The following is a 55,295-nucleotide window of genomic DNA, read 5'->3' as shown; positions in this document are numbered from 1 at the left end:
CATGCCAGTGGCGTCTGTGTATCGCCCAGCAGCAACCATTGGCCCGCTTCATCAGGCATGGCTGGAATCTCGCTGGCGCTCAGGGCGCAGACAAATCCTGGCTGCCCGATGCGCAGACGATAGCTGCCGACGGTGCCTTCCAGACCAAGGCCCGGTGTGCTGTTAACGTTTTCTGCTGCGAGCGGTGCGCGTCCGAATGCACGGGCGATGGGGTGTTCCGAACGGTTTTCCAGCGCGGCGGCCAGACCCAGGCAGGTGTCGGCATCCAGCGTTCCAAGGGGTTTGATGCTGCGCAGGGTGAGTCGGCCTTCGGTGAGCGTGCCGGTCTTGTCGAAAATCACCGTGTCGATCTGGTTCAGGCCTTCGAGCACATGACCGCGGGTCAGCAGCAGGCCGAGCTTGTGCAGGGTGCCGGTTGCGGCAGTCAGGGCGGTGGGCGTCGCCAGCGACAGGGCGCAGGGGCAGGTGGCGACCAGCATCGCCAGCACAATCCAGAAGGCGCGGGCCGGATCGATCTGCCACCAGCACAGGCCGATGACGGCGGCGGCGATCAAAGAGCCCAGCAGGAACCATTGCGCAGCGCGGTCGGCGATTTCTGCCAGCCGGGGCTTTTCGGTCTGGGCGCGTTCCAGCAGACGCACGATGGCCGAAAGACGGGTTTCATGGCCCAGCGCCTGGACATGAATCGTGAGTGCGCTTTCGATATTGAGCGTGCCGGCGGTCACCCTGTCGCCTGTGCTGCGCGGTTGCGGCAGGTACTCACCGGTCAGAAGCGATTCATCGACGCTGGACTGGCCTTCCAGTACCTTGCCGTCTGCCGGGATGATTGCGCCTGGGTGTACCAGAATCCGGTCGTTCAGATGCAGTTCGCTGAGCAGGATTCGCTGAGGCTGGCCGTTATCGTCCAGCCGCAGGCAGGAGGCGGGCAGCAGGTTGACCAGTTGTGCGGTGGCGGCGGCAGTACGTTCCCGCGCACGCCGTTCCAGATAACGACCCGCCAGCAGAAACAACGCAAACATGCCCGCCGCATCGAAATACAGTTCGCCGGTGCCCGTTATAGCGGTCCAGATCCCGGCCAGATAGGCACCGCCGATGGCCAGCGATACGGAAACATCCATGGTCAGGTGGCGAGTGCGCAGGTCGCGCAGGGCACCCCGAAAGAAGGGCGTGCAACTGTAGAAAATGATGGGCGTGGTCAGGAACAGCGCGACCCAGCGCAGGATGGTATGCATCTCGGGGCTGAGGTCGATATTGAATTCCGGCCATGTGGCCATGGTCGCCATCATCGCCTGGAACCACAGCAGCCCCGCGACACCCAGTTGGCGCAAGGCCAGTCGGTTTTCCCTGGCCAGTTGTTCGGTGGCGCGATCAGCCTGATAAGGGTGGGCGGCGTAGCCGATGCTGCGCAGTTCGCTCAACAACTGGCTCAGTGGCAACTGGCTGTCAGCCCAGCGTACGAGCAACCGGTGGCTTGACAGATTGAGCTGCGCCTCGGCGACAGCTGGCAGGCTGCGCAGATGACGCTCGATCAGCCAGCCACAGGCCGCGCAACTGATGCCTTCCATCAGCAGCGTGGTTTCGGACAACTCGCCTTCATGGCGCACGAACGGTGCCTGCACATCGGGGCGGTCATACAGTGCCAGTTCATCTACCAGTTGCGTGGGCAGGCTTTCGGGGTTGATCGAGGTTTCGCTGCGGTGGCTGTAGTAGCTTTCCAGTCCGCCCGCGACGATGGCCTGGGCCACGGCTTGACAGCCCTGGCAACACAGCTCGCGGGTTTCCCCGAGCACGATGGCGGTGAAGCGGCTGCCCGATGGAACGGGCAGGGCGCAGTGGTAGCAGGGTGTGGTCATGGTCTTTTAGTGTTGCCAAGTCAGTTTGGTACCTGTCGCCAGCAAGCTGCCTCCCACATCATTACCTGCCATGCGTTCGATCTGCTCCCACCTCAATTCTTCCCTTGCAGCGGTTCATCGCCCAGGTTCAGCGCCGCATCGTGGCTGACCTGTTCCTCTTCAAACAGACGCCAGGTCTGGCCGTTTTCGGTACCCAGCAGTTCGACGAAGCGGCGGCCTTCGATCCTGTCCTGCAACTGGCCGATGTACCGGCCGGCTTCGGTCGGGCTGCGGCTCAGGAAGATCCGGCGGTCTTTGTCCGGCTGGGTCGGGGAGATCAGGTTCAGTTCCAGGCGTTCAGGCTGGCTGTTGCCGCTCAGGCGCAGTTCGGCTTCGCCGGTCAGGTCGTCCAGATGAATGCTGGCGCGTACCTTGAGCGTCTGGGCCAGCAACTCGCGGTTGAGGGAGCGGTTGATGCCTTTGCCAGCTTCGTAATAGTTGTCGTTGACCAGATTGTCCGGGTTGTTCACGGCAATGGTCACCATGGACAGGCTCAGGGTCACCGAGCAGGCCAGGATGCCGATGATGATCCATGGCCAACGGTGTCTGTACCAAGGACTTGAAGCGAGTACGACTGACATGGCGGGTATCCCTTAGCGTATTTGTGGGCCGATGAACCGGCTCCTGGCTTCGACATGGGTGTCGCTGTTGTCGATGTCCTTGAGGATGAATGTCACCTCGTTGGTGCTCGACGGCATTTTCTCGGGCGCGCTGGACAGCTCTACCGCAATGCTGAGGATATCGCCTGCCGCCACCCTGAGTTCACGTCGGCCTTGCAGTTTAAGGTCCGGCAGGCCGGTGGCTTCGAGGACGTAGGTGTGATCGACCTGATCCTTGTTCATCACCTTCAGGCTGTAGACGTTTTCGATGCGGCCTTCGGCATTTTCGCGGTACAGCACGCGGTCCTTGCTGACATCGAAACCCACCAGCGAGCGCATGAAGAAGGCGCTGGTCAGGAAACCGATCATCAGCAGCAGGACCAGGGCATAGCCAATCAGGCGCGGGCGCAGTTTATGGGTGACTTGGCCTGAGAGGTTGTGCTCGGTGGTGTAGCTGATCAGGCCGCGTGGGTAGCTCATCTTGTCCATGATGGTATCGCAGGCGTCGATGCAGGCTGCGCAGCCGATGCATTCGATCTGCAACCCTTCGCGAATGTCGATGCCTGTGGGGCAGACCTGAACGCACATCGTGCAATCGATGCAGTCGCCCAGGCCCTGGGCCTTGTAGTCCACGTCTTTCTTGCGCGGTCCGCGACTTTCACCACGGCGCGGGTCATAGGAGACGATCAGGGTGTCCTTGTCGAACATGACGCTCTGGAACCGCGCATACGGACACATGTGGACGCACACCTGCTCGCGCAGCCATCCCGCATTGCCATAAGTGGCCAGAGTAAAAAAGCCGATCCAGAAATACGCCCAGCCATCGGCTTGCCCGGTGAACAGTTCGATGCTCAGGTCGCGGATGGGTGAGAAGTAGCCGACGAAGGTCAGGCCTGTCACAAAACCGATCAGCAACCACAAGCTGTGCTTGGCGAGTTTGCGCCCGAATTTGTTGGCGCTCATGGGAGCCTTGTCGAGTTTGATGCGCTGGTTGCGGTCGCCTTCGGTGACCTTTTCACACCACATGAAAATCCAGGTCCAGACGCTTTGCGGGCAGGTATAGCCGCACCAGATGCGCCCGGCATAAACCGTGATGAAGAACAGGCCGAAGGCGCTGACGATCAGGATGCCTGACAGGAGGATGAAGTCCTGAGGCCAGAAGGTTGCGCCGAATATGTAGAACTTGCGTTCCGGCAGGTTCCACCACACCGCCTGATGCCCGCCCCAGTTCAGCCAGACCGTGCCGAAATACACCAGAAACAACCCAAGCCCGCCCAGCATGCGCAGGTTGCGAAACCGGCCTTTGAACGCGCGGGTATAGATGTTTTCCCGCGAGGCGTAGAGGTCGACGGTATTGCCGTCATTCTTGGGTGGAGGGGTGATGTTGTGTACGGGAATCCGGTTGTTCATTGGGGCGTCCCACGGCAGTGGAAAAGTGCCACAGCCAGTACGTGCCGACTGAGGTCAAGAGCGGTTTCTTATGGCGTCCATGATACGCCTGCCCTTATACCTCACGGCTGCGACCTTTGGTCGCGTTGGGTTCCTTTAACGGTTCGTGTAGGTGATCTGGATCAATTGACAGGCTAATTAAGGTCGTTGGTCAGCCACGTGTCACCCGGTAAGGTGTCTGCTCCTCGTGCAACTGGCTGATCCATGGGTTGAGCACCATGACACCGCACTGCTCGAAGTCGGTGGTGTTTCGGGTCACCACTTTCATGCCGTGAACCAGAGCAGTGGCTGCGATCAGCGCATCGCATTCGCTGCGTGGGTCGGGTGTATGCAACTGGGCGCAGCGTTTGGCCACGGTGGTATCCACGGCCAGGATTCGCCCGGCGAATGCTTTCAATACGTGATGTTCCAGCCATGTGCGCAGTGCCGCGCCCTGAATAGGGTCGCGGCGTTCGATGCGCAATATGCCTGTTTCCAGTTCCATGACCGTGATGGCCGAGATAAACAGGCTGGCGGACGCATGGTCGTTTGCCCAGCGCACGACATTTGCATCAGCATTGCGCTTTCTGAGTTCGGACACCACATTGGTGTCGAGCAGGAACATCAGGAAAGATCTACAGGGCGAGGAGTGATATCGGCCCGTTGTGGCTCGAATTCGATATCGATGTCCCCAGGCATGGATAGCATGTCGACGATGCTGACAGAGCTGCCGGTCAGTTTTCGATAATCCTCGATGGAAAGCAGGACATGGGCCGGGCGCCCCCTGTCGGTGATGAAGACCGGACCGTCGTTCGCAGCCTTCTTGGCCCCGCTGGTGTCCTGATTGAATTCGCGGCTTGAGAGCGTTGTCGTCATGAAGGTGACCTCCTGGAAGATGTAGATATGTTGCTATATTGCTGACCCAAGCAGTCTAGTCGTGTAGAAACATGACTACAACAAAAATGTATTGTCCAAATGCAACAGCCCCGCTGGTTGAGGGCAGGGCTGTCTTGTCGAGCTGGTCACTGAGGTTCGGCGGGTTTTTCCTGGCGTGACAGGCTGTAGACATAAGCAGCCAGCAGATGAACCCTGTCATTGCCTTGGATCGCTTCCTGGGCTGGCATCTGGCCCTGACGCCCGTAGCGGATGGTCTGTTGCAGTTGCGCAAAGCTCGATCCGTAGATGAATGCACCCGGATGGGTAAGGTCTGGTGCGCCCAGCACTTGCATGCCTTTACCTTCCGGGCCATGGCAGGCTACACAAGTGGTCGCGAATATCTTCTGGCCAGCCACCGGATCAGCCTTGGTGCCTTCGGGCAGTGTGCGACCGCCAAGCCCGGTCAGGATGTAGGCCGAGACGTCACGCACGCCTTGCTCGCCGACCACTTCGCCCCACGCGGGCATGACCGCATGACGGCCTTTGAGGATCGAGGTCTTGATGGTCTGCGGGTCGCCGCCCCAGCGCCAGTCGGCGTCGGTGAGGTTGGGGAAGCCGTAGGCGCCCTTGGCGTCCGAGCCATGACATACCGAGCAGTTGGAGGCGAAAAGACGACCGCCCATTTTCAAGGCCTGCGGGTCTTTGGCGACGTCCTCGATGGGCATCGCCGCGTATTTGGCGAACAGCGGACCGAAACGGTTCTCGGCTCGGGCCATTTCCTTTTCCCATTCATGCACGCCGGTCCAGCCTTGCTGACCATCCGAAAACTGGCGCTGCTTTTCAGTGTCCGCATAGTTGTAACCCGGCAACAGGCCTTTCCAGTTGCCCAGGCCCGGATACAGCGCCAGATAGCCCAGGGCAAACACGATGGTGCCCACGAAGAGCATGAACCACCAGCGTGGCAGCGGGTTGTCGTATTCCTCGATGCCGTCGAAGGAGTGGCCTACGGTTTCTTCGGTCTGATCATTGCGCTGGCCTTTGCGGGTGGCCAGTAGCAGCCAGGTCAGGGCGAAAATAGTACCCAGGGTCAGGATCGTGACATACAGGCTCCAGAACGTTGTCATTCTTTGTTGCTCCCGGAGTCGCTGGCTTGCTGCTTGAGCTGTTCGATGGCTTGCGGGTCGTCGGCGAAGGGCAGCAGGGTCGCGTCGTCGAATTCAGCCTTGCGCCTCGGGCTGAAGACCCACAGCGCCAGCCCGATAAAAGCCACCATCACCACCAGTGTGCCCAGGCCTCGAATCATTCCGATATCCATTGTGCTCACCGTTTGCTCTTGATGATGGTGCCCAGGCCTTGCAGGTAGGCCACCAGTGCGTCCATTTCGGTCTTGCCTTTGACGGCGGCTTCGGCACCCGCGATGTCTGCATCGGTATAGGGCGTGCCGAGGGCGCGCAGGACTTCCATCTTTTTGGCGGTTTCCTTGCCATCGAGCTTTTTCTCGACCAGGAAGGGGTAAGCAGGCATTTTCGATTCGGGCACCACATTGCGCGGGTTGTACAAGTGAGCGCGATGCCAGTCATCCGAGTAGCGTCCGCCGACGCGGGCCAGGTCCGGACCGGTACGCTTGGAGCCCCACAGGAACGGGTGATCCCAGACGCTTTCGCCGGCCACCGAATAATGACCATAGCGCTCGGTTTCGGCGCGGAACGGGCGGATCATCTGCGAATGGCAACCCACACAGCCGTTGGCGATGTACACGTCCCGGCCTTCGAGTTCCAGGGCGGTGCGCGGCTTCATGCCTTCAACCGGCTTGTTGGTCACGTCCTGAAAGAACAGCGGCACGATCTGGGTCAGGCCGCCGATGCTCACGGCAATGACCATGAAGAAGGCCAGCAGGCCAATGTTCTTTTCGAGTACTTCATGTTTCATCAGTGAGCTCCCACGACAGCGATCCGGGCTGCGGCTTCGGCTTCTTTCGGATCGGAGGCCCGGACGGTACGCCATACGTTCCAGGCCATCAGCAACATGCCGCTGGCGAAGATCGCACCGCCGATCATGCGCACGACATAGCCCGGATGGCTGGCCTGTAGCGCTTCGGCGAAGGAGTACGTGAGTGTGCCGTCGTTATTGATCGCCCGCCACATCAGGCCCTGGGTAATGCCGTTGACCCACATGGATGCGATGTAGAGCACCGTGCCGATGGTGGCGAGCCAGAAGTGGGCGTTGATCAGGCCGATGCTGTGCATCTGCTGACGACCGAAGACTTTCGGAATCATGTGATAGACAGCGCCGATGGAGATCATGGCGACCCAGCCCAAAGCACCGGCGTGGACGTGGCCGATGGTCCAGTCCGTGTAATGCGACAGCGAGTTCACGGTTTTGATGGCCATCATCGGACCTTCAAAGGTGGACATGCCGTAGAACGCCAGGGATACCACCAGGAAACGCAGGATCGGGTCGGTGCGCAACTTATGCCAGGCACCGGAGAGCGTCATCATGCCGTTGATCATGCCACCCCAGCTTGGAGCCAGCAGGATGATCGACATCACCATGCCCAGCGACTGTGCCCAGTCCGGCAGGGCGGTGTAATGCAGGTGGTGCGGGCCGGCCCAGATATACAGGGTGATCAGCGCCCAGAAGTGCACGATGGACAAACGATACGAATAGATCGGCCGCTCCGCCTGCTTGGGCACGAAGTAATACATCATCCCCAGAAAGCCCGTGGTCAGAAAGAAGCCCACGGCGTTGTGCCCGTACCACCACTGGATCATGGCGTCGGTCGCACCCGCGTACGCCGAGTAGGATTTGAACAGGCTCACCGGCAACGAGATATGGTTGACGATGTGCAGCATGGCGGTCACCAGGATAAAGGCCCCGTAGAACCAGTTGCCGACATAGATGTGTCTGGTATTACGTCGGGCGATGGTGCCGAAGAACACCACGGCGTAGGTGACCCAGACAATAGCCAGCAGAATCGCGATGGGCCATTCGAGTTCAGCGTATTCCTTGGTCGTGGTGTAACCCATGGGCAGGGTAATGATTGCGCTGACGATCACCGCTTGCCAGCCCCAGAAGGTGAAAGCGGCCAGGCCATCTGAAATCAGCCGTGTCTGGCAGGTTCGCTGCACCACGTAGTAAGAAGTGGAAAACAGTGCGCAGCCACCGAATGCGAAGATCACGAGGTTGGTGTGCAGCGGTCGCAGGCGCCCGAACGTGGTCCATTCCATATCAAGATTCAGGCTTGGCCAGACCAACTGCGCGGCAATGAAAACGCCGAGCCCCATGCCGACGATCCCCCAGACGACCGTCATGATGGCGAACTGGCGTACCACCTTGTAGTTATAAGCGGTCGGGCTGATTGCTGTGCTCATTTGCAGAGTTCCACGGTGCAGTATTTATGGATATTCAGAAGGCCACGAACCTGCCCTCGGCAGAAGCCGGGCAAGTATTTGCACTGAAACGATGGCCCTTTGAGGCAGGTTCCAGAAACACCGGAACACAGCCGACGCAGACCGAAAAAGGCGGGATGGACAGGTCGATGACACATGCCGGCAAATGCGTGAAGCATTCACTTCCCATGACCTGTGGCCAGCTAATGCCAGTCCACTGCGGGCAAGCTTAGTCGTGAAAGGCGGGCATGGGAAGCCGAGAGAGAGGGCTGCAAGGACGTGAGAGAATTCCGCACCCCGTTGCAGGGTGCGGAATTCAGTGGTGCTCCGGGAGGCGTTGTTACTGTGACTGCTTTTCCCTGCGCTCGAGTTGATCAGGACTCTGAGAAAGGCTGTACACATACGCGGCCAGCAATTGCACTTTGTCATTACCCAGCAAATCGGCCTGAGCAGGCATATGACCCTGTCGACCCAGTCTGATGGTCTGTTGCAGCTGTGCAAGGCTGGTCCCGTAAATGAAACCGCCCGGTTGCGTAAGGTTCGGGGCGCCCATAGCTTCGACGCCTTTACCTGCAGCACCATGACACGCTACGCAGGTCGAGCTGAATATTTGCTGTCCGGCGGACAGATTGGCCGTGTCATCGGCCGGCAGCGGCAGACCGGCCAGAGAGTGGCGAACATAGGCTGCGACGTTCTTGACGCCTTCTTCACCGATGACCTGTCCCCAGCCCGGCATGGCGGCGACCCGGCCCAGCATGATGCTGTTCTTGATGGTGTCGGCATTGCCGCCCCATCGCCAGTTGGTGTCGGTGAGGTTCGGGAAGCCATAGGCACCCTTGGCATCCGAGCCGTGGCAGACCGAACAGTTGGAGGCGAACAGGCGGCCGCCCATTTTAAGTGCCTGCGGGTCCTTGGCGACTTCCTCTACCGGCATGGCGGCGAATCTGGCAAAGATGGGACCGAATCGGGCGTCGGCCCGGTCCATTTCCTTTTCCCATTCATGGGCGCCGGTCCAGCCGTTTTCATAGCCGGGCAGGATGCCTTTCCAGTTACCCAGACCCGGGTAGAGGATCAGGTAGCCGACCGCGAACACCAGAGTGCCCGCGAAGAGCATGAACCACCATTGCGGCAACGGGTTGTCGTATTCCTCGATGCCGTCGAAGCTGTGGCCCATGGTCTGGTCGGTGCTGCCCTTGGTTTCGCCTTTGCGTGTGCCGATCAACAGCCAGGTCAGCCCGATCAGGCTGCCGAGGGTCAGCACGCAGATATAGGTGCTCCAGAAGGTGGTCATGGCTGGTTACTCCGCACGACAGGTTGTTCCGTTTCAGGTTTCGCGTCAGTGCCTGGGGGGCGAGGCTCGTCGGCAAAGGGCGCCATGCGGGCCTCGGCGAAATCCGGGTTGCGTTTGCTGCTGGACACCCACAGGGACATCCCGATGAAGGCGATCGCCACGATCAAGGTGCCGAGGCCGCGCAAGTCTTGAATATCCATGGCTCACCTCTTGCTCTTGATGGAAGTGCCCAGCACTTGCAGGTAGGCCACCAGTGCGTCCATTTCGGTCTTGCCCTTGAGGCTGGCAACTGCACCGGAGATATCGGCATCGGTGTAAGGCACGCCCAGAGTGCGCATGGCGCGGATCTTGGCTTCGGTATGGCTGCTGTCCACTTGCTGGGTGACCAGCCACGGGTAAGCAGGCATTTTCGATTCCGGTACGACGTTGCGCGGGTTGTACAGATGGGCGCGGTGCCAGTCATCCGAGTAGCGTGCGCCCACCCGGGCCAGGTCCGGACCGGTGCGCTTTGAGCCCCACAGGAACGGGTGATCCCAGACGCTTTCGCCCGCCACCGAGTAGTGACCATAACGCTCGGTCTCGGCACGGAACGGACGGATCATCTGCGAGTGGCAACCTACGCAGCCTTCGCGGATATAGATGTCGCGGCCTTCGAGTTGCAGCGCGGTGTAGGGCTTCATGCCTTCGACCGGTTTGTTGGTCACGTCCTGAAAGAACAGCGGCACGATCTGGGTCAGGCCACCGATGCTGACGGCCAGTACCATCAGGATCATCAACAGGGTGACGTTCTTTTCGATCACTTCATGTTTCATGTTCAGCTCCTCAGGCCATCTGCGCGGCAGCGGTGGCTTCGACCGGGCTATAGGCCCGCACGGTGCGCCAGGTGTTGTAGGCCATCAGCAACATGCCGACGAAGAAGATGGCGCCTCCGGCCAGACGGACGATGAAGCCTGGATGGCTGGCCTGCAGTGCTTCGACGAAGGAATAGGTGAGGGTGCCGTCCTCGTTCACGGCGCGCCACATCAGGCCTTGAGTGATGCCGTTGACCCACATCGAGGCGATGTACAACACCGTGCCGATGGTGGCGAGCCAGAAGTGCGCGTTGATCAGGCCGATGCTGTGCATCTGCTGGCGACCGAAGACTTTCGGAATCATGTGATACAGCGCACCGATGGAAATCATCGCCACCCAGCCAAGGGCGCCGGCGTGGACGTGGCCGATGGTCCAGTCGGTGTAGTGGGACAGGGCGTTGACGGTCTTGATGGCCATCATCGGACCCTCGAAGGTCGACATGCCGTAGAACGCCAGGGACACCACCAGAAAGCGCAGGATCGGGTCGCTGCGCAACTTATGCCAGGCGCCCGAGAGGGTCATCATGCCGTTGATCATCCCGCCCCAGCTCGGGGCCAGTAGAATCAGCGACATCACCATACCCAGTGATTGCGCCCAGTCCGGCAGGGCGGTGTAATGCAGGTGGTGCGGACCGGCCCAGATGTACAGGGTGATCAGTGCCCAGAAATGCACGATGGACAGGCGATACGAATACACCGGCCGTTCGGCCTGCTTGGGCACGAAGTAATACATCATCCCCAGAAAGCCTGCGGTCAGGAAAAAACCTACCGCGTTGTGCCCGTACCACCACTGCACCATCGCATCGGTTGCACCGGCGTACAGCGAGTAGGACTTGGTCAGGCTGACCGGGATTTCCAGGTTGTTGACGATGTGCAGAATCGCCACGGTCAGGATGAAACCGCCGAAAAACCAGTTGCCGACGTAGATGTGTTTGGTGGTGCGTTTGGCCACGGTGCCGAAGAACACGATTGCATAGGCGACCCAGACCACGGCGATCAGGATGTCGATCGGCCATTCCAGTTCGGCGTACTCTTTTGAGGTCGTAAAACCCAGGGGCAGGCTGATCGCTGCCAGGACGATTACCAGTTGCCATCCCCAGAACGTGAAAGCAGCCAGTTTCGGCAGAAACAGTCGGGTCTGGCAGGTGCGCTGCACAGAGTAGTAAGAGCTGGCGAACAGTGCGCAACCACCAAAGGCGAAGATGACCGCGTTGGTATGAAGTGGACGCAAGCGACCAAAGCTTGTCCACGGTAGGTTGAAGTTGAGCTCAGGCCAAACCAGTTGGGCGGCCAGAAAAACGCCGAGGCCCATCCCGACAATTCCCCAGATCACCGTCATAATGGCGAACTGGCGAACCACCTGATAGTTATAGGCGGTACTGTTAGTTGTGTTCATTTAGGTGTGTATCCCATCCAGCTTGGTCGGGGCCATTACGCACGGTTATAGCTCCGGGTTATTGGCAGACTCATCAGAAGCGAGGCAAGCATGGGCAATGGGCAAGAGGCCGGTATTGACAGGGATCAATGCGTACAACTGGCACGGGACAACGGCTGGCTCTGGACGGCGGCGCAGCCGGGAGCGGGGGATGGCAAGGCAACGCTGATTCTGGCCCATGGTGCCGGTGCGCCCATGGACAGCGATTTCATGAATGACATGGCTGCACACCTTGCTGCACAGGGCGTCAGCGTCATGCGCTTCGAGTTTCCCTACATGGCTCAGCGGCGACTCACGGGGGGTAAACGTCCGCCCAATCCACAGGCTCAGTTACTCGATTGCTGGCGTCAGGTGCATGAGCGTGTGCGACCTCATGTCACTGGGCGTCTGGCCATAGGCGGCAAGTCCATGGGCGGCAGAATGGCCAGCCTGATCGCTGACGAACTGCAGGTCGATGCGCTGGTGTGCCTGGGTTATCCGTTCTATGCCGTGGGCAAACCCGAAAAGCCTCGGGTGGCGCACCTTGCCGATCTGCATACGCGGGCTCTGATCATTCAGGGCGAGCGCGATGCGCTGGGTGATCGCGAAACGGTGCGGGGTTATGAATTGTCGGCGTCGATCACTGTGCATTGGCTGCCGACCGCCAACCATGATCTCAAGCCCTTGAAAGTGTCAGGGCTGAGCCACGAGCAATGTCTGGTAGAGTCGGCTCGGCAGATTGCAGGGTTTCTGGCCTGATCACGTGCAGTACACATCGAAACAGCCCTCCGTGACTTCAAAATCAATCGCCGAGATACTGAAACTGAACACCCCTTGCAGACGCTGGTTTTGCCGGTCGACCTCAATCAGGGTGAAAGTACCGTCCTGAAAATGCGCAGAGTGATAAATGACGCTCTGCCAGTGCGGGCTCTCGTTGTAGACCACTTTGATGCGCTCATTGCCCGGCAGGTTGTAAGTGCCGGGTTCCAGGTCCTTGTCGAAGAACAGGCCGATGCTGGTCCGTTTGTGGCCGACCTTGCCGTCGGCGATGATTTTCCAGATCCAGTGGCTGGGTGCCTGTGAAAGCTCCGGGCGCAGGGTCAACCTGCCCAGCAGGGATGAAACCAGTAGCGGTTGCCTGTTGACACAGACCTTGAAGCTGCCTTCGCAAGAGGGCGGGCGCACGAAGCGTCTGGAGGGAATGACGGGGTGGCGCATGGTCTGGCTCTTGAAACGTGACGCGCATGGAGAGATAAAAAGAGGGCGTTACGCTGTCAGGTAACGCCCTGAATGTTTCAGCTATGCCTTTATCGGATAGCGACGCCAAGACTGGCATTATGATGCAGCAATTTGAAGTCTGCGCCTGTGACCAGATTTTTCACGTAGTACCATTTCCAGCCCACGATGTTGGTCAGGGCAACCGTGCTGGACCAGTAATTGCCATTGCCCATTGGCCAGCTTCTGCCGTAGGTGCTGTGGATTTCCTTGAGCTCATAGATGGAAGGGATACGCGCGCCTTGTGCCTCGGCTGCAGCCGCCATCTTTGTGAAGGAACCTGCGCCAATACCCAGGCAATGAATCACGCCGGTAACGGTGACCTGATAGCTTTTCATGGCCCCCAGGCTGTCCGTGACCGAAATGATTGCCGTGCCTTTGCCTCGTGCCGAAGTCAGGCCGTTGCCGTCCACCTTGGCTACCAGCGGATCGCTTGAGCGATAGGTGTAAGGCGCCTGCCCGCCGCTGGCCGTGCGCTGGACGGTCGTGTCTGACGGCATGGCCGGCAGCAGATCGGGATAACCCGGCAACAGATAGACCTTGCCTTTGAGGACCACCGGTGAGGTATCGAACTCCAGTTCCTTGCTGATCTTCAGCCACAGCGTCGAAGACAGGGCCGCTGTACCTGAGCGGGTGACGGTGTAGGTGACGGTCGCTGCATCGCTGGCCACGATCAGGGCTTTGGCGATGGTGAATTGCAGCTCGGTATTGCCGCCCACAACCTGTGAGGGCGTGTCGTAAGCTGTTGCACCTCGCCAGTTGACCACCACGCTATCGCCGGGGCTCATGCCTGTGTAGGACACACGAACGGTTGCACCGGAGTCCGGGATTCTTGAGGGAATCACCACACCATCGGCACCGACGGTGTCCATGGTGGGAGCCGGCAGCTCTATGCGCGCATCAAGAACCTTCAGAGCCAGGGTTGCGGATTGTTGCACCGTGCCGTTGAGGCGGTTGACGGTATAAGACACCGCGACGGTCTGGCCGGCATTGGCATTGACCAGCGCTGCTGCAAACACAAGCTCCTGGACTTTGCCCACATCGGCAGCCGTGATGATCTTCTCTCTGATATCGCTGCCTTTTGGCCCTTGCCACTGCGCCGTGATCCGCTCGCCTGCGGCAAGGTTGGCGCTGGTGCCGATCTGTACAGTGGCCCCATTGATCGTATTGGCCGGGTCTAGGACGTCGCCATTGGCTTCCTTTACGATCGGGACGGGCAGTACCGGCAGTACCGATAGCTGCAGCTTGACGAGCCTGGCTTGCGAGTTCATGGACAGATTGCCCGCCTGATCGGTCACCGTGTAGTAGACCGGTGCTTCGATATCGCCAATGGTTTCCAGGAACGACCTGACGAAATCCACATTCACCCGCTGCAGCCCCATATCGTCCTTGTTGACCATGGTGATTGGGCCGGGAACCTCATTCCAGTAAGTGCGAATGACATCGCCTTCCTTCATGCCGTTGTAACTGGCAATGCTGCCTCTGAGCACGTTATGCACGTTTTCCAGCTCATCGGAAGTCAGCCCGTCGTCAACGAAGGCGGGGAACAGGATGGGGCCTAACTGCGGATTGCCGGGGGCGGTTCGGTCGATTTCAAGGCGTGTTGCCTTGGATGTGTCCATTACTTGGCTTTCCGGGTTCGCCGTTTCATAGGCAACCTCGTGTACACCTTCGGTCAGCAGAGCAACAGGGATCTCAAGTGTTAACTCATCGCCTGGCAGATGACTGTCCAGAATCGGTTTCTTGGGGCCAGCTGTCATGTCATTCCATAGCAGTTGGTAGGTATAGCCTGGCCGTGCACCTTCCCAAACCTTGAGCTTTACAATAACGGGCCTGTCGAGAAATTCGATGGGCAACACTCCGTTTTCGAGTGCGGCAGGAATTTCAGGTGCTTCAAGTTCTCCTTCTCGACGAGGAGATATAGACGTATTCATATTTATTTCCCTTATTTTATAGCGTGCGGATCGCTCACTATCTTTATTGGAAAGGAGGAATCGGGCAGGTCGGTTGAACCGAATCGAGCATGTTCACCGGCGCACGTGTAACTTTTGAGGTAACAGCACTCTGGTTACTTCCGGCAGGCGGTTCAACGCGGAAACTGGCTTCTGCAAAGCCGGTGCAGAGAATACGAAGGTTACGGTCGGGGACCGTGAAGGTATAACCGTTCGCTACATCATTTTTATCCAGTGTCCGGTCGGCGGTATAGTTCGATGCATCAATCGGGTTATTGTTTTTATCAAAACCCTTGAAGGTCAAGAACAGTGTCTGGCCTTCATCGATATTGATATAAGGCGCAATGTGCAGGTCTGCCCCATTGGGGTTGAGAATCGGGGCAATGAAACCCACGTCATTAAGTTTGAAGGGCGGGCCATCCAGGCCTTCAGAGCCACCCGGAAGTTCTTCCTTGGACCTGACCGTCACAAGTTGCACCGGGCACTTTACAGGGTTGGGATTCCCGGCACGTGTCACCGTGTAATGCACAGGAATTTCCGCACCGGTTCCTTGTGCCCTCATGATTGCATTATCGATCGGAATAAGAAGGTCCCGGGCAGCAGCGATATCCGTTGCCCTGATTTGATACCATTGGAGCTTTTGTTGATCTCCCCAGAACAGATTCAGGTTATCGCTGATAGCAAAGCCGGTATTCCACTTCACGACCCCCAGGGCATTGAGTTCATAGTCTTCTTCGTCAATGAAGTTGTCCGTGGTGTTGGGGCTTTCCACGCTGGTGCCCTGGACGATAAAGGTTTCCAGCGGTGTTGGAACCGGCAACGTCAGGAAAACATCAATGGTACTACTCAGGGACGTGCCTGCCAGGTCCAGTTGACGTGTAACTTCGTAGAAGACTTGCACGCTGCCCACAGGGTTGCGGTTGAGTGTCTCGTAGGGAATACGTAACGAAAGCACAATGTCTTCGTTCTCGTTACCCGGTGGAAGAGCGACCGGAACCAGTGGATTATTCTGCCCCCAGAACAACCTGATCATGTCAAAAGGGCTGGCACCCGGATACTTGGGAATATCCACCTGAACGCCTGCCTGCGCTTCTGCATAATCGATCAGGGTTCCTACTCCGGGGTCGATGATCGGAGCCGGGAAGTTGGCCGGAATATCCTGCAGCTTGAGGGTTATGGGCACAGGATTTGAGTCGATGGACGCGTTGCCTGCCCGGTCGAAAACCTTGTATTTGACCAGTTGTTCCGTTTCTCCCAGGCTTTCCAGAAAGGCACGGGTAAAGGTAATCGCAACCCTGTCCAGGCCCATGTCATCTTCAGTGACGGTGGCTTGCGGGCCAATAGTCGTGCCCCAGTAAGTCTGGACCACATCATGCTTTGCCATGCCGGTGTAGCCGGCAATCTGAACGTCCAGCTTCCCGCCCAGTTGCGCAAGTTCGGCCGCGGTCAATCCATTCTGTACTTCCGGGGGAAACAGGATGGCGCTGAGTTCCGGTTTTCCGGGAGCGGTCAGGTCAATCACCAGATTGAATACATTGGATTCGTTACTGATCTGACTCTCTGGGTTAAATGTTTGATATTGCAGTGTATGCGTTCCTTCGGTCAGCAAGTCAACAGGGATTTCCAGTGTCAGTGGATCCCCGGGGCGCTGAGTATCAAGAATCGGTTTTTCGGGGCCTACTGTTTCTCCGTCCCAATGGAGTGAATAGGTGTAACCCGGTTGAGCGCCTGCCCATACCTCCAGATCTACAATGACCGGTTTAGTCAATTCGGATATTGGTAAAAGCCCGGGCGTATCTTCGTCATGAAAAGCGACGGCTACATCCGGAGCTTTCAGGCTATCATCTTGTTCACGAGCGTTTTTGTCAGCAATGATGATGGGGAGTTGCGGTTGATGTTGCATGCTTGTTTCCTTGAAATAATTTTAAAATAAGCCCTGTAGGCGTTTTCGTATCAGGGACAATCTGCCAGCTGAAAAGATGATATTGGCCAATGGATTCTCTAGCTGCGGAACTGACGTAATCGATTTTTTTGGTGTTCGTCAATGGGGGTGGTAGATATTTTTACGGTGTTAAAGGTTTTTTCTGGTTGTGAACTAGAGGCTGTAGGAAATTCTGTAGGATAAATGTTTTGTGTGTTTGGGAATGCTCCTACTTTTGTGCTTGGGTGTTCCGGGTTTTTAGGTGCGGTCTGATAAGTAACTCTCCTGCTTCCATATTCGGGAGTATGAAAGGTGCTTTATAGAAAAAGTGTGGAAGAAAAGAAAAAGGTCTTGTCTACGGTTGTGTTTCTGGGGGCGATGGCTGCGCTGGAAGTTATAGCTGATGACGAGGTTGCCTGGGTGAATGTTGCAGGCCATGGGGCCATGGCTACTATTCCGGTAGATGGTCGAGAGGAAACGGTAGATTCCTCCACGCCCGTTCATTCTTATTCTGTAAACCGTAATGGCCTACTGAATGTTCTGAGTGGTGGTGTGGCAGATCATGTACTGGTTGATAACTCCAGGTTGGTGGTCAACTACGGAACAGTGAATAGTGGCGTCGATGCCACTGACAGTCGGATTACTCTGGATCATGCAATTGTCAGAAATGATAAGGGTGTCGGCATGTCACTCGGAACCCGAGAGATAGGTGTCAATCCGGGAACCTGGGCCAAGATAGACGACAGCGATATATCCGGCCTCGGCTATGGCATAGGCTTGAGCCAGCTAAGTCGGCTTGAAATGAGTAATACCAGGGTCTATGGCGCGGTTTCGGCCGATGGCAGGTACGCGGAAGGGCTGCTCGTGTCAGGAGGCGATGCGGTCATTACGGGATCAAGCCATATTCGCGGTGATAGAAATGGCATCAGAATCATTGAGGGGGCGTTTATCCCTGGTAATGGCAATGCCGGTGTCACTAGCACTGCTGTGATCGATCATTCGATCATCGAAGGAATCAATGGCGCAGCGATCAGGATCGACAAGTCGGATCAGTTTGGTGCGATCGTCGATATAGCCGTCCAGAATGGCTCAACCCTGCTTTCCGGCAACGGTAACCTTCTGGAGGTCGCTGACCGCAGTACGGCTAATTTCAAGGTCGACAACAGCAACCTTACCGGCAATTTGATTGCCGATGACAGCAGTACCTTGAATGTCACCTTGCAGAATCAGGCCCAGCTCACAGGCGACATCATCAATGGCAATAGCCTGGCTGTTGATTCTGGTGCCCACTGGCAAATGGTCGGTGACAACTCGGTCGAGTCACTGAGCATGGACCGCGGTGGCGTGAGTTTTGGCGAGGACGGGTTTCATACCTTGTCGTTGGGCGAGCTGTCCGGGAATGGTTTCTTTGGTATGCGAGTCGATCTGGATAACGGTGTCGGGGATCTGCTCGAGGTGAACGGACAGGCCAATGGCGAGTTCGGGTTGCGGGTCCACAACACCGGAGTCGAGGTGGTATCGCCTGATATGGAGCCCTTGAAGGTCGTACATACCGAAGGTGGCAATGCCCAGTTCAGTCTGATCGGCGGTCGGGTCGACCTTGGGGCGTATTCCTATCTGCTGGAGCAGCAGGGCAACGACTGGTTCATTGTTGGCAGCAACAAGACCATCAGCCCTTCAACCAGTGCCGCTCTGGCGCTGTTCAATGCTGCGCCGGTTATCTGGATGAGCGAGTTGTCGACCTTGCGCAGCCGCATGGGCGAGGTGCGTGCCAGCGGCCAGGGAGGCGGATGGATGCGTGCCTATGGCAATCGCTTCAATGCCACCACCAGTGATGGTGTCGAGTATCAGCACAAGCACCAGGGTTTGTCGCTGGGTGCCGATGCGCCGCTTGAGGTCAGCCATGGTCAGTTATTGCTGGGTGTCATGGGTGGCTATAGCACCTCCGATCTGGACCTGAATCGTGGCACTACGGGCAAGGTCAGCAGCTACTATGTCGGCGCCTATGGCACCTGGCTGCTGGATGACGGGTACTACCTGGACGGTGTACTCAAGTTCAACAACTTCCGTAACAAGTCCGATGTCGCCATGAGTGATGCCAGCAAAGCCAAGGGGGATTACACCAATACGGGAGTCGGTGCATCGGTGGAGTTCGGACGGCATATCGCGCTGGCCGATGATTACTTCCTGGAGCCTTTCGCCCAACTGGCCAGTGTTGTCATTCAGGGCGATCAGTACCGCATGGACAACGGCTTGCAGGCGAAGAACAGCGATACCCAATCGGTTCTGGGCAAGGTCGGCAGTTCGGTGGGACGTAATATCGCGCTTAGGGATGGCGGCGTGCTGCAGCCTTACTTGCGTGTCGCGGTGGCTCAGGAGTTTTCCCGCAGCAATGACGTCAAGGTCAACGACTCGCGCTTCGATAACAACTTGTTCGGTTCACGCGCCGAGCTGGGGGCGGGTGTTTCGGTTTCACTGTCAGAGCGGCTGCAACTGCACGCTGATTTCGATTACATGAAAGGCAAGCATGTCGAGCAACCCTGGGGAGCCAACGTAGGATTGCGACTCTCGTTCTGAGTGTTCCCCGTCAATCGAGCCCCGGTGAGCGATCACCGGGGCTTTTTTCATTTACCCGGGTGACGACGTTTCATGCTGCGTTTGCGGCGGCGCTGTCTGGACGTGAGCGGCGCATGCTTGTTGACCATCACGCGCAGAACAGGCGAGGTGCCGATCAAATGGCTGGCGCGGTGTATTTCATAATAAATATCCACGAGGCCGTATTGGGGGTGGGGAATCAGGTTGTAGGTAATGCACAGGATCCGCACGACCGTGCTGCTACCCAAAGGATGAAGCAGTGGCGTTGAGGATTGATGCAGGCCCCAGTGGAAGACGAGGAGGTCTTCACGCTGCATCAGGGGCGAGTAGGGGATATGAATGGATATACCGGCATGAATCTGTTCGCAGGTAATCGCATCCGTATTGATGCCCGGCACTATCGGTGCCTTGAGGCTGGACGATATATCAGGTTGTCCTGGCAAGGCTGTTGTTTTATGGGTGGGTGGCAGTATGTCGTCTTGAGTCGGTTTGTCCATGGGGGTGCCTGTATGAAAGTTTTAATGTTCGGGATAAGGTCGCTGTGGTGTATGGCCATTAAAAATACAGGCAGAAATTTGGTCAAACGGGTGGCCTGGTTGATGCCGGAGTAGGGTGTTTGATGATGTGCTGTTACAAATAAAGTTTCAGAGCAGACGGGGCGCCGGTAGTGGCGCGTAATAGAGAGTGACGTGTGGCTTAAAGAAAGCGCATGCTTGAAATTATTTGAAATAAGTTGCGATTGCAATTAGAGAGTTATTGTGAATTTTGATCGCTTTTTAAGATGCATGGAAACTACATACATCTCTATCAGAAAAGCCCTTCTAAAATATTTTATGGCTGTAAATTCAAATGAATTTATGCTCCGCGTTTCAATGCTTGAATGCGTGTGGTTTTTGAGGGGCGGCACAAGGCTCAGGTTGCTTCAGGCGCTCAGACTCAAGGGTTTCGTATGCCGGTCGTGGCCGGGAGTATGAAAAAATAGTTGGGCATGCAGCGAACTATTTGAAGAAAACAGCATCATAGCAATGTGCCACTTCGGCATCTCGCATGGAACTTGGATCATGGCTGGTTTCTTCAAAATCCCTCGTGCTGTTTCCCGTGTTCGCGTTCTTGCTTTATTGATTACCGGCCTGGCGTTTTCACAGGCCAACGCAGCGGTTGAGATCAATCCTTCCCGTGCCAGCAGTACCGATAATATCGTGACCAGCTTTACCGATTACGGAAGAGGAACGGCCTTGCGTAATTCGGATTTTACAGTGGGTAATATTCAGGAGATAAGGACGGGCACGAACAGTAATACCCGTGAACTGGAAAGTTTGAAGAAGATTGTCGAGGAGCAGGCCAAGGCCATTGAAGAACTCAAGCGCAACAGCAAGACTTCTGCTTCAAGCAGTAGCTCCAGTGATAGCGAAATTTCCACTCTCAAACGAAAAGTTGATGAGCAGAGTCGCAGCATCGATAAGTTTGAGGGGCAGGTGAATGACTTGAAACGTAGTTCAGGATCAAGTAGCAGCTCCAGCTCCAGTGAACTGTCCAGCCTCAAGAGCAAGGTCGATGAGCAGGGGCGCGACGTGGCCAGGCTTGAGGGGCAGGTGAATGACTTGAAGCGTAGCTCTGGGTCAAGTAGCAGCTCCAGCTCAAGTGAGCTGTCCAGCCTCAAGCGCGATCTCAGCAGTCAGCAGAGTGAGTTGAGTAATGTGAAGCGCTCCCTCGATGACCTTTCCCGCAAAGTGAAATAAGGTCGCACTGTTTCAATCTTCGTAAAAAAGCCCCGGTCAATCAGCATTGACCGGGGCTTGTCTGTTGCCGTGCGGGCTTAACGATTGAAGCGCTCAACCAGCGAGTATTGCGAGTTGGCCGTATCGGTCAGCTCGGAGCTGAGCACTGCCGAGCGATGGGCCTCATCGGAGGTCTGGTCGGCCAGCTCGGCAATGGTGGAGATGTTGCGGCTGATCTCTTCGGCGACCGAGCTTTGCTGCTCTGTGGCGGTAGCGATCTGGGTGGCCATCTCGGTGATGTTGGCGACCGCTTCGCTGATGCCCACCAATGCCTCGTCTGCTTCCAGCACCCGCGCAACGCCTTCCTCGGCCTGACGGTGGCCGGAGTTCATGGTCTGCACGGCATTGTTGGCCGTCTGTTGCAGTTTGGCGATCAGGCCATGGATCTGTCCGGTGGACTCCGTGGTGCGCTGTGCCAGTTGACGCACTTCATCGGCAACCACGGCAAAGCCACGACCCATCTCTCCGGCGCGTGCAGCCTCGATGGCAGCGTTGAGGGCCAGCAGGTTGGTCTGGTCGGCGATGCCTTTGATCACGTCTACCACGCCACCGATTTCATCGCTGTCCTTGGCCAGTTGGGTGACGGTCAGACCGGTTTCGCCCACGGAAGTGGACAGGCGCTGAATCGCCTCGCGGGTTTCGCCAGCGATATCCCGGCCACGGCGGGTCAACTGGTTGGCCTGCTGGCTGGCATCGGCCGCGCGCTGGACGTGGCTGGCGACTTGTTGAGTGGTGGTAGCCATCTGGTTGATGGCGGTTGCCACTTGTTCGGTTTCGACCCGTTGGCGCTCAAGCCCCGAAGAGCTGGCATTGGCCAACGAGTTGGATTTGCGTGCCTGGGTGTTCAGGTGTTCGGCGGTGTCCTGCAGGCGGGTCAGGCAGGTTTTCATCCGCGCTTCCTGGCTGAGGATCGACATTTCCAGACGGGCTTGCGGGCCTCGGCTGTCGGTGTACATCTGCGCGATCAGCGGGTCCGAAGTGGTCTGTTCGGCCAGGCGCAACAGGCGTTTGATGCCACGCTGCTGCCAGGTCAGGCCCAGCAGGCCCAGCGGCACAGACAATGCCGCGGCGAGAATGAAGCCCCAGTGGGAGTTGAGCCAGGCGCCGATCATGAAGCTCAACTGGCTGACCAGGATGAACGGCAGCCAGTCCTGCAGCACCGGCAGCCATTTGTCGCGACCCGGAATGGCCGACTTGCCCTTGTTGATACGTGCGTACAGCGCTTCGGCGCGCTTGATCTGCTCGGCGGTCGGTTTGACACGCACGGACTCGAAACCCACCACCTGCCTGTTCTCGAACATCGGCGTCACATAGGCGTTGACCCAGTAATGATCGCCATTCTTGCAGCGGTTCTTGACGATGCCCATCCACGGCTGGCCACTTTTCAGAGTGGTCCACATGTGTTCGAAAACGGCGGAGGGGACATCCGGGTGGCGAACCAGATTATGCGGCGCCTTGATCAACTCATCGTGACTGAACCCCGAGACTTCCTGGAAGATCTCGTTGCAGTAGGTGATTACACCTTTGGTATCGGTGGTGGAAATCAACCGCTGTTCAGCAGGGAATGTCCGTTCACGTTGAGTGACTGGCTGGTTGTTACGCATGGCTTTCGGTCCTTCGATCCAATAGGCTTCGGAGAGTTATCGGCAAACGAGTCTGTAAATTGAGCTTTGCAGTTAAATCAGTAGAGAATCATTGTCATGTATCAATGCTTATCGATCCAGCATCGGATAGGTGAACAGCCCGAAATGAATCAGGTTCAACCCGAAGTGGCTGATGACGGCGGCTTGCAGGCCACCGAAACGATAGGCAATGCCATAACCCACACCGGCCAGACTCGCGAGCAATACCCATTGCCATCCCGAGCCGAAATGGGCGAGCCCGAACAGTATGGCAGCGATACCGATGGCAAGCGTGCTGCCCAGCCATGTTTTCTTAAAGATTTGTTGCAGTGCGCCTTGCAGATAGGCACGGAAGAACAACTCTTCGGTGATTGTCACCAGCAACAGATTGTTCAGTAACCAGAGCGTGCCGTGCTCCGGCCATTTCGCCTCCCAGCCGGTGACGCCAAGGGCAACTGCGGTGGCCATGCACAGCACGGTAGTTGCGATCAGGCTCAGGGCCGCCACTTTCATTGAGCGTGCAAGGGGCACTGACGTCAGGAGCCATGGGCAGAACAACAGCACCCAGAACCCAATCAGCGGTTTATCCAGATTCAGGGACATGGAGAAGGGCGCCGCTTCAGGGCTGAAGCGAACCGCGTCGAACACTTTGGCGCTGTTGAAACCGGGCAACAGATGAGCGGCCAGGGCAATGCCCGTGACAATGAACGCGCCATGCCCGAGCCCGCCGACCCACCTGTGGCCCGACTGCCTGACAAAAAATCCCGCGATCAGCAGCAGGCCGACTGCCAGGGCAGCCGGCCACTGAAGCTGGCCGTAGAACAGCGCAATGGCGTACCCGAGGCCGAGCAGACAGAAAAACACCCGGTACTCTGGTGCCATGGAGAATCTCCCGAAGCAAAAGCGGAGATTCTATGGCGTTATACCGCCCGGCAGGAATTCATTCGCGAATCACCCTTACGACGCAATCAACTGCCTCAACACATAATGCAGAATTCCTCCTGATTTGAAGTACTCCACTTCGTTGAGCGTGTCGATCCGGCACAGCACTTCCAGATCTTCCTTGCTGCCGTCTTCGCGAGTGATCTTGAGCGTCAGGCTCATGCCAGGTCGCACCTCGGCACCGGTCAGGCCGCTGACGTCCATTGTCTCCTTGCCCGTGAGGTTCAGGGATTTGCGGTTCTGGCCATTCTTGAACTGCAGGGGCAAGACACCCATGCCGACCAGATTGGAGCGATGGATCCGCTCGAAACTTTCGGCGATAACGGCTTTTACGCCCAACAGATTGGTGCCCTTTGCGGCCCAGTCGCGGCTTGAACCGGTGCCGTATTCCTGGCCTGCAATAATCACCAATGGCGTGCCCTCTGCCTGATAGCGCATGGCGGCGTCATAGATGGCCAGTTTTTCGCCGCTGGGCACATGCAGCGTATTGCCGCCTTCCTCGCCGCCCAGCATTTCGTTGCGGATGCGGATATTGGCGAAGGTGCCGCGCATCATCACTTCATGATTGCCACGGCGTGATCCGTAGGAGTTGAAGTCCTTGGGTTCCACACCCTGATCGCGCAAGTAGCGTCCTGCCGGGCTGTCAGTCTTGATATTGCCTGCCGGAGAAATATGGTCGGTGGTCACCGAGTCCCCCAGCAATGCCAGAATCCGCGCGTCTTGAATATCCTCGATCACCGGCAGGGGACCTGCGATGTCGGCAAAGAACGGTGGATGCTGGATATAGGTAGAGTCCTGCTGCCAGACATAAGTGGCTGCCTGCGGTACTTCGATGGCCTGCCATTGCTCGTCACCGGCGAAGACCTCGGCGTATTCCTTGTGGAACATGCCGGTATTGACGCTTTGCACGGCTTCGGCGATTTCCTGCTGGCTGGGCCAGATATCACGCAGGTAGACCGGTTTGCCGTCCGAGCCTTCACCCAGGGGTTCGCTACTGATATCGATACGCACTGTACCTGCCAGGGCATAGGCCACGACCAGAGGTGGCGATGCCAGCCAGTTGGTCTTTACCAGTGGGTGAACCCGGCCCTCGAAATTGCGGTTGCCGGACAATACCGAGGCCACGGTGAGGTCCGCGTTCTGGATGGCGTTTTCGATGGGCGCCAGCAGCGGCCCGGAGTTACCGATACACGTGGTGCAGCCGTAGCCCACCAGATCGAAGCCCAGCGCGTCCAGGTATTGGGTCAGGCCCGCAGCCTTGTAATAGTCGGTGACCACCTTGGAGCCGGGAGCCAGAGAGCTTTTCACCCATGGTTTGCGCTTCAGGCCTTTTTCCACAGCCTTTTTCGCTACCAGCCCGGCAGCCATCATTACGCTGGGGTTGGAGGTGTTGGTGCAGGAGGTAATGGCGGCTATGACCACTGCGCCATTTTTCAGCCGGTGAGTCTGGCCATCGTGCTCATACTCGGCCTCGCCACTGACCTGTTCGGCATTGCCCACGGCCACGCCACCGCCGCCTTCACTTTCCAGACGACCTTCTTCAGTGCGGGCAGGCTTGACCTGCAGGCCGAGAAAATCATCGAAGGCCTGTGGGACGGCGGGCAGATCGACTCGATCCTGTGGACGTTTCGGTCCGGCCAGACTGGCTTGTACAGTACCCATGTCCAGTTCCAGGCTGTCGGTGAACACCGGTTCCTTGCCCGGCAGTCGCCAAAGACCCTGGGCTTTGCAATAGGCTTCCACCAGTTTCACCGTGGTATCCGGACGGCCGGAAAGGCGCAGGTAATCCAGTGTCACATCGTCCACCGGGAAGAAACCGCAGGTTGCGCCATATTCGGGGGCCATATTGGCAATGGTCGCCCGGTCGGCCAGCGGCAGATCCGCCAGCCCGTCGCCATAGAACTCGACGAACTTGCCGACCACGCCTTTCTTGCGCAGCATCTGGGTGACAGTCAGCACCAGATCCGTCGCAGTGATGCCTTCCTTCAGCTTGCCGGTCAGCTTGAAGCCGATCACTTCCGGGATCAGCATCGATACCGGCTGGCCGAGCATGGCCGCTTCGGCTTCGATCCCGCCCACGCCCCAGCCTAATACGCCCAGGCCGTTGATCATGGTGGTGTGGGAGTCGGTACCCACCAGTGTGTCGGGGAAGGCATAAGTGCGGCCATCCTCTTCCTTGGTCCAGACCGTGCGGCCCAGGTATTCCAGATTCACCTGATGGCAGATGCCGGTGCCTGGCGGGACCACGCTGAAGTTATCGAAGGCGCTCTGGCCCCAGCGCAGGAAGGCATAGCGCTCACCATTGCGTTGCATTTCGATTTCGACGTTGTCGCCGAAGGCGTCGGAATCGCCAAATCGGTCCACCATGACTGAGTGGTCGATGACCAGATCAACCGGCGACAACGGGTTGATCCGCTGCGGGTCGCCACCGGCCTTGGCCACGGCTGCACGCATGGCCGCCAGATCCACCACGGCCGGCACGCCGGTAAAGTCCTGCATCAGAACCCTGGCAGGGCGGTATTGAATCTCTCGGTCCGAGCGGCGTTCGGTCAGCCAGGCGGCAAGTGCCTTGAGGTCTTCACCGGTGACGGTCTTGTCGTCTTCCCAGCGCAGCAGGTTTTCCAGCAGTACTTTGAGCGACATGGGCAGTTTGTCCAGGTCGCCCAGTGATTTTGCAGCTTCCGGCAGGCTGAAGTAATGGTAGGTCTGGTTGTCGATTTCGAGTGTTTTCAGGCTTTTCAGGCTATCCAGGGAGGGCATGAATGACTCCTTTTCGAGTTATGCAAGCGGTACTGGCTCCATGCAACAGGTCGGGAGCCAGACATTCTGTGGACTGTCGAGCCGCACCAGTGGTTCCTGATTGGGCTATCATGCGCGGCTTTCAAGTCTGCGGGGCCGGGAGTCACCATGAATACGCTGTTTATGCATTGCCGACCGGGTTTCGAAAGCGAGGTCTGTTCGGAGATATCCGATCATGCTGCGCGCCTGAATGTGGCCGGTTATGCCAAGGCCAAGCCCGATACGGCATGTGCCGAGTTCATCTGTACCGAAGAGGACGGCGCCCGGCGCCTGATGAGCGGTCAGCGTTTTGACCGGTTGATCTTCCCACGACAATGGGCTCGGGGAGTCTTTCTCGATTTGCCTGAAACCGATCGCATCAGCGTGATTCTGGCTCACATGGCGACTTTTCCGGTCTGCGGCAGCGTATGGCTGGAAGTGGTAGACACCAACGATGGCAAGGAACTGTCGAATTTCTGCAAGAAGTTCGAGGCTCCGCTGCGCAAGGCGCTGACCCAGGCTGGCAAGCTGGTGGACGATTCGCGCAAGCCGCGTCTGTTGCTGACCTTCAAGAGTGGCCGCGAAGTGTTTCTGGGGCTCGCCGAGGCTGATAACTCGGCCATGTGGCCCATGGGCATTCCGCGCCTGAAGTTCCCTCGGGAAGCACCGAGCCGTTCGACCCTGAAACTCGAAGAGGCCTGGCATCACTTCATTCCGCGTCAGGAGTGGGACGAGCGCCTGTCCAGTGACATGACCGGCGTAGACCTGGGTGCGGCGCCGGGTGGCTGGACGTATCAACTGGTGCGTCGCGGCATGCTGGTCACCGCCATCGATAACGGCCCCATGGCTGAAAGCCTGATGGAAACCGGTCTGGTGCAGCATTTGATGGCCGACGGTTTTACCTACAAGCCTCGTCAGACAGTCGACTGGATGGTCTGCGATATCGTCGAAAAGCCTGCGCGTAACGCCGCCTTGCTGGAAACCTGGCTGGGTGAAGGCCTGTGCCGTGAGGCGGTGGTCAACCTCAAGCTGCCCATGAAGCAGCGCTACGCTGAGGTGCGCCGCTTGCTGGATCGTATCGAGGAAGGTTTTCAGGCGCGCGGCGTCAGGGTTTCGATTGGCTGCAAGCAGCTGTATCACGACCGCGAGGAAGTGACCTGTCACCTGCGCAGACTGGACGTTGCCAAGGCAAGTCGGCCGCGCAAGGGCTGATTGGCCTGATTGAATGAATTGAGCGACAATTGCTGCCAGTTTCTGGAGTGCCTCATGTCTGAACCCATCGAAAACCAGCCCGTTGATGCAACCCTGGATGCCAGCGGGCTCAATTGCCCGGAACCTGTGATGATGTTGCATCAGAAGGTTCGCGACCTGCATGCCGGTGGCCTGCTCAAGGTGATTGCCACGGACCCTTCGACCCGGCGCGACATTCCCAAATTCTGTGTGTTTCTTGGCCATGAACTGGTGGAGCAACAGACCGATGGCGGGACTTTTCTCTACTGGATCCGCAAGAAACAGGATTGAGGCAGGTTCTCCTGCCGCCCGCATGACGATGGATCGTTCCCCCTTCGGTTAACAGAGACTCTTTCATGCGCATTGTCGCTGACGAAAATATCCCGCTGCTCGATGCCTTTTTTGCCCATTTCGGCGAGATACGTCGCTTGCCGGGGCGCTCCATCGATCGGGCGGCGGTTGCCGATGCCGATATCCTGCTGGTGCGTTCGGTGACCAACGTCGACCGCGGGATGCTCGAAGGCAGTGCGGTGCGCTTTGTCGGGACCTGCACCATTGGCACGGATCATCTGGATCTGGATTATTTCCAGCAGGCGGGCATTCAGTGGTCCAGTGCGCCGGGCTGCAATGCCCGAGGCGTTGTGGACTACGTGCTGGGCAGCCTGCTGACCCTGGCTGAAATCGAAGGCGCAGACCTCAGGCAGCGAACCTATGGCGTAGTCGGCGCCGGTCAGGTGGGTGGTCGCCTGATCAAGGTGCTCAAGGCGCTGGGCTGGAATGTGCTGGTCTGCGATCCGCCCAGAGCCGCAGAAGGCGGCGAGTACGTCAGCCTTGACGAGATCGTTGCCCGTTGCGATGTCATCAGCCTGCATACGCCGTTGACCAGAAACGGCGAGCAGCCCACCTGGCATCTGTTCGACGAATCGCGTCTGCGTCAGCTCAGGCAAGGCGCCTGGCTGATCAATGCCAGCCGTGGTGCCGTGATCGATAACCTCGCGCTGCATGACGTCCTGCTGGAGCGCGAAGACCTGCAGGCGGTACTCGATGTCTGGGAAGGCGAGCCGCAGGTCAATGTGCCGCTGGCGGACCTGTGTGTGATCGGCACGCCGCATATCGCCGGTTACAGCCTCGATGGCAGGCAGCGTGGAACCGCGCAGATCTATCAGGCGCTGTGTAACTTTCTCAATCAGCCGGCAACCATTCTTCTGGATGACCTGCTGCCGCGTCCCTGGCTGGCGCAAGTCAGCCTGGACGGACAAACCGATCCGGTCTGGGCGCTGAACATGTTGTGCAGGGGCGTTTATGATCCGCGCCGCGACGATGCGGATTTTCGTCGCAGCCTGGTGAACGACACTGCCAGTCAGCGTCTGGCCTTTGATGCCCTGCGCAAGCATTACCCGCCACGTCGGGAAATCGAAGGTTTGAAGGTGCGACTGGAAGGGGAGTCCGCAGTGTTGAGGCAGATGGTCCTGGCGCTGGGAGCATCGCTGGTCTGAGCTGACGGGCTAAATGACTGGCAGAAAAAACCCGACACGCGGGTCGGGTTCTGAAAAGGGGGATGACGCTCAGTTCTGTTTTTCAGGCGTGACCCAGGATTTTTCGCATTCCTGGCAGGCGGCCTGAACCATCTCTTCGGTAATGACGATTTCACGTCCGTCCTTGTCGAGCACAGCACCACCTACGGAGAGGTTGGGAGTGGCTCGTACGACCTGGACTTGATTGCTCCCTTCTTGCGCGTTCATAGTCTTTCTCCTTGATCAGGTGTTATCTCTAAACTACCCGCGTTTGATGACCGTGCAGTGACAGTTCCAGTCGCAAGCTGAGCCTCAGTGCAACAGAAATGATATAAAACTGCCAGTTTTTGCTTAGAACGATCCCTTCTAGAAAACCGGTGAGGTGTCATAACGCCGGTTTTTCTGCTTCAGACACAGGTTCATGATTATGCCTTCGGTGTTTTCCATTGCTCAAAGACCTGCCATTCGTCTGGCCCTGAGTTTTATCTCTCCCTATCGTTGGCATGCTCTGGGGGCTCTGCTGGCTTTGGTCATTACGGCAGGCCTCATGCTGTTCATGGGGCAGGGCATCAAGATGATCGTGGATCATGGGTTCATGACCGGTTCCGCCGAGCAGCTTGAGCGATCGATCGGTTTTTTCCTGCTGGTGACGGTCGGCCTCTCCATTGGCACTTTTACCCGTTTCTACCTGGTGTCGTGGATTGGTGAGCGAGTCGTGGCGGATTTGCGCAATCGCGTGTTCGAGCACCTGGTCAATCTGCATCCGGCGTTCTACGAAAATAACCGCAGCTCGGAAATCCAGTCGCGGCTGACGGCCGATACCACCTTGCTGCAATCGGTGGTGGGGTCGTCTCTGTCGATATTCCTGCGCAGTGCGCTGATGGTGATTGGCGGCATCATTCTCTTGTTCATCACCAATCCCAAGCTGACCAGTATCGTGGTGCTGACCTTGCCGCTGGTGATTGTGCCGATCCTGGTATTCGGTCGCCGGGTGCGTCGCCTGTCCCGGGAAACCCAGGATCTTGTGGCCGACGTGGGCAGCTATGTCGCCGAGGCGCTCAGGCAGATCAAGACGGTTCAGGCCTATAACCATCAGGAGCATGACAAGGTGCACTTTTCCCAAACGGTCGAAAAGGCCTTTGGCACCGCCCGCAAATATATTCTGCAGCGATCCTGGCTGATTACCGTGGTGATTTCCCTGGTGCTGGGGGCTGTCGGCGTGATCCTCTGGGTTGGCGGGATGGACGTGATCAAAGGCACCATTACCAGCGGCGAGTTATCCGCCTTTGTGTTCTATGCGCTTCTGGTCGGCACTTCCTTTGGCTCGCTGAGCGAGGTGATCGGCGAATTGCAGCGCGGTGTGGGCGCGGCCGAACGTATCAGCGAACTGCTTCAGGTCCGCAGCGAAATCACCCCGCCAGCCAGCGGCCTTCTTGGCCTGCCGGCCAGAGTCAGTGGCCGTCTGGAGCTGGAGAGCGTGAGTTTCGCCTATCCGTCCCGACTGGATCACAAGGCAATCGATAACTTGACCCTGAGCATCGCCACCGGTGAAACCATCGCGCTGGTCGGGCCATCCGGGGCCGGCAAGTCAACGCTGTTCGATCTGCTGCTGCGCTTCTACGACCCTCAGCAGGGGCGCATTCTGATTGAAGGCGTGCCCATCCTGCAGCTTGACCCTCACGATCTGCGTCGCAACTTTGCCCTTGTCTCACAGACGCCTGCCCTGTTCTTTGGCAGCGTTGAAGACAACATTCGCTATGGCAACTCCAGTGCCAGCGCCGAACAGGTCGAGGCTGCTGCACGTATTGCCCATGCCCATGAATTCATCATGCAGATGGCTGACGGTTACCAGACTCACCTGGGGGATGGCGGCCTCGGGTTGTCCGGCGGGCAGAGGCAGCGTCTGGCCATTGCCCGGGCATTGCTGGTCGATGCGCCGATTCTGCTGCTGGACGAAGCCACCAGTGCGCTGGATGCGCAAAGTGAGCATCTTATCCAGCAAGCTCTGCCAAGCCTGATGAAAGGCCGTACCACCCTGGTGATCGCGCACCGACTGGCCACGGTACAGAATGCCGACCGTATTGCGGTGATTGATCAGGGGCGTCTGGTGGCGGTGGGAACTCATCGGCAACTGATAGCCAGCAATCCGCTGTACGCGCGTCTGGCTGCGCTTCAGTTCAGTGCGCAGATGGAGGAGCGGGTTTGAGTCTGTGGCAGGCTGCGTGTCTGGCACGCAGCCCTGGCTTCAATCAGCGGTATTCGCACAGGTAAGCAGTGTCCACGCTTACCTTCAGCTGAAACTTGCTGTTGGCCGGTACATTGAACTGGCTGCCGCTGCTGAAGGTTTCCCAGTCAGTGCTGTCCGGCAGCTTGACGATCAGCTCGCCGGAAATCACGTGCATGATTTCACGTTGCGCTGTGCCGAACTCATATTCGCCCGCTGCCATCACGCCAATGGTGGCCTGGCCTTCCGTCTGACTGAACGCGATGGATTTGACAGTGCCGTCGAAGTACTCATTGACCTTGAACATGCGAGATTCCTTGATAAAAGGGCTGAAAAGGGTCGAATAGTATGCCCAAGGTATCCAGCATCGTCACTTGGCAATCCTGATATTCAATTGGGAATTATCAACGGTAACAGTCTGGCAGTATTGCGAGCATCAACCAGTGCCCGATGCTGCTGGCCGCTGAACTGCATGCCTGCCAGTTGCAGCGCACTGTTGAGTCCGGGTGCGCGTTGTAATTGACGGGCCTCGGCGAAGCGCTGTTTGAGGTTTACATAAGGCAGCTCGTTCAGGGCACTTTCCAGTCGATGCTCGCGCCACTGTTCCTCCAGTTGCTTGCGGTCGTAATCTCCCCAACTGGCCCAGCCGACAATGCGTGCCTGATGATGGCTCAACCAGCGCTCGAACTGGGGCCATACATTGCTCAGGGATGCCGCGCTGTCGATATTGCTCTGGCTGATATGGGTCAGTTCCCGACAGAAGTGCGTCAGCAAGGGGCGGCGCGCGGGGCGTACGAAGCGTTCGAAGTGGTCCAGCTCGCGCCCATCCTGATTCACCAGCGTTGCACCGATCTCGATGATTTCCATTTCTGCGACCGGCCATCCGCCTTCTTCGGTGGTAGCCTCCAGGTCGATCACCAGCCAATGCGGCATTATGAAGCTCCCATCCAACAGTTTTAGTGAGTCCAGAGTAGCCATATTCATCTGGCTATGCTCGATAAGGTTTTACTGCGCTGTTGCCGATACTTCAATCGACCGTTGAATACTTCAGGGGTGCCTTGTCTTTTGTCGCATTCGCCCTTGGACTTTTCAGGTTATGTGCGACTTATTCCGAATCATGGATTTGGGAGTTGTTTAAACTGCTGAAAGCGCATAGCGTGTGGCGTTTTTGATCGATACCTTTTCATGAAGACGCGCGCAGTAATAACCGATGTGTTGTTGCGTAAGGGAGCGATGCTGATCGTCTCGCTTCTGGTGAGCTGGCAGGTCCAGGCTGCTCAGGTCGTGCAAGTGGCGGCCGTGCATTTTCCGCCCTATATGATTCGCCCTGAAAGAGGCAACGATACCGGGCTTCTTCCCAAGCTCATCGAGGCCTTGAATGCCAGTCAGCGGGACTATGAGTTCGTGGTGGTGCCGACTTCCGTGCAGCGTCGCTTCCGGGACTTTGCCCAGGGCCGTTTCGATATCGCCATTTTTGAAAACCCCGACTGGGGCTGGAAACATGTCGCCTATGACAAGGTGGACATGGGGCTTGAGGATGCCGAAGTCTTTGTGGCACGGCGGGTCGAAGGGCGTCAGCAGAGTTACTTCGATGATCTTTCGGACAAGCGTCTGGCCCTGTTCAGCGGTTATCACTATGGGTTCGCCAACTTCAATGCAGACCAGAAGTATCTGAGCGAAAACTTCAATGCCACCTCGACCTATTCCCATGACAGCAATCTATTGATGGTGATACGCGGGCGTGTGGATATCGCGCCGGTAACGCGCTCCTATCTGGTGGACTTCATGGCGCATAACCCCGGCGAGGCCGAACAGTTTCTGGTTTCCGAGCGGGTCGATCAGCTTTATCGGCAATATGCACTGTTGCGGCCGGGCGGCAGCATCAGCGCTACGAAGTTTGATCAACTGTTACAGCAGTTGCGGGATAACGGGGAATTCGCAAGGATCTTCGAGCCCCTGCACATCAAGGTCCTCGCCGTGCCTCCTTACTCGGCTGCATCTGCGGACACTGCAGTGAGCAAGAAGGTCGGAAGGTAGACAAGCCGGGATCACCGATCCTTGGCTTCCTTGGCATCCATCTCGGCATTGCGTTCATGAATACGCTTGAGCTGCTCTTCGGTCAGAGGCAGCTTTTGCGCTGTGTCGCGCAGTAACATCAGGCCGCCGACGATGGAGCCAATTGCAACGATCAGAATCAACCAGGCATACCAGGGCATAGCACTCTCTCCTTGAAGTCATACCGGTTTGAGCAAGAGGCTGCTCAATGGTTCAAGTGTATGCGCTCTGGCAAGGCCGCGTGAGACCCTCATGGTTTCACGCGGCCTTTTGTTTCAGGAGCCGGTCAGCATGGAGTCGGCAGGCGCGTCGGCACGCGACTGGGCGGTAAGGCTGAAGTAGATGAAGCCCACGGCCATGAAGCAGAGGAAGATGAAACCGATCAGCGGATTGAACCAGGCCATTGCCAGCAGGCATACCACGGCCAGGGTCAGGGCGATGCCCGGAACGATCGGGTAGCCCGGCGCCCGGAAGCTACGCTCCAGCAAGGGTTCGGTCTTGCGCAGCTTGAACAGGCTGAGCATGCTCATGATGTACATCACGATTGCGCCAAATACGGCCATGGTGATCATGGCCGCGGTCAGGGTCATGCCGCTCAGATTGATCAGGCCGTCACTGTAGATGGCAGCAATGCCGATCAGTCCACCGGCGATGATTGCCCGGTGCGGGGTCTGGAAGCGCGAGAGCTTGGCCAGCGAAGCAGGCAGGTAACCGGCACGCGCCAGGGCGAAGAACTGGCGCGAGTAGCCCAGAATGATCCCGTGGAAGCTGGCAACCAGACCAAACAGGCCGATCCAGACCAGCATGTGCAGCCAGCCGGAGTTATCGCCGACTACAGCCTTCATGGCCTGTGGCAGCGGGTCGTTGATGTTGGACAGGGTGCGCCAGTCGCCCACGCCGCCTGCAAACAGCATGACGCCGATGGCCAGCACTACCAGCGTCAGAATGCCGCTGACGTAGGCTTTGGGAATGGTCCGTTTCGGGTCCTTGGCTTCTTCGGCGGCCATGGCTGCACCTTCAATGGCCAGGAAGAACCAGATGGCGAATGGAATCGCGGCGAACATACCGGCAATCGCACCCGGGCCAAAGGTGCTGGAACCTGCCCAGCCATGCAATGCGAAGTTGCTGAAGCTGAAAGCCGGAGCCACAACGCCCATGAATACCAGCAGCTCGGCCACGGCCAGTACACAGACAACCAGCTCGAAGGTTGCTGCCAGCTTCACGCCCAGAATATTGAGGGTCATGAACACGATATAGGCTCCGACCGCCGCATGCTTGGGGTCCAGCTCAGGGTATTGCACGTTCAGGTAGGCACCGATTGCCAGGGCAATGGCCGGGGGCGCAAAGACGAATTCGATCAGCGTCGCCATACCGGCGATCAGGCCGCCTTTCTCGCCGAATGCGCGGCGGCTATAGGCAAATGGACCGCCCGCGTGGGGAATAGCGGTGGTCAGCTCGGTAAAGCTGAAGATGAAACAGGTGTACATCGTTGCGACCATCAAGGCCGTGACCAGAAAACCGAGGGTTCCGGCTACGCCCCAGCCGTAGCTCCAGCCGAAGTATTCGCCTGAAATCACCAGCCCGACCGCGATCCCCCACAGGTGCAGCGTGCCCAGCGTTGGCTTGAGTTGTTGACTCATGTGTTTCTCCCTGATGCTTCGAAAAGCGTTGAAATATCTTTTTGCTTGCTCTTTTTATGTTTTCGTTTGCAGGCTCCGTGCCAGTGCATGAATCGTCGTCGTATTGCTTCAAATGGGGTCGTTTGCAGAACGTCTCCGGTTTCAGGTGGTTTCATGGGCTCAGGTTTGGTGCGCCCGGCCATGAAGGTGAGCGCTGCAAGTGCGTATTGGCTTTTTTAAAGTCCGGGTCCCGTCCGCCAGCAGGTTCGGCTACAATGCGCGCCGATTTCGACTTACCTGAGAACACGCTCATGTCCGCCTGCCAGACTCCTGTCATCGTCGCCCTGGATTTTCCGACCCGTGACGCCGCCTTGCGGCTGGCTGACCAGCTCGATCCAAAACTGTGCCGGGTGAAGGTCGGCAAGGAGCTGTTCACCAGTTGTGCTTCGGATATCGTCGAAACCCTGCGCAACAAGGGTTTCGAAGTGTTCCTGGACCTCAAATTTCACGACATCCCCAACACCACTGCCATGGCCGTCAAGGCAGCAGCGGAAATGGGCGTCTGGATGGTGAACGTGCATTGCTCCGGCGGTCTGCGCATGATGTCGGCCTGCCGTGAGGTGCTTGATAAGCGCAGCGGTCCTCAACCGCTGTTGATTGGCGTGACCGTGCTGACCAGCATGGAGCGTGAAGATCTGGCGGGCATTGGCCTGGATATCGACCCGCAGGTTCAGGTGCTGCGTCTGGCAGCCCTGGCTGAAAAGGCCGGCATGGATGGTCTGGTGTGTTCGGCTCTGGAAGCTCAGGCGCTGAAGGCCGCTCACCCGTCCCTGCAACTGGTCACTCCAGGCATTCGTCCGGCAGGCAGCGCACAGGACGATCAACGTCGCATCCTGACGCCGCGCCAGGCACTGGACGCCGGTTCCGATTATCTGGTGATCGGCCGCCCGATCAGCCAGGCTGCCGATCCGGCCCAGGCCCTGGCGGCTGTGGTTGCCGAACTGGCCTGATACACCCGGCAGGAGCGAATTCATTCGCGAATGAATTCGCTCCTGTCATCAGACCTTCAGCACCAGCTTGCCGAAGTTTTCGCCACTGAAAAGCTTGAGCAGGGTTTCCGGGAAGGTTTCCAGCCCATCAACCACATCTTCGCGGCTCTTGAGCTTGCCTTCGGCAATCCAGCCCGCCATTTCCTGACCGGCTTCGGCGAAGCGCGAAGCGTAGTCCAGCACCACAAAGCCTTCCATGCGCGCACGGTTGACCAGCAGCGACAAATAGTTGCTCGGGCCTTTGATCGGTGACGTGTTGTTGTACTGGCTGATGGCACCGCAGATCACTACACGGGCTCGCGGTGCCAGACGGCTGAGCACGGCATCCAGAATGTCGCCGCCCACGTTATCGAAATACACGTCAACGCCTTTGGGGCACTCGCGTTTCAGGCCGGCAAGGACGTCTTCGCTCTTGTAGTCGATAACACCATCGAAACCCAGCTCTTCGGTCAGCGAACGGCACTTTTCCTGGCCGCCAGCGATGCCGATGACTCGGCAACCCTTGAGCTTGGCGATTTGCCCGGCCACGCTGCCTACCGCGCCGGCAGCACCGGAAATCACCACGGTATCGCCGCTTTTCGGCGCGCCGACATCCAGCAGTGCGAAGTAGGCGGTCATGCCGGTCATGCCCAGTGCTGAAAGATAGCGGGGCAGCGGCGCGAGTTGCGGGTCAACCTTGTAGAAACCTCGGGGCTCGCCGACGAAGTAATCCTGCACACCCAGCGAGCCTTGCACGTAATCGCCTGCCGCGAACTGCGGGTTCTTCGATTCGATCACTTCACCCACGCCCAGAGCGCGCATCACATGGCCCAGCTCAACCGGCGGAATGTAGGATTTGCCCTCGTTCATCCAGCCACGCATGGCCGGGTCGAGGGAGAGGTACTGGTTGCGTACCAGAATCTGTCCGTCTGCCACTTCTGCGACCGGTACTTCCTGATACGTGAAGTTCTCTCTGCCGGGTTGGCCAACAGGTCGTTTGGCGAGCAGAAACTGGCGATTGGAAAGGGTGGTCATGACAGGTCCTCGATTTGAGTGAGAAGGCTGATTGAAGCTGTTGATGCGCTTTCAGGCAAGCAACGGTCATGTAGCGAATGCGGTTCCATCCAGCCGGATGATGCCTCTGGCCAGCCGTTACCAAAGGTGTTTGTGACTTGAGTCACCTGCATCAGTGCTCTACATTGCCGGTTCATTGAAAGTCTGGATTGCCGCAATGTCTGCCACGAATCTGCCAACCCTTTACCCCCGCGTGCTGCGTTCAGGTGACGCCGTTGCCCTGGTGTCGCCTGCCGGTCCGGTTGTTGCCTCGAAAATCGAGGCTGCGGTGCAGGTGCTGGAAGGTTGGGGTTTGAAGCCGCGGGTTTATCCGCATGCCTTGGGCAAACATTCCTTTTATGCCGGCACTGACGAAGATCGCATTGCGGATCTGAACAGCGCACTGGCCGACCCGCAAATCCGTGCAGTGATCTGCAATCGTGGCGGTTACGGCACCCAGCGCATTCTTGGGCAACTCGATTACGAATCCGTTCGGCGCGATCCGAAACTGGTCACGGGCTTTTCCGACATCACGGCCCTTCACGGCGCGCTGTGGACGCATGCGGGTCTTGCAACCATTCACGGCCCGGTGGCGACACAACTGGAGCGGGGCGGCCTGTTCACCAGCAGCATGCGTCACGTATTGATGAGCGCCGAGCCGGTGCTGCTCAAGGCCGACCCCGCCGCTGCGACCAGCAGCGTGCGCACTCGTGGCAGTGCCAAGGGTTTGTTGCTCGGTGGCAATCTGAGCATGCTCAGCACCTGCATCGGCACGCCTTACATGCCCGACCTGACAGGCGCCATCCTGTTGATCGAGGATGTCGGCGAAGCGGCCTATCGTGTCGATCGTCTGCTGACTCACCTGGGCAATTGCGGCATTTTGCAGCGTCTGGCCGGCATCGCGGCGGGCGACTTCAGTGTGCCTGCCCATGCCGCCGGTTCGATCAGCCCTGCCCATGTGTTGCAGGAGCGGCTGGGCAATCTGGGGATTCCGGTCCTTGGCGGTTTGCCGGTGGGCCATGGGGACGTCAATCAGGCCGTGCCTCTGGGAACCGAGGCGATTCTTGACGCGGATGCCGGGACCTTGCTGGTATCCGCCGCTGCCCGTTCCTGAAGCACGAATCTCCTTCATTGCATCGCGTTTCCCCCCGCAGATGGAGCATCTGGCCGCCTGTGGCCGTGGCGACCATTCTGAAAGCGACGTCTGCGTAGCTCTTTGCCATTATTGCTGAGCCACAGGCTTGCGCTTGATTCGACCCGTTGCGAATGTGCATGGATATTGAATGGCCTCGTGAGTGGATCATTCAAGGCGAATGATTCGGACGGGGATTGAACGCTATGATCTTGGCCATACAAAGACGCTTCGCCAATCTCGGTATGGCGAAGAAGCTGGGCTTTGGTTTTACTTTGGTGCTGCTGTTGACGGCGCTGGTGGCAGCCATTGGTGTCTGGTCGCTGAAGAACATCAGTCTGCATTTCGATGGCCTGAAGCAGATGTCCTCCCTCAACAGCGGCTTGCTTCGTGTACGTCTGCTGGAGCAGGAATATGCGCTGCACAGCGACCCCAAGGTCGTCGAGCAGATTCACGCCAGAATCGATGACTTGAACACCCTCGCGCAGTCGCTGCAGGAACAGTCGCCAGCCAGTGCCGCGATGCTGTCTCAGGTTCAGCAGGCGCTGGTTGCCTATCGCACCTCTTTCGATGAGTTCGTCGATATCAGCCAAAGCAAGGACCTTGCGCTGGAAATGGCCAGTTGGTCGGTGTCCAGTGTCTCCAACAACCTTGAGGTGTTGCAGGCGGGTCTTGCCGATGATGGGACCTGGACGCTGAAGGACACCCAGGGCCAGCAAGGTGCCGAGTTTGTCGAGCAGTCCGGAAAGGTCAGTCAGGTATCGAGATTGATGCAGCAAGCCATGGACGAGGCCCGTGTCCGTCTGGACAAGAGTCGCAGGACGGGCTCCGGCGATGCAGCTAAAACCGGGACCATCGAACAGGCCGAGCAGGCCAGGGGGCTGGCCGAAGAGCTCAAGTCCCAGATCAAGGATGAGGGCTACCTGACGGTGTTGGCTGAAGTCGGCACGCACATTGTCAGCTTCACCGAAAAGCTCAATGAGTACACCGGGCTATTGGCCAGAGAAGCGCAGGTTTCCAGTCTGTTGGCGACCAATGCCCGGCAAGTGGTCGAGCTTGTCAACCAGGCGGCTGCTGCCGAGGATCAGTCCGTGCAGGCTCAACTCACGGCCAATACCCTGCAGATTATCGGCTCGTCGGTGGTGGCCTTGCTGGTGGGGTTTATTGTTTCCTGGTTGATTACCCGCTTGATTGTCGGCCCGCTGCGCAGTGTCATAGGCCTGGCGCAACGCATTGCGGCAGGCGATTTGAGCGGCAGTGTGCAGGTTCGGCGGCACGATGAAATCGGTCAGTTGATGCTTGCCATGCAGCAGATGGGCGAGGGCTTGAGCCGTATTGTCAGTGGTTTGCAGTCGGGCATCGAGCAACTGTCGAACTCGGCGCAGTCTTTGTCGAGCGTTACTGAGCAGACCAATCGGGAAGTCGGTTCTCAAAAGGAAGAAACCGAGCAGGTCGCTACCGCAATGAATCAGATGACTGCCACTGTCCATGATGTGGCGCGTAATGCCGAAGAGGCTGCACTGGCCGCGCAAACCGCTGATGAAAAGGTGGGTGGTGGGCAGACGGTGGTGCGTCAGAGCATGCAGCGCATCGAGCAACTGGCCGGTTCATCGCAGTCTGCCAGCCAGAGCATCCAGAACCTGAGCGCCGAGATTCAGAACATCGGCCAGATCTTGAACGTGATCAAAAGCGTTGCCGAACAAACCAACCTGCTGGCGCTCAATGCTGCCATCGAGGCGGCCCGGGCGGGTGAGCAGGGGCGTGGTTTTGCCGTGGTGGCCGATGAGGTTCGTGCCCTTGCCAAGCGCACGCAGCAATCAACCCAGGAGATCGAAAACCTGGTGTTCAGGCTGCAAAGTGGTGCGCAGGCGTCGGTTGAACAGATTCAGAGCAGTGGCGAGCTGGTTAAACTGGCAGTCAGTGATGTGCTGCAAACCGAAAGCGCGTTGGGTGCTATTGCCGAAGCAGTGTCGATGATTCAGCAGATGAACCAGCAGATCGCTGCGGCCGCCGAACAGCAAAGCTCGGTGGCCGAAGAGATCAACCGAAGTGTGACAAGCATCCGTGCCAGCGCCGATCACTCGGCCCTGGCCATGCAGGACAACGCAGCCTCCAGTCTCGAACTGGCTTCACTGGGCGTGGAGCTGAAGGGGATGGTCGGGCATTTCAGGCTTTGATCTCATGCGCCCTTGCGCACATTGAGGATCAGCAACGTCAGGACCCCGGCGACGATGCCCCAGAGTGCCGAGCCGATGGAAAACAGGGTCAGCCCTGACGCGGTGACCATAAAGGTGATGAGTGCCGCTTCCCGCTCCCTGGGCTCGTTCATCGCGACGGTCAGGCCGTTGATGAGCGAACCGAACAGCGCCAGTGCGGCAATCGACAGCACCAGTTCCTTGGGAAAGGCCGCGAACAGTGCGGCCAGCGTCGCGCCGAAGATTCCGGCGACGCCATAGAAAACTCCGCACCAGACCGCTGCCGTATAGCGCTTGCTCTTGTCTTCATGGGCATTGGGGCTGGTGCAGATGGCGGCACTGATTGCCGCGAGGTTGAGCCCGTGGCAGCCAAAAGGTGCGGTCAGCAGCGAGGTGATGCCCGTTGCCGTGATCAGCGGTGAAGAGGGCGTGTGATAGCCATCGGCACGCAGTACGGCAATGCCCGGCATGTTCTGGGAGGTCATCGCTACCACGAATAACGGAATGCTGATGCTGATGGTCGCTGCCAGTGAGAACGACGGTGTCGTCCAGACCGGCGTGGCCACTTCCAGAGTAACGTCATTGAAATTCAGCAACCCCAGCAGGCTGGCGGCTGCGATGCCCACTATCAGTGACGCCAGTACCGAATAGCGCGGCGAGACTCGCTTGATCAGCAGGTAAGTGAAAAACATGGCCAGAACCAGGCTGGTTCGATGCTGGACGGCGATGAAGATGTCGCTGCCGATCTTGAACAGGATTCCGGCCAGCAAGGCTGCCGCCAGCGAGGCGGGCAGGCGCTTGACCAGACGCTCGAAGCTGCCGGTCATGCCGCAGATGATCACCAGGACCGAGCAGGTGATGAACGCGCCGATGGCCTCCGGGTAAGCCACGCCGCCCAGCGTGGTAATCAGCAATGCGGCGCCGGGAGTTGACCATGCCACGCTGATGGGCGTGCGATAGCGCAACGACAGGCCGATGCTGCACACCGCCATGCCGATGAACATCGACAAGAGCCAGGATGACATCTGGCCATTGCTGAGGCCTGCGGTCTGCCCGGCCTGGAGCATCAGTACCAGCGAGCTGGTGCAGCCGGTCATCATCGCGATGAAGCCAGCAACCACGGCCGAAGGCGATGAGTCTGCCAGTGGGCGCAGTGGTGCCTTGAGGGTCTCGTTCATGCAGGGCTTTCCTTAAGCGGGCAGTTTGTACGGTGTCGTTATTTTTGTATTCAGCGATCGATTGCGCCGGGCCGGAGCGTTTGCCCCAGCGCCTGGTTGACGGTCAGCCAGCCATCCACTGCCGCCTGACCTGCCTCGGCGAATACCCGTTGCAAGAGCTTCACCTGTTCGTGGCGCAGCGCCTGTTCGAACCTGATCCCTTCTTCAGTGAGCACCAGCAGGCGTTTGCGTTTGTCGGTGTCGGGCGTCGTGCTCTGTACCAGTTCCATGGCAATCAACTGGCGCAGCGGCACATTGAGCGCCTGTTTGCTGACGCCCAGTACCGTGAGCAGTTCTTTCACGCTCTGGTCGGGGTAGCGGGCGATGAAAAACACGATGCGCTGATGAACGCGACTTAGCCCGCGCCGGGCCAGCATTTCATCGGCTTTGGCAGTAAATGCCTGATAGCCGAAAAAGAAGGCTTCCATGGCGATTTGCTGATTGGCAGGATTTTTAAGGTCAAGCATGTTGACGTATCCGGGCTTGGCGTCGTAATTTGAGTCAACAAGTTTGACGTATTTCCCTTTGACTCGGCTACAGGTAGTTGCCATGGCTTTCTCCGAACGCGTTACCCGCCTGAAAAGTTCATTGATTCGCGAAATCCTGGCTGCGGCACAACGGCCTGAAGTGATGTCCTTTGCCGGTGGCTTGCCGGCCGAGTGCATGCTGCCAAAAGTGGAGTGGGCCGATATGCCCCTGACACTGGGGCAATACGGCATGAGCGAAGGCGAGCCCGAGCTGCGCGAAGCCCTGGCTGCCGAGGCGCGGGCGCTGGGTGTTCCTTGTGAGGCCAGCCAGGTGCTGGTGGTCAGCGGTTCGCAGCAGACTCTGGACCTGGCCGCCAAGCTGTACATCGACAAAGGCACTGAAGTCCTGCTGGAAGCGCCGACCTATCTGGCGGCACTGCAAATCTTCCAGTTGTTCGGTGCCGATTGCCTGACCGTGCCCTTGCAGGCTGAAGGGCCGGACCTGATTGCCCTGCGTCAGCGCCTGGAGCAGCACAAGCCTGCGTTCGCCTACCTGATTCCGACCTTCCAGAACCCGTCCGCTGTGCGTTACAGCGAAGCCAGTCGTGATGCAGTCGCAGTCTTGCTCGATGAGTTTGGCGTGACGCTGATCGAAGACGAACCCTATCGCGAGCTGACTTTCGACGGCGGCAACGCGAAACCGATTGTTGCCCGGCTCAAAAAGGCCAGCTGGATCTATACCGGAACCGTCTCCAAGACCTTGCTGCCGGGGTTGCGTGTCGGTTACCTGATTGCCAGCCCGGACCTGTTTGCGCATCTGCTGCGCCTGAAGCAGTCGGCCGACCTGCACACCAACCGGATCGGTCAATGGCAGGCCTTGCAGTGGATCGGTACAGAACACTATCGTGGGCATCTGGCCGAGCTGCGCGAGTTCTACCGGCAGCGACGCAACGCATTCGAGGCGGCCTTGCAGGAGCATTTTGCCGATCTGGCCGACTGGAACAGCCCGCAAGGCGGGTTGTTCTTCTGGCTGACGCTCAGGCAGAAACTCGATACCCGCACCTTGCTGGATGCTGCCTTGTCTCAGGACGTGACGTTCATGCCGGGCGAGCCGTTCTTCGCGGACCCCGACGCCAATCACGGGTATCTGCGGCTGAACTTCAGTCACATTGATCCGGCGCGTCTGGATGAGGGCCTGAAACGCCTGGCAGCAGTCATCCGCAAGGCCGTCACACGGCAAGCGGCCTGATCGATCCAGTACCGGGAATTGCAGAGGGAGCAGGGCGATGTACAAGGTTTACGGCGATTACAACTCAGGCAACTGCTACAAGATCAAACTGATGCTCAGCCTGTTGGGCAGCGAGTATCAATGGGTGCCCGTGGATATTCTCAAGGGCGAAACCGGGACCCCGGCGTTCCTGGAAAAGAACCCCAACGGCAAGATTCCGGTGCTTGAGCTCAGTGACGGCACCTGCCTGTGGGAGTCCAATGCGATTCTCAATTTCCTGGCCGATGGCAGTGCCTACCTGCCTGCCGAGCCGCGGCTGCGCACCCAAGTGCTGCAATGGCAGTTCTTCGAGCAATACAGCCATGAGCCCGCGATTGCCGTGGCACGTTTCATTCAGTTCTATCTGGGCCTGCCTGAAGAGCGGCTGCATGAGTACCGTGCGCTGCAGAAGTCTGGCTATCGCGCTCTGGCGGTGATGGAGCAGCAGCTCAAGCGCACGCCGTTCCTGGTGGGCGACCATTTCTCCATCGCCGATATCACGCTGTATGCCTACACTCACGTGGCCCATCAGGGCGGTTTCGATCTGACACCGTACCCCGGCATTCAGCAATGGCTGGAGCGAGTCAAGGAGCAGCCCGGTTACGTGGGCATGCTGGATTGACCGGGCGCAAGAGAGGAGAGAGTTCCGTGAAATATTCCATCGCCGCCCTGGCCGCCGTCATGGCGCTGGGGATCGGTTGTTCGGCGCAGGCTCAGGATTGCAATGCCAATCAGGCCAGCATGAATCAATGCGCGAGCCAGGATCTGGCCGCGCTCGATACGGAATTGAACCGCCAGTACAAGGCGCAGATGAGCTGGCTGAAAGACCCTGCCAGGAAGCAGGCGCTCAAGGAAGCACAAGTCAAATGGATCGCCTTTCGCGACGCCGACTGTCTGTATCGGGTGGGCAAGGCCGAGGATTCAGGTTCGATCTGGCCTTTGCTGCAATCCCAGTGTCTGGCCGAGCATACCCGGGTGCGCGTGAAGGAATTGAAGGCGTATGTGGCGTGTCGCGAAGAAGGCTGCCCGCGCTGAGGCGGGCAGCCAGCAGGTTCAGACGTTGCTGAAACGCTGATCCAGGTAGCCGATGATGGCCTTGGACTCATAGAGCCAGGTGGTCTTGTCGCCTTCCTGAATGCGCAGGCAGGGGACCTTGATCCTGCCGCCTTCGTTGAGCAGCGTCTGGCGATCGTTCTCGTTGTTCTTCGCATCCCGCAGGGCGACCGGAACATTGAGGCGGCGCAGGGTGCGGCGGGTCTTCACGCAGAACGGACAGGCATGGAACTGATACAGGGTCAGATCCCGAGCGGCCTGATCGACGGCTGCCTGAGCCTGAGGCTCGCGTTTCTTCCGGGCCGGGCGGGTCAGGAAGTCAGCGACGATGACGAGCTGGCCAAGGCCAACCCTGAGGGCTTTCATGAACACGGTCAAACCTCTTGCGGAGCAGGCCCGCGCCAACAGGTAGCGCGGACGGCTGCACCTTACTTGATAAGGCTGAGGAATTCGCTGCGGGTGGCTGCGTTTTCACGGAACTCGCCCAGCATCACCGACGTGATCATCGAGGAATTCTGTTTTTCCACGCCGCGCATCATCATGCACATGTGCTGGGCTTCGATGACCACTGCAACGCCCATGGCACCGGTAACTTCCTGGATGGCCGAGGCGATCTGGCGGCTCAGGTTTTCCTGGATCTGCAGGCGGCGAGCGTACATGTCGACGATACGCGCCACTTTCGACAGGCCCAGGACCTTGCCGTTGGGGATGTAGGCTACATGCGCCTTGCCAATGAACGGCAGCAGGTGGTGCTCGCACAGCGAGTACAGTTCGATGTCCCTGACCATGACCATTTCGCTGGCGTCGGAGCTGAACAGCGCGCCGTTGGTCACTTCTTCGAGCGTCTGTTCATAACCGCGACACAGGTACTGCATGGCTTTGGCTGCACGCTTGGGTGTGTCCAGCAGGCCTTCGCGCGAAACATCTTCGCCCAACTGACTCAATATGGCGGTGTAATTCTGTTCCAGTGTCACAGGAGTGTGTTTCCGTGTGGGTTTCGATAACGCGAAGGCACGGCCCTCGCCAAAGTCGCACATAATAACTTACACGTGCGGGCAGGTGTATGGCCGCTGCGCAAATCGGCGCATGAAGTCTGTTTGTAACGTTTTTCTTACTCTTTGGCTACCCGATTGCTACCCACTTCCCTCGTTGTCTGCGGTCAGAAGCAGCAGTAGTCAATCCCTGCGTTCTGAAAGAGTAAATCCGGATGTTGAGTCGAGTAGCAAAAATAGCGACGGTGATCGTCGTTCTGGCTTCAGTTTCGGGCTGCTGGCCGTTCTGGCCAGGCCCTGGTGGCCACGGTGGTGGAGGTGGCGGGCATCATCAGGGTGGTGGCGGACCAGGCGGCCCGGGTGGTCCAGGCTTTGGTCCCGGTGGCGGCCCTCGCTGACGATCCGGTTCCGGGCAGTATCAGGACTGCCCGGCAACCCTCATTCGTCGCGGCCTTCCATCATGGTGCGTTTGAGCATGACGTAAACTGCGCCAGCGCCACCATGTTTGGCCATGCATGAGCAGAAGCCCAGCACTTGCGGGTGTTGACGCAGCCAGGTGTTGACGTGGCTCTTGATCATCGGGCGCTTGCCATCCAGGCGCACAGCCTTGCCGTGAGTGACGCGCACGCAGCGGATTTCCAGCTTCGTGGCTTCGGCAAGAAACTCCCACAGGGTTTCCCTGGCCACTTCCACGCTCATGCCGTGCAGGTCCAGGCTGCCTTCAAAGCTGATCTGGCCAAGCTTGAGCTTGCGCATCTGGCCTTCCTGCACGCCATCGCGAGACCAGTTCAATACATCTTCCGGACCGACGTCGATCACGAACTGATCGGACAGCCCGTCGACCGTGACCGAGTCGGTGCGCACTGTAGCTGACTGGCGCAGTCTGGCCAGCAGCTTGCGGTCGGTCTTTGGTTTACCGACATCGGCATGTTCGTGCTTGATGGGCTTGACGCCACGTGTCTCGTTTCTGAACAGGGAAAAGTCGTCGTCTTGCATGGGGCCTCCGCGAAGGAGGCTAGTTTAACCCTGCCGCGCAACACGTCAGTCGTGTTTTTTCATCAGGTGCGCGGACATGCTCAATCCTTTCGCCCGGCGTCGACGTCGACGGCAGACTCGCCATAACCAGATGCCCAGATACAGCACCACAAGTCCCAGGCCGGCAATGACTGCTGCCCCCGCAGGTGTTGCATCCAGATCGCCCAGTGCCTGGGGATGGCCGATCAGGCCGGAGGCACCTGCCATTATCAGCAATACGCCCAGAGTGACCAGCAAGGTGGCAATCGCGGTGCCGAAACGCGTGCGCCAATTGCCCTGGCCTCTGGGGCGCAAGCGGCGGGCATCGAAACCGTCGGAGATTTTCATGCCGATTTCCTCAGTGGTTATCGGCGCTATGACCCGGATGACGAGGTGTTGTTCCCCGTTGTGGCGAGAGAAGAGAGGTGAAAGGGATGGGCGGTTATGTGAAGTTATTCACACAACCACTCAGGTCGCCTGTTGTTCAGATCAGGTCTTTGGTCAGCGCCAGAGTGGCGAAGTTGTCTGCCATGATTGCCATTTCCGTGCGGTGTACGTCATGGGCGCTGACGTCGCCATGGGGGCCGGGCAGGTTGCGGGTGGCGCAGGCATCGTCCACCAGGGTGCAGCGATAGCCATAATCCTTGGTCGCACGCACGGTGGTGCTGATACTCGAATGGCTCATGAAACCGCAGATGATCAGGTCCAGATGACCCAGGCTCTGCAGCAGTTCATGCAGGCCGGTGCCGTTGAAGGCATTGGGCAGGCGTTTCTCCACCAGATGTTCGTCGCCCTGAGGAACCAGTTCCGGGACCAGTTGGCCGCGCTCGCCTTGTGGATCGAACAGGCCGCCCACGGTGCCGAGGTGACGTACGTGCACGACAGGGCATTTTACGGCGCGGGCTTTTGCCACCAGTTGGCCGATATTGTCCAGGGCTTCATGGATGCCTGTCAGGGCCAGAGGACCGCTGAGGTACTCTTTCTGGGCGTCGATGATAATCAGCGTGGCATTGCTCAGATTGGCCGGTGCATGAACACGGCCGCTGAGTTGAAACATGGTCTTTAAAGATGACATCCAGAGGGCTCCTTCGAGTGGGGCTTTTGTGACATTGTCCTCTGGCTGAGCGATTCTGTGAATCTCAACAATTGCAGGCCCCGGTTTTGTTGGGCTGCAGGGCATTTTGTCGCGGCGCGGGATGGCGGTTTGCCTTGATGAAGGTCGGCTAATGGGGGAGACTTGCGAGTCTGCCAGATCGTTTTTCCAGGAGCTTGTCCATGATCACCTCTCGTTTGCGCACCGTGCGTGACCATATCCGTTGGGCCGTCAGCCGCTTTCACGAGGAAGACGTGTTTTTCGGGCACGGGACCGACAACGCCTGGGACGAAGCGCGGCAACTGGTGCTCGGCGCCTTGCACCTGCCCTGGGAAATTGCCGACAGCTATCTGGATTGCCGCCTCGAAGTCGAGGAAATCTCCGAGTTGCAACGCCTGATAAAGCGCCGCATCGATGATCGCGTTCCGACGCCCTACCTGCTGGGCGAAGCCTGGTTCTGCGGCATGTCGTTCATTGTCGACGACCGCGTACTGATTCCACGCTCACCGATTGCCGAATTGATCGAAGACCGTTTTGCGCCCTGGCTGGCCGATGAGCCTGCCCGCATTCTGGACTTGTGCACCGGCTCCGGCTGCATCGGCATCGCCTGTGCCGACGAGTTCCCGCAAGCCGAAGTGGTATTGGCTGACCTCTCGTTCGAGGCCCTTGAAGTGGCCAACCAGAACATCGAGCGCCACGCCATGGAAGATCGCGTCTATACCGTGCAGGGCGATGGTTTCGACGGCCTGCCGGGGCAGCGTTTCGACCTGATCGTGTCCAACCCGCCTTATGTCGATGCCGAAGATTTTGCCGACATGCCCCATGAATACCAGCACGAGCCTGAGCTTGCCCTGGCCTGCGGCAACGACGGTCTGAATCTGGTGCGCCGCATGCTGAGCGAGGCCGCCGATCACCTGACCGAAAAAGGGTTGTTGATTGTCGAGGTGGGCAACAGCCAGGTGCATGTCCAGGCGCTGTATCCGGAAGTGGATTTCGCCTGGCTGGACTTCCAGCGCGGTGGCCATGGCGTGTTCATGCTGACTGCCGAACAGTGCCGCGAGCATCAGGCACTGTTTGCTTCAAAGGTCTGAAGCGGCATGAGCGGGGCTTCATGCCCCGCTTTCACAACTTAACGATGTGTCGCAATCCAGATCAGCAGTCCCGCCTGAAACACAGCAAAAGTCACCAGACACGCGATGGTAAAGCGCAGGCTGCTGTCTTCGCGCTTGTATTTGTTGACCCGGTCTTCATGGGCACGAATCACGACTTCCTGCTCGGTCAGATTCTTCTCGGCCTTTTCCAGCATCTGCGACGCTTCGAGGATTTCGATGATCTGCACCTTGTCATTGTTCCAGGTGCTGTGCAGGTTGCCGACGTGAACGTCCTTGATGCTGCCTTTCATATGCTGCGCATCGGCATAGATAACTTCAAAACCCAGGGTACGCAGGAAGTGATCGCGGCGCAGGCGGGTGTCTTCGTTCAGGCCGTCCTTGCTTGCCAGCGGGACGCCTTCGATCTTGTAGGATGACCACTTCTTTTGTGCCCAGTGAACCGCATGGGCAATCAGGAAGCGTCCAAGACCGCGGTTCCAGGGCTCTATCTGCAACCCGGATTCAGGGCCGAAGCGCACCATATGTTTCTGGTGATCGACCCAGATATCCAGATTGTTCTGTTCCTTGCGTACCCGTTGCCCCGGCAACTGGATATTGATGCGCAGCAGGCTCAGTTCCTTGCTGTGGCGCTCGGCACGGCCGAACTGCACGAAACGTAGCGGCCGCCCGCCGGTTGCACGGTCGGTCGGCAACGGCGAAAGGCGAAGCATCTGGAAGCTCTCGGGCACCACGTCTTCCCAGGGTTGGGGCGGCAGCGCTTCGGCTTCGGGCTTTTCAGGGGCTTCGGCTTTTTCGGTCACGGTATTTGTATCAGTCATTCACGATGATCCTGTCCATGGCCTTGTGCAGCAAACACAATGCCAGCACACCCCTATCGGCAGGTTTTCCCAAGTCTGAAGGGGCGGGTGGTTTTGTTGACGTCAAATCTTTCGTTCAATTTGCGGGTAACGCACCAATAAAGCGCAGGATGTGCGCCGAAAGCTCGCTCGACAGTGGCAGGGTCGGGTTTCTGTAGGATTGCAGTTGTTTTTCCAGATCGTCGGGGACGATGCGCAATACGTGATTCATGCCGTCGATCAGTGCCAGTTCTGCATCGGGCCGGGCTTTTTTCAGGATCAGGGCATCGTCGACGCTGACCTGAATATCGTTGCGTCCCTGGATGATCAGCGCTGGCATCTGCAGCTTGCCGAACGCGGCAGCCGGGTCCTGACGGAACAGCGATATCAGATAAGGCTGCACACTGGGCCGGAACACGACTTCCAGATCTTCTGGCACCTTGTCGTCGGTCTTGCCTGCCTTCAGTTCATCAAGCAACTGATTGCTGCGTTGCAAAAGCGCTGGCGGCAGGCGCTCGCGAAACTGTTCGCGCAGTACCTGATCCACCGGGCGACCGGTGCCTGCGACGGAGATCACGGCGCTGGCACCTGCCTTTTCAGCCGCCAGTGATGCCACCAGCGCACCTTCGCTATGGCCCAGCAGAATCAAGGAACCAAGACGCGGGTTGGCCTTGAGCTTTTGCGCCCAGGCCTGGGCATCGGCGACATAGCCTTCGACGCTCAGGTCGCGTTCATTCGGGGTTGCAGCCTTGCTGGCCGCGACACCGCGCTTGTCATAGCGCACGCTGGCAATATTGTTCTTGGCCAGGATTATGGCCAGACGCTTCATGCTGTCGTTGCGTCCGCCTTCGGGGTTGTTGCCGTCGCGATCGGTCGGGCCGGAGCCGGCAATGATCAGCACCACGGGCACGGGTTTCGTGGATTGTGGCAGCAGAAGGGTGCCGAACAGTTTTCCATTGTTCGTGTCGACGCTGATCGGTCGTTGCACGACGGTGGGCGATGCTGCGGTGGCCACGCCTGCCAGCATGCACAGTGCCAGGGCCAGCGTGCGCAGGGTGTTCAGGGCTCGAATCGGGGGAATGCCAGGTAGCATCGTAAGGCCATCATTGGTTCAGGTTTCGCTTTGACGCGCGCCGTTGCATAAGGTTCGAGGATGAACTGCGCGTTCAGCCTGCGTATACTGGCGCGCTTGATTGATTCGATCTGGTTTTTTGGCTGATTTCTCGGAGCGCCCGCATGTCCGGCAACACTTTCGGCAAGCTGTTCACTGTCACCACCGCCGGCGAAAGCCATGGCCCGGCGTTGGTCGCTATCGTCGACGGCTGCCCGCCGGGGTTCGAGCTGTCCCTGGAAGACCTGCAGCGTGATCTGGATCGTCGCAAGCCCGGCACCAGTCGCCACACGACCCAGCGCCAGGAAGCCGATGAGGTGGAAATCCTCTCCGGCGTGTTCGAGGGCAAGACCACCGGCGCGTCCATCGGCCTGCTGATCCGCAATACCGACCAGAAGTCCAAGGACTACTCGACCATCAAGGACCTGTTTCGTCCGGCCCATGCCGACTACACCTACCATCACAAATACGGCATCCGTGACTATCGCGGCGGCGGTCGCAGCTCGGCGCGTGAAACCGCCATGCGTGTGGCAGCCGGTGCAATCGCCAAGAAGTATCTGGCGACCCAGGGCATCGTCATCCGTGGCTACATGAGCCAGCTGGGTCCGATCCCGATTCCGTTCAAGACCTGGGATTCGGTCGAGGACAACGCCTTTTTCTGCCCGGACCCGGACAAGGTTCCAGAGCTGGAAGCCTACATGGACCAGCTTCGTCGCGATCAGGACTCGGTGGGTGCCAAAATCACGGTAGTGGCCGAAGGCGTGCAGCCGGGCCTGGGCGAGCCGATCTTTGATCGTCTGGACGCCGAACTGGCCCACGCGCTGATGAGCATCAACGCCGTCAAGGGCGTGGAAATCGGCGCAGGTTTCGACTGTGTCGCCCAGCGCGGCACCGAGCATCGCGACGAACTGACACCGGAAGGCTTCCTGTCCAATCAGGCGGGCGGCATTCTGGGTGGCATTTCGTCCGGTCAACCGATTGTTGCGCATCTGGCGCTCAAGCCGACGTCCAGCATCACCACGCCGGGCCGTTCCATCGATGTCGATGGCAACCCTGTGGAAGTCATCACCAAAGGTCGTCATGACCCTTGCGTCGGCATTCGCGCCACGCCTATCGCCGAAGCGATGATGGCTATCGTGCTGCTGGATCACCTGTTGCGTCATCGCGGGCAAAACGCTGACGTAAAGGTCGATACGCCTGTATTGGGCCAGCTGTAATGAGCGGTGCCACTGCGGTCACTGATCGTGGATGACTGACGTGGCGCCACTGCCTGCCGGGCAGCTTCCTTATTGGCGGCTGTCCGGGTTCTATATTTTCTACTTCGCTCTGCTGGGGTCGGCCGCCCCTTATCTGGCTCTGTATTTCCATCACCTCGGGTTTTCCAGTGCGCGGATTGGCGAACTGGTCGCCATTCCGATGCTGACGCGCTGCATCGCTCCCAATCTGTGGGGCTGGCTGGGTGACTATACGGGGCAGCGTCTGTTGATCGTGCGCTTTGGCGCGCTCTGCACCTTGCTGGCGTTTTCGCTGATTCTGCTCGACAAGAGCTACGCCTGGCTGGCGATGGTCATGGTGCTGTATTCATTCTTCTGGCATGCCATCCTGCCGCAATTTGAAGTCATCACCCTGGCGCATCTGCGCGACCAGACCTCGCGCTACAGCCAGATCCGGGTCTGGGGTTCGATTGGCTTTATCCTGGCGGTTGTAGCGCTTGGGGGCGTGTTCGAGCTGTTCAGCCTCGACCTGTTTCCCCATATGCTGTTGATCATCATGGCCGGTATCGCAATCAGCAGTTGGTGGGTGCCCAATGCGCAGCCGCTGGTTTCGGCACAGCCACTGGATGCTGGCGGTTTTATCAGGCAATTGACCCGTCCCAGCGTGCTGGTCTTTTATGCCTGTGTCGCCTTGATGCAGCTCAGCCATGGGCCGTATTACACCTTCCTGACCTTGCATCTGGAGCAGTTGGGTTACAGTCGCGGTGTGATCGGTATGCTCTGGGCCGTCGGGGTCGTGGCCGAAGTCCTGATGTTCATGGGCATGAGCCGCATACTGCAGCGTTTTTCAGTGCGTCAGGTCTTGATGGCGAGCTTTCTGCTGGCTTCGCTGCGCTGGTTGCTGCTGGGCAGTTTTGCCGATCATCTGCTGGCGCTGCTGGTTATCCAGCTCATGCACGCAGCAACCTTTGGCAGTTTTCACGCGGCTGCCATCCATTTCGTGCAACGTAGCTTCGGTTCGCGCCAGCAAGGTCAGGGGCAGGCGTTGTATGCCGCCTTGTCCGGAGTGGGTGGCGCGCTGGGAGCGTTGTACTCCGGTTACAGCTGGAATGCGCTCGGGCCGTTCTGGACATTTGCCATCGCCAGCCTTGCGGCATTGGCGGCAGCCGTCATGATTGCGACACCAAAGAAAGAGGAGGGTGCATGACCCGCGAACAACTCAGCCTGGAAATCATCGAAGCCGGGCGTTTCCTGTATGGACGCGGCTGGTCGCCAGCCACCAGCAGCAACTATTCCGTGCGCCTGTCCGCCACCGAAGCACTGTTGACGGTATCCGGCAAGCACAAGGGCCAACTGGGCATCGACGATGTACTGGCTACCGACCTGGCCGGCAACAGCCTTGAGCCCGGCAAGAAGCCTTCCGCCGAAACCCTGCTGCACACCCAGCTTTACAGCTGCAAGCCTGAAGTGGGCGCCGTGCTGCATACCCATTCGGTCAACGCTACCGTCCTGTCGCGTCTGACAGATGCCGATCATCTGGTGTTCGAGGATTACGAGCTGCAAAAGGCTTTTGCCGGCGTGGTCACCCATGAATCCCGGGTGGTGGTGCCGATCTTCGATAACGATCAGGATATTGCCCGTCTGGCCTCGAAGGTTCAGCCTTGGCTGGACGCTCATCCCGACTGTGCCGGCTACCTGATTCGCGGGCACGGCCTGTATACCTGGGGAGCGAAGATGAATGATGCGCTGCGTCAGATCGAGGCGTTCGAGTTTCTGTTCGAGTGCGAACTGAAAACCCGCACGGTCTTGAATCGTTGACCTTTAACCGTTAATCAGTGAACCCTGCCTGAACGGCCTGTAAAAGCCGGGGGCCTGTTTCCAGCCGAGGAATTACGCCATGAGCAGCCTGTCCGTTTACCACGTTTCCAGCCCTGAAGTACCCAACAAGGTTCTGACTCACCTGGAAGATATCGCTTCGACCCTGGCCGAGCACGGCGTTGCCTTCGACCGCTGGCAGGCGTCTGCACCGATTACGCCGGGAGCCACTCAGGAAGAAGTGATCAGCGCCTATCGCGCCCAGATCGACAAGCTGATGACCGAGCATGGTTATGTCACTGTCGATGTGGTGAGCCTCAACAGCGACCACCCGCAAAAGGCCGAACTGCGCGCCAAGTTTCTTGAAGAGCATCGCCATGGGGAAGACGAAGTGCGTTTCTTTGTCGCCGGGCGTGGCTTGTTCACGCTGCATATCGATGATTACGTGTATGCCGTGTTGTGTGAAAAGAACGACCTGATCTCGGTGCCCGCCGGAACCCGCCACTGGTTCGACATGGGCGAAAACCCGCATTTCGTTGCCATTCGCCTGTTCAACAACCCGGAAGGCTGGGTGGCGAATTTTACCGGAGAAGATATCGCCGGCCGTTTTCCGCGTCTGGATGACTGATGTTTTCGCGAATTCATCCGCGAAACTTCCCATTTCCTATCTTGCTCACAGGAGCCCGTTCCAGATGCCCATCAAAGTTATCCTTACGGATATCGAAGGCACCACCAGTGCAGTGAGCTTCGTATTCGATGTGCTGTTCCCGTTCGCTGCGAAGCATTTGCCCGACTTTGTCCGCCAGAACGCCGAAAAACCTTCGGTAGCGGCGCAATTGCAGGCTGTTCGCCAGGACAGCAACGAGCCTGATGCCGATGTAGAACGGGTTATCGAAATCCTCCTCGACTGGATTGCCCAGGACCGCAAGGCCACACCACTCAAGGCCTTGCAGGGTATGGTCTGGGAACAGGGCTATAACGCCGGGCAACTCAAGGGGCATGTCTACCCGGATGCGGTCGAAGCCCTCAAGCGCTGGCATCAGGAGGGTTATAAACTTTATGTTTACTCATCCGGCTCGATTCAGGCTCAGCAACTGATTTTCGGTTGTTCAGAAGCGGGTGATCTGTCTGGCCTGTTCAGTGGCTATTTCGACACCACGTCCGGCCCCAAGCGCGAAGAGCAATCCTATCGCACCATCAGCACCGCCATCGGCTGCCCGGCCGAAGAGATTCTGTTTCTGTCGGACATTGTCGAAGAACTTGATGCCGCCCGAGCAGCAGGCATGGCGACATGCGGTCTGGTACGCGCCGGTGGCGAGCTGCCGGGGCATGAGTCGGTGACCAGCTTTGCCATGATCTGTACTGCGTAGGAGCGAATTTATTGGCTCTGTCTGCGTTAAGTGTTGCAGAGGTCTAAGCTTGTAGAGCCCGACATCCCTTTCAGGAGGTCT

The 55,295-nt window shown here is 58.3% G+C and carries 55 protein-coding genes and 1 pseudogene (1 of these 56 running past the window's edge); 21 read left to right on the top strand and 35 right to left on the bottom strand.

Features of this window, described 5'->3' with window-relative positions; genetic code table 11:
* From K5D32_RS19300 to ccoN (K5D32_RS19240), 13 genes are all read right to left on the bottom strand, one after another.
* Positions 1–1,853, bottom strand: the 5' portion of a protein-coding gene (locus K5D32_RS19300) for a heavy metal translocating P-type ATPase (RefSeq protein ID WP_221601445.1). 613 nt of this gene lie to the left of the window's left edge; 1,853 of the gene's 2,466 nt are visible here — the first part of the coding sequence; it begins with the start codon at positions 1,851–1,853; its stop codon lies off the left edge, out of view.
* Between the two features lie 92 nt (positions 1,854–1,945).
* A complete protein-coding gene (locus tag K5D32_RS19295) occupies positions 1,946–2,473 on the bottom strand; it encodes a FixH family protein (protein WP_221601443.1) in 528 nt (175 codons plus the stop codon).
* A gap of 12 nt (positions 2,474–2,485) precedes the next feature.
* Positions 2,486–3,901 (bottom strand): cytochrome c oxidase accessory protein CcoG, encoded by a 1,416-nt coding sequence (ccoG, locus tag K5D32_RS19290; RefSeq protein WP_221601441.1) that lies wholly within the window; start codon positions 3,899–3,901, stop codon positions 2,486–2,488.
* Between the two features lie 190 nt (positions 3,902–4,091).
* On the bottom strand, positions 4,092–4,544 hold the full coding sequence (locus K5D32_RS19285; RefSeq protein WP_221601439.1) for a type II toxin-antitoxin system VapC family toxin: 453 nt from the start codon (positions 4,542–4,544) through the stop codon (positions 4,092–4,094).
* Complete coding sequence (locus K5D32_RS19280; protein WP_221576501.1) at positions 4,544–4,795, bottom strand: type II toxin-antitoxin system Phd/YefM family antitoxin; 252 nt, start codon at positions 4,793–4,795, stop codon at positions 4,544–4,546. The genes K5D32_RS19285 and K5D32_RS19280 overlap by 1 nt, the downstream gene beginning before the upstream one ends.
* Positions 4,796–4,941: 146 nt before the next feature.
* On the bottom strand, positions 4,942–5,919 hold the full coding sequence (gene ccoP, locus K5D32_RS19275) for a cytochrome-c oxidase, cbb3-type subunit III (RefSeq protein ID WP_221601438.1): 978 nt from the start codon (positions 5,917–5,919) through the stop codon (positions 4,942–4,944).
* On the bottom strand, positions 5,916–6,110 hold the full coding sequence (locus K5D32_RS19270) for a CcoQ/FixQ family Cbb3-type cytochrome c oxidase assembly chaperone (RefSeq protein WP_025259322.1): 195 nt from the start codon (positions 6,108–6,110) through the stop codon (positions 5,916–5,918). The genes ccoP (K5D32_RS19275) and K5D32_RS19270 overlap by 4 nt, the downstream gene beginning before the upstream one ends.
* A gap of 5 nt (positions 6,111–6,115) precedes the next feature.
* Positions 6,116–6,724, bottom strand: a complete 609-nt coding sequence (gene ccoO, locus K5D32_RS19265; RefSeq protein WP_025259323.1) for a cytochrome-c oxidase, cbb3-type subunit II — start codon at positions 6,722–6,724, stop codon at positions 6,116–6,118.
* Positions 6,724–8,166, bottom strand: a complete 1,443-nt coding sequence (ccoN, locus tag K5D32_RS19260) for a cytochrome-c oxidase, cbb3-type subunit I (RefSeq protein WP_221528814.1) — start codon at positions 8,164–8,166, stop codon at positions 6,724–6,726. The genes ccoO (K5D32_RS19265) and ccoN (K5D32_RS19260) overlap by 1 nt, the downstream gene beginning before the upstream one ends.
* Positions 8,167–8,524: 358 nt before the next feature.
* Positions 8,525–9,475, bottom strand: a complete 951-nt coding sequence (gene ccoP / locus K5D32_RS19255; protein WP_221576505.1) for a cytochrome-c oxidase, cbb3-type subunit III — start codon at positions 9,473–9,475, stop codon at positions 8,525–8,527.
* On the bottom strand, positions 9,472–9,675 hold the full coding sequence (locus tag K5D32_RS19250; RefSeq protein WP_221601437.1) for a cbb3-type cytochrome c oxidase subunit 3: 204 nt from the start codon (positions 9,673–9,675) through the stop codon (positions 9,472–9,474). Before K5D32_RS19250 ends, ccoP (K5D32_RS19255) begins: the two co-directional genes overlap by 4 nt.
* A 3-nt stretch (positions 9,676–9,678) precedes the next feature.
* Positions 9,679–10,287 carry a cytochrome-c oxidase, cbb3-type subunit II gene (gene ccoO, locus K5D32_RS19245; protein WP_025259327.1) on the bottom strand — a complete coding sequence of 203 codons (609 nt, stop codon included), beginning with the start codon at positions 10,285–10,287 and terminating at the stop codon, positions 9,679–9,681.
* Between the two features lie 10 nt (positions 10,288–10,297).
* Entirely contained in the window at positions 10,298–11,722 is a 1,425-nt protein-coding gene (ccoN, locus tag K5D32_RS19240) for a cytochrome-c oxidase, cbb3-type subunit I (protein ID WP_221576507.1), read from the bottom strand.
* 90 nt (positions 11,723–11,812) lie between these two features.
* On the opposite strand from ccoN (K5D32_RS19240), the gene K5D32_RS19235 reads away from it, so the two are divergent.
* Positions 11,813–12,499, top strand: a complete 687-nt coding sequence (locus tag K5D32_RS19235) for an alpha/beta family hydrolase (protein ID WP_221601436.1) — start codon at positions 11,813–11,815, stop codon at positions 12,497–12,499.
* Here K5D32_RS19235 and K5D32_RS19230 read toward each other — a convergent pair whose 3' ends face one another.
* The 3 genes from K5D32_RS19230 to K5D32_RS19220 form a co-directional block, all read right to left on the bottom strand.
* The gene (locus K5D32_RS19230; RefSeq protein WP_221576509.1) at positions 12,500–12,958 is read right to left on the bottom strand and encodes a hypothetical protein; all 459 of its coding nucleotides are present in this window, start codon (positions 12,956–12,958) and stop codon (positions 12,500–12,502) included.
* 89 nt (positions 12,959–13,047) lie between these two features.
* Positions 13,048–14,949, bottom strand: a complete 1,902-nt coding sequence (locus K5D32_RS19225) for a hypothetical protein (protein WP_409372882.1) — start codon at positions 14,947–14,949, stop codon at positions 13,048–13,050.
* Positions 14,950–14,992: 43 nt separating this feature from the next.
* Positions 14,993–16,870 (bottom strand): hypothetical protein, encoded by a 1,878-nt coding sequence (locus K5D32_RS19220; protein WP_221594381.1) that lies wholly within the window; start codon positions 16,868–16,870, stop codon positions 14,993–14,995.
* Between the two features lie 702 nt (positions 16,871–17,572).
* On the opposite strand from K5D32_RS19220, the gene K5D32_RS19215 reads away from it, so the two are divergent.
* Positions 17,573–19,465, top strand: a complete 1,893-nt coding sequence (locus K5D32_RS19215; protein WP_260407455.1) for an autotransporter outer membrane beta-barrel domain-containing protein — start codon at positions 17,573–17,575, stop codon at positions 19,463–19,465.
* A 47-nt stretch (positions 19,466–19,512) separates the two neighbouring features.
* On the opposite strand, the gene K5D32_RS19210 is transcribed toward K5D32_RS19215, so the two are convergent.
* Complete coding sequence (locus K5D32_RS19210) at positions 19,513–19,980, bottom strand: hypothetical protein (RefSeq protein WP_260407454.1); 468 nt, start codon at positions 19,978–19,980, stop codon at positions 19,513–19,515.
* A 564-nt stretch (positions 19,981–20,544) separates the two neighbouring features.
* Between K5D32_RS19210 and K5D32_RS19205 the strand changes: the two genes are divergently transcribed.
* Complete coding sequence (locus K5D32_RS19205) at positions 20,545–21,222, top strand: hypothetical protein (protein ID WP_025259335.1); 678 nt, start codon at positions 20,545–20,547, stop codon at positions 21,220–21,222.
* A gap of 77 nt (positions 21,223–21,299) precedes the next feature.
* On the opposite strand, the gene K5D32_RS19200 is transcribed toward K5D32_RS19205, so the two are convergent.
* The 3 genes from K5D32_RS19200 to acnA all read right to left on the bottom strand — a co-directional run bounded on the left by K5D32_RS19200 (position 21,300) and on the right by acnA (position 26,585).
* Positions 21,300–22,865: a PAS domain-containing methyl-accepting chemotaxis protein gene (locus tag K5D32_RS19200; RefSeq protein WP_025259336.1), complete on the bottom strand. Its 1,566-nt coding sequence runs from the start codon at positions 22,863–22,865 to the stop codon at positions 21,300–21,302.
* Positions 22,866–22,973: 108 nt separating this feature from the next.
* Positions 22,974–23,765, bottom strand: coding sequence for a CPBP family intramembrane glutamic endopeptidase (locus K5D32_RS19195; RefSeq protein ID WP_221601435.1), 792 nt, complete (start codon positions 23,763–23,765; stop codon positions 22,974–22,976).
* A gap of 75 nt (positions 23,766–23,840) precedes the next feature.
* Positions 23,841–26,585 (bottom strand): aconitate hydratase AcnA, encoded by a 2,745-nt coding sequence (acnA, locus tag K5D32_RS19190; RefSeq protein WP_221601434.1) that lies wholly within the window; start codon positions 26,583–26,585, stop codon positions 23,841–23,843.
* Between the two features lie 147 nt (positions 26,586–26,732).
* Here acnA and rlmM point away from each other — a divergent pair, with 147 nt between their 5' ends.
* From rlmM to pdxB, 3 genes are all read left to right on the top strand, one after another.
* Positions 26,733–27,815, top strand: a complete 1,083-nt coding sequence (gene rlmM / locus K5D32_RS19185; protein ID WP_221601433.1) for a 23S rRNA (cytidine(2498)-2'-O)-methyltransferase RlmM — start codon at positions 26,733–26,735, stop codon at positions 27,813–27,815.
* Between the two features lie 54 nt (positions 27,816–27,869).
* Positions 27,870–28,124 (top strand): sulfurtransferase TusA, encoded by a 255-nt coding sequence (tusA, locus tag K5D32_RS19180; RefSeq protein WP_201006201.1) that lies wholly within the window; start codon positions 27,870–27,872, stop codon positions 28,122–28,124.
* A 65-nt stretch (positions 28,125–28,189) separates the two neighbouring features.
* Complete coding sequence (gene pdxB / locus K5D32_RS19175) at positions 28,190–29,329, top strand: 4-phosphoerythronate dehydrogenase PdxB (RefSeq protein WP_221601432.1); 1,140 nt, start codon at positions 28,190–28,192, stop codon at positions 29,327–29,329.
* A gap of 69 nt (positions 29,330–29,398) precedes the next feature.
* Here pdxB and K5D32_RS19170 read toward each other — a convergent pair whose 3' ends face one another.
* Positions 29,399–29,575: a PA1571 family protein gene (locus K5D32_RS19170; RefSeq protein ID WP_038399774.1), complete on the bottom strand. Its 177-nt coding sequence runs from the start codon at positions 29,573–29,575 to the stop codon at positions 29,399–29,401.
* A 199-nt stretch (positions 29,576–29,774) separates the two neighbouring features.
* Between K5D32_RS19170 and K5D32_RS19165 the strand changes: the two genes are divergently transcribed.
* The gene (locus K5D32_RS19165; RefSeq protein WP_221601431.1) at positions 29,775–31,553 is read left to right on the top strand and encodes an ABC transporter transmembrane domain-containing protein; all 1,779 of its coding nucleotides are present in this window, start codon (positions 29,775–29,777) and stop codon (positions 31,551–31,553) included.
* A 43-nt stretch (positions 31,554–31,596) separates the two neighbouring features.
* On the opposite strand, the gene K5D32_RS19160 is transcribed toward K5D32_RS19165, so the two are convergent.
* Complete coding sequence (locus K5D32_RS19160) at positions 31,597–31,878, bottom strand: pyrimidine/purine nucleoside phosphorylase (protein ID WP_025259343.1); 282 nt, start codon at positions 31,876–31,878, stop codon at positions 31,597–31,599.
* An 83-nt stretch (positions 31,879–31,961) separates the two neighbouring features.
* The gene (locus K5D32_RS19155; protein ID WP_025259344.1) at positions 31,962–32,504 is read right to left on the bottom strand and encodes an exonuclease domain-containing protein; all 543 of its coding nucleotides are present in this window, start codon (positions 32,502–32,504) and stop codon (positions 31,962–31,964) included.
* A 300-nt stretch (positions 32,505–32,804) separates the two neighbouring features.
* On the opposite strand from K5D32_RS19155, the gene K5D32_RS19150 reads away from it, so the two are divergent.
* Positions 32,805–33,608 carry an ABC transporter substrate-binding protein gene (locus K5D32_RS19150; protein WP_371856593.1) on the top strand — a complete coding sequence of 268 codons (804 nt, stop codon included), beginning with the start codon at positions 32,805–32,807 and terminating at the stop codon, positions 33,606–33,608.
* Between the two features lie 11 nt (positions 33,609–33,619).
* Here K5D32_RS19150 and K5D32_RS19145 read toward each other — a convergent pair whose 3' ends face one another.
* Positions 33,620–33,787 (bottom strand): DUF2897 family protein, encoded by a 168-nt coding sequence (locus tag K5D32_RS19145; protein ID WP_038399776.1) that lies wholly within the window; start codon positions 33,785–33,787, stop codon positions 33,620–33,622.
* A 114-nt stretch (positions 33,788–33,901) separates the two neighbouring features.
* On the bottom strand, positions 33,902–35,266 hold the full coding sequence (gene eat, locus K5D32_RS19140) for an ethanolamine permease (protein WP_221576518.1): 1,365 nt from the start codon (positions 35,264–35,266) through the stop codon (positions 33,902–33,904).
* 290 nt (positions 35,267–35,556) lie between these two features.
* On the opposite strand from eat, the gene pyrF reads away from it, so the two are divergent.
* The gene (gene pyrF, locus K5D32_RS19135; protein ID WP_198724744.1) at positions 35,557–36,255 is read left to right on the top strand and encodes an orotidine-5'-phosphate decarboxylase; all 699 of its coding nucleotides are present in this window, start codon (positions 35,557–35,559) and stop codon (positions 36,253–36,255) included.
* Positions 36,256–36,303: 48 nt separating this feature from the next.
* On the opposite strand, the gene K5D32_RS19130 is transcribed toward pyrF, so the two are convergent.
* Positions 36,304–37,308 (bottom strand): NADP-dependent oxidoreductase, encoded by a 1,005-nt coding sequence (locus K5D32_RS19130; protein ID WP_216705335.1) that lies wholly within the window; start codon positions 37,306–37,308, stop codon positions 36,304–36,306.
* A 196-nt stretch (positions 37,309–37,504) separates the two neighbouring features.
* Here K5D32_RS19130 and K5D32_RS19125 point away from each other — a divergent pair, with 196 nt between their 5' ends.
* The 3 genes and pseudogenes from K5D32_RS19125 (at position 37,505) to K5D32_RS26350 (ending at position 40,635) form a co-directional block, all read left to right on the top strand.
* Positions 37,505–38,440 carry an LD-carboxypeptidase gene (locus tag K5D32_RS19125; protein ID WP_221601429.1) on the top strand — a complete coding sequence of 312 codons (936 nt, stop codon included), beginning with the start codon at positions 37,505–37,507 and terminating at the stop codon, positions 38,438–38,440.
* Positions 38,441–38,664: 224 nt separating this feature from the next.
* Positions 38,665–39,777: pseudogene (locus K5D32_RS26355) on the top strand (HAMP domain-containing protein); the annotation flags it as partial.
* Complete coding sequence (locus K5D32_RS26350; protein WP_371874960.1) at positions 39,754–40,635, top strand: methyl-accepting chemotaxis protein; 882 nt, start codon at positions 39,754–39,756, stop codon at positions 40,633–40,635. The pseudogene K5D32_RS26355 and the gene K5D32_RS26350, both read left to right, overlap by 24 nt.
* Positions 40,636–40,637: 2 nt before the next feature.
* On the opposite strand, the gene K5D32_RS19115 is transcribed toward K5D32_RS26350, so the two are convergent.
* Positions 40,638–41,831 (bottom strand): benzoate/H(+) symporter BenE family transporter, encoded by a 1,194-nt coding sequence (locus K5D32_RS19115; RefSeq protein WP_221576523.1) that lies wholly within the window; start codon positions 41,829–41,831, stop codon positions 40,638–40,640.
* 50 nt (positions 41,832–41,881) lie between these two features.
* Positions 41,882–42,337, bottom strand: coding sequence for a MarR family winged helix-turn-helix transcriptional regulator (locus K5D32_RS19110; RefSeq protein ID WP_025259352.1), 456 nt, complete (start codon positions 42,335–42,337; stop codon positions 41,882–41,884).
* 82 nt (positions 42,338–42,419) lie between these two features.
* On the opposite strand from K5D32_RS19110, the gene K5D32_RS19105 reads away from it, so the two are divergent.
* Genes K5D32_RS19105 through K5D32_RS19095 form a run of 3 tightly spaced genes read left to right on the top strand, consistent with a single transcriptional unit; the run spans position 42,420 to position 44,639 of the window.
* Positions 42,420–43,586, top strand: a complete 1,167-nt coding sequence (locus K5D32_RS19105) for a PLP-dependent aminotransferase family protein (RefSeq protein WP_221576524.1) — start codon at positions 42,420–42,422, stop codon at positions 43,584–43,586.
* 37 nt (positions 43,587–43,623) lie between these two features.
* Entirely contained in the window at positions 43,624–44,226 is a 603-nt protein-coding gene (locus tag K5D32_RS19100; RefSeq protein WP_221576525.1) for a glutathione S-transferase family protein, read from the top strand.
* Between the two features lie 59 nt (positions 44,227–44,285).
* Entirely contained in the window at positions 44,286–44,639 is a 354-nt protein-coding gene (locus tag K5D32_RS19095) for a lysozyme inhibitor LprI family protein (RefSeq protein WP_260407458.1), read from the top strand.
* A gap of 18 nt (positions 44,640–44,657) precedes the next feature.
* On the opposite strand, the gene K5D32_RS19090 is transcribed toward K5D32_RS19095, so the two are convergent.
* From K5D32_RS19090 to K5D32_RS19070, 5 genes are all read right to left on the bottom strand, one after another.
* A complete protein-coding gene (locus tag K5D32_RS19090) occupies positions 44,658–45,029 on the bottom strand; it encodes a glutaredoxin (protein WP_198724732.1) in 372 nt (123 codons plus the stop codon).
* 56 nt (positions 45,030–45,085) lie between these two features.
* On the bottom strand, positions 45,086–45,631 hold the full coding sequence (folE, locus tag K5D32_RS19085) for a GTP cyclohydrolase I FolE (RefSeq protein ID WP_025259357.1): 546 nt from the start codon (positions 45,629–45,631) through the stop codon (positions 45,086–45,088).
* Positions 45,632–46,087: 456 nt separating this feature from the next.
* Complete coding sequence (locus tag K5D32_RS19080) at positions 46,088–46,645, bottom strand: Smr/MutS family protein (protein WP_025259358.1); 558 nt, start codon at positions 46,643–46,645, stop codon at positions 46,088–46,090.
* 45 nt (positions 46,646–46,690) lie between these two features.
* Entirely contained in the window at positions 46,691–47,011 is a 321-nt protein-coding gene (locus tag K5D32_RS19075; protein ID WP_221539560.1) for a hypothetical protein, read from the bottom strand.
* A gap of 136 nt (positions 47,012–47,147) precedes the next feature.
* Entirely contained in the window at positions 47,148–47,738 is a 591-nt protein-coding gene (locus tag K5D32_RS19070) for a cysteine hydrolase family protein (RefSeq protein WP_221539558.1), read from the bottom strand.
* Between the two features lie 200 nt (positions 47,739–47,938).
* Here K5D32_RS19070 and prmB point away from each other — a divergent pair, with 200 nt between their 5' ends.
* Positions 47,939–48,847, top strand: coding sequence for a 50S ribosomal protein L3 N(5)-glutamine methyltransferase (gene prmB, locus K5D32_RS19065; RefSeq protein ID WP_221576528.1), 909 nt, complete (start codon positions 47,939–47,941; stop codon positions 48,845–48,847).
* 38 nt (positions 48,848–48,885) lie between these two features.
* On the opposite strand, the gene K5D32_RS19060 is transcribed toward prmB, so the two are convergent.
* Complete coding sequence (locus K5D32_RS19060) at positions 48,886–49,686, bottom strand: hypothetical protein (RefSeq protein ID WP_221576529.1); 801 nt, start codon at positions 49,684–49,686, stop codon at positions 48,886–48,888.
* A 115-nt stretch (positions 49,687–49,801) separates the two neighbouring features.
* Positions 49,802–50,797: an alpha/beta hydrolase gene (locus K5D32_RS19055; protein ID WP_221576530.1), complete on the bottom strand. Its 996-nt coding sequence runs from the start codon at positions 50,795–50,797 to the stop codon at positions 49,802–49,804.
* A 143-nt stretch (positions 50,798–50,940) separates the two neighbouring features.
* Between K5D32_RS19055 and aroC the strand changes: the two genes are divergently transcribed.
* The 5 genes from aroC to mtnC all read left to right on the top strand — a co-directional run bounded on the left by aroC (position 50,941) and on the right by mtnC (position 55,214).
* A complete protein-coding gene (gene aroC, locus K5D32_RS19050; protein ID WP_221601427.1) occupies positions 50,941–52,032 on the top strand; it encodes a chorismate synthase in 1,092 nt (363 codons plus the stop codon).
* Positions 52,033–52,063: 31 nt separating this feature from the next.
* Complete coding sequence (locus K5D32_RS19045) at positions 52,064–53,236, top strand: MFS transporter (RefSeq protein WP_221601425.1); 1,173 nt, start codon at positions 52,064–52,066, stop codon at positions 53,234–53,236.
* Positions 53,233–53,847: a methylthioribulose 1-phosphate dehydratase gene (locus K5D32_RS19040; RefSeq protein ID WP_025259365.1), complete on the top strand. Its 615-nt coding sequence runs from the start codon at positions 53,233–53,235 to the stop codon at positions 53,845–53,847. Before K5D32_RS19045 ends, K5D32_RS19040 begins: the two co-directional genes overlap by 4 nt.
* 79 nt (positions 53,848–53,926) lie before the next feature.
* Positions 53,927–54,472 (top strand): acireductone dioxygenase, encoded by a 546-nt coding sequence (locus K5D32_RS19035; RefSeq protein WP_221601424.1) that lies wholly within the window; start codon positions 53,927–53,929, stop codon positions 54,470–54,472.
* Between the two features lie 64 nt (positions 54,473–54,536).
* On the top strand, positions 54,537–55,214 hold the full coding sequence (mtnC, locus tag K5D32_RS19030; RefSeq protein ID WP_221601423.1) for an acireductone synthase: 678 nt from the start codon (positions 54,537–54,539) through the stop codon (positions 55,212–55,214).
* Positions 55,215–55,295 lie beyond the last annotated feature (81 nt).

Origin of the sequence: Pseudomonas cichorii (genome assembly GCF_019719005.1) — a bacterium.
GTDB lineage: Bacteria > Pseudomonadota > Gammaproteobacteria > Pseudomonadales > Pseudomonadaceae > Aquipseudomonas > Aquipseudomonas cichorii_E.
The sequence above is the reverse complement of the archived record's forward strand: the minus strand, read 5'-3'. Positions and strand labels throughout refer to the sequence as shown.

What these genes read in the sequence shown, in the direction of transcription:
- K5D32_RS19295 (WP_221601443.1), bottom strand. Translation starts at nt 2,473, where the DNA reads ATGTCAGTCGTACTCGCTTCAAGTCCTTGGTACAGACACCGTTGGCCA.
- ccoG (WP_221601441.1), bottom strand. Translation starts at nt 3,901, where the DNA reads ATGAACAACCGGATTCCCGTACACAACATCACCCCTCCACCCAAGAAT.
- K5D32_RS19285 (WP_221601439.1), bottom strand. Translation starts at nt 4,544, where the DNA reads ATGTTCCTGCTCGACACCAATGTGGTGTCCGAACTCAGAAAGCGCAAT.
- K5D32_RS19280 (WP_221576501.1), bottom strand. Translation starts at nt 4,795, where the DNA reads ATGACGACAACGCTCTCAAGCCGCGAATTCAATCAGGACACCAGCGGG.
- ccoP (WP_221601438.1), bottom strand. Translation starts at nt 5,919, where the DNA reads ATGACAACGTTCTGGAGCCTGTATGTCACGATCCTGACCCTGGGTACT.
- K5D32_RS19270 (WP_025259322.1), bottom strand. Translation starts at nt 6,110, where the DNA reads ATGGATATCGGAATGATTCGAGGCCTGGGCACACTGGTGGTGATGGTG.
- ccoO (WP_025259323.1), bottom strand. Translation starts at nt 6,724, where the DNA reads ATGAAACATGAAGTACTCGAAAAGAACATTGGCCTGCTGGCCTTCTTC.
- ccoN (WP_221528814.1), bottom strand. Translation starts at nt 8,166, where the DNA reads ATGAGCACAGCAATCAGCCCGACCGCTTATAACTACAAGGTGGTACGC.
- ccoP (WP_221576505.1), bottom strand. Translation starts at nt 9,475, where the DNA reads ATGACCACCTTCTGGAGCACCTATATCTGCGTGCTGACCCTCGGCAGC.
- K5D32_RS19250 (WP_221601437.1), bottom strand. Translation starts at nt 9,675, where the DNA reads ATGGATATTCAAGACTTGCGCGGCCTCGGCACCTTGATCGTGGCGATC.
- ccoO (WP_025259327.1), bottom strand. Translation starts at nt 10,287, where the DNA reads ATGAAACATGAAGTGATCGAAAAGAACGTCACCCTGTTGATGATCCTG.
- ccoN (WP_221576507.1), bottom strand. Translation starts at nt 11,722, where the DNA reads ATGAACACAACTAACAGTACCGCCTATAACTATCAGGTGGTTCGCCAG.
- K5D32_RS19235 (WP_221601436.1), top strand. Translation starts at nt 11,813, where the DNA reads ATGGGCAATGGGCAAGAGGCCGGTATTGACAGGGATCAATGCGTACAA.
- K5D32_RS19230 (WP_221576509.1), bottom strand. Translation starts at nt 12,958, where the DNA reads ATGCGCCACCCCGTCATTCCCTCCAGACGCTTCGTGCGCCCGCCCTCT.
- K5D32_RS19225 (WP_409372882.1), bottom strand. Translation starts at nt 14,949, where the DNA reads ATGAATACGTCTATATCTCCTCGTCGAGAAGGAGAACTTGAAGCACCT.
- K5D32_RS19220 (WP_221594381.1), bottom strand. Translation starts at nt 16,870, where the DNA reads ATGCAACATCAACCGCAACTCCCCATCATCATTGCTGACAAAAACGCT.
- K5D32_RS19215 (WP_260407455.1), top strand. Translation starts at nt 17,573, where the DNA reads ATGTCACTCGGAACCCGAGAGATAGGTGTCAATCCGGGAACCTGGGCC.
- K5D32_RS19210 (WP_260407454.1), bottom strand. Translation starts at nt 19,980, where the DNA reads ATGGACAAACCGACTCAAGACGACATACTGCCACCCACCCATAAAACA.
- K5D32_RS19205 (WP_025259335.1), top strand. Translation starts at nt 20,545, where the DNA reads ATGGCTGGTTTCTTCAAAATCCCTCGTGCTGTTTCCCGTGTTCGCGTT.
- K5D32_RS19200 (WP_025259336.1), bottom strand. Translation starts at nt 22,865, where the DNA reads ATGCGTAACAACCAGCCAGTCACTCAACGTGAACGGACATTCCCTGCT.
- K5D32_RS19195 (WP_221601435.1), bottom strand. Translation starts at nt 23,765, where the DNA reads ATGGCACCAGAGTACCGGGTGTTTTTCTGTCTGCTCGGCCTCGGGTAC.
- acnA (WP_221601434.1), bottom strand. Translation starts at nt 26,585, where the DNA reads ATGCCCTCCCTGGATAGCCTGAAAAGCCTGAAAACACTCGAAATCGAC.
- rlmM (WP_221601433.1), top strand. Translation starts at nt 26,733, where the DNA reads ATGAATACGCTGTTTATGCATTGCCGACCGGGTTTCGAAAGCGAGGTC.
- tusA (WP_201006201.1), top strand. Translation starts at nt 27,870, where the DNA reads ATGTCTGAACCCATCGAAAACCAGCCCGTTGATGCAACCCTGGATGCC.
- pdxB (WP_221601432.1), top strand. Translation starts at nt 28,190, where the DNA reads ATGCGCATTGTCGCTGACGAAAATATCCCGCTGCTCGATGCCTTTTTT.
- K5D32_RS19170 (WP_038399774.1), bottom strand. Translation starts at nt 29,575, where the DNA reads ATGAACGCGCAAGAAGGGAGCAATCAAGTCCAGGTCGTACGAGCCACT.
- K5D32_RS19165 (WP_221601431.1), top strand. Translation starts at nt 29,775, where the DNA reads ATGCCTTCGGTGTTTTCCATTGCTCAAAGACCTGCCATTCGTCTGGCC.
- K5D32_RS19160 (WP_025259343.1), bottom strand. Translation starts at nt 31,878, where the DNA reads ATGTTCAAGGTCAATGAGTACTTCGACGGCACTGTCAAATCCATCGCG.
- K5D32_RS19155 (WP_025259344.1), bottom strand. Translation starts at nt 32,504, where the DNA reads ATGCCGCATTGGCTGGTGATCGACCTGGAGGCTACCACCGAAGAAGGC.
- K5D32_RS19150 (WP_371856593.1), top strand. Translation starts at nt 32,805, where the DNA reads ATGCTGATCGTCTCGCTTCTGGTGAGCTGGCAGGTCCAGGCTGCTCAG.
- K5D32_RS19145 (WP_038399776.1), bottom strand. Translation starts at nt 33,787, where the DNA reads ATGCCCTGGTATGCCTGGTTGATTCTGATCGTTGCAATTGGCTCCATC.
- eat (WP_221576518.1), bottom strand. Translation starts at nt 35,266, where the DNA reads ATGAGTCAACAACTCAAGCCAACGCTGGGCACGCTGCACCTGTGGGGG.
- pyrF (WP_198724744.1), top strand. Translation starts at nt 35,557, where the DNA reads ATGTCCGCCTGCCAGACTCCTGTCATCGTCGCCCTGGATTTTCCGACC.
- K5D32_RS19130 (WP_216705335.1), bottom strand. Translation starts at nt 37,308, where the DNA reads ATGACCACCCTTTCCAATCGCCAGTTTCTGCTCGCCAAACGACCTGTT.
- K5D32_RS19125 (WP_221601429.1), top strand. Translation starts at nt 37,505, where the DNA reads ATGTCTGCCACGAATCTGCCAACCCTTTACCCCCGCGTGCTGCGTTCA.
- K5D32_RS26350 (WP_371874960.1), top strand. Translation starts at nt 39,754, where the DNA reads ATGCTTGCCATGCAGCAGATGGGCGAGGGCTTGAGCCGTATTGTCAGT.
- K5D32_RS19115 (WP_221576523.1), bottom strand. Translation starts at nt 41,831, where the DNA reads ATGAACGAGACCCTCAAGGCACCACTGCGCCCACTGGCAGACTCATCG.
- K5D32_RS19110 (WP_025259352.1), bottom strand. Translation starts at nt 42,337, where the DNA reads ATGCTTGACCTTAAAAATCCTGCCAATCAGCAAATCGCCATGGAAGCC.
- K5D32_RS19105 (WP_221576524.1), top strand. Translation starts at nt 42,420, where the DNA reads ATGGCTTTCTCCGAACGCGTTACCCGCCTGAAAAGTTCATTGATTCGC.
- K5D32_RS19100 (WP_221576525.1), top strand. Translation starts at nt 43,624, where the DNA reads ATGTACAAGGTTTACGGCGATTACAACTCAGGCAACTGCTACAAGATC.
- K5D32_RS19095 (WP_260407458.1), top strand. Translation starts at nt 44,286, where the DNA reads ATGGCGCTGGGGATCGGTTGTTCGGCGCAGGCTCAGGATTGCAATGCC.
- K5D32_RS19080 (WP_025259358.1), bottom strand. Translation starts at nt 46,645, where the DNA reads ATGCAAGACGACGACTTTTCCCTGTTCAGAAACGAGACACGTGGCGTC.
- K5D32_RS19075 (WP_221539560.1), bottom strand. Translation starts at nt 47,011, where the DNA reads ATGAAAATCTCCGACGGTTTCGATGCCCGCCGCTTGCGCCCCAGAGGC.
- K5D32_RS19070 (WP_221539558.1), bottom strand. Translation starts at nt 47,738, where the DNA reads ATGTCATCTTTAAAGACCATGTTTCAACTCAGCGGCCGTGTTCATGCA.
- prmB (WP_221576528.1), top strand. Translation starts at nt 47,939, where the DNA reads ATGATCACCTCTCGTTTGCGCACCGTGCGTGACCATATCCGTTGGGCC.
- K5D32_RS19060 (WP_221576529.1), bottom strand. Translation starts at nt 49,686, where the DNA reads ATGACTGATACAAATACCGTGACCGAAAAAGCCGAAGCCCCTGAAAAG.
- K5D32_RS19055 (WP_221576530.1), bottom strand. Translation starts at nt 50,797, where the DNA reads ATGCTACCTGGCATTCCCCCGATTCGAGCCCTGAACACCCTGCGCACG.
- aroC (WP_221601427.1), top strand. Translation starts at nt 50,941, where the DNA reads ATGTCCGGCAACACTTTCGGCAAGCTGTTCACTGTCACCACCGCCGGC.
- K5D32_RS19045 (WP_221601425.1), top strand. Translation starts at nt 52,064, where the DNA reads ATGACTGACGTGGCGCCACTGCCTGCCGGGCAGCTTCCTTATTGGCGG.
- K5D32_RS19040 (WP_025259365.1), top strand. Translation starts at nt 53,233, where the DNA reads ATGACCCGCGAACAACTCAGCCTGGAAATCATCGAAGCCGGGCGTTTC.
- K5D32_RS19035 (WP_221601424.1), top strand. Translation starts at nt 53,927, where the DNA reads ATGAGCAGCCTGTCCGTTTACCACGTTTCCAGCCCTGAAGTACCCAAC.
- mtnC (WP_221601423.1), top strand. Translation starts at nt 54,537, where the DNA reads ATGCCCATCAAAGTTATCCTTACGGATATCGAAGGCACCACCAGTGCA.